We start from the raw sequence: 44,573 nt of genomic DNA, 5'->3' as shown, positions 1-44,573 counted from the left end.
AACAGCCCACTTTGTTTCTTTTGAATAAACGTTTTTGCCCATGCAAAAACACCTCCGATTTTTCACTTTTAATAAGTGTATCATTTCGAAGGTGTTTTATTGTGTCCCATCTACCTAGGTTAGTCTAGGGCAAAGGCTTTTTTGTTGTTATCTGAACGCTCGGGGGGTCTAGCTATTCATAATCTAGTAGGCGGGCACAAATAATTGTGGTTTTTACCACATTTGTTTCCTAATCTGTTGATGTGATTGAACGATAAGACTATTTTTGTCCATTTGAGTCATAAAAGTAAAGTGCTCAGTGGCTTATCGACGAAAATTACGTTCTATCAGGTGAAATGCGCATGATTACAGGTGAAAAGTCAGGCATCTCAGGTGGTCCAGAGCACTTCTCAGGTGGTTACAGCTAATTTACCGGTGAACGCGTAATAAATATAAAAACACGTACCGTAAAACATATCATTACTGCTTAGCTCACTTCTTTGATGGATGATTGGAGTGCAAGCTGCGTTCCTACTACTACTTGGAAATCATCTTGCACAATACAGCAACAATCGTTTAAACAATTGCCTGTCTATAGGATTATTGTTTATGACTCTTTGTATGTATAAAGCTATCAGTTGTCTGTTTTAAACATCTATCATGAGTGTATAAAGGTTGTCTTTAAGCCTCAAATATAAGAATTTAAATAAGGAACTTGGATGTCCAAGTTCCTTATTATATTTCTATTTGTGATTTTTTTTCTTCATGCGTTGGTGCAGTCCCTTGAAGGGGAAGTACGATGGTGAAGGTCGTTATGTTATCATCTGATGAACAGCTAATGGACCCGTTATGTTTTTCAATGATTTTTTTGCACACAAATAGCCCTATACCCGTGCCTAATTCTTTTGTTGTGAAAAATGGCTCGAAAATCGTACTGATTGCTTCGGGTGGAATCGCTGGGCCGTTATTAGAAATAGTAATATGTACATTATCCTGACCTTCAATCTTGGTAAAAATCATGATTCTTCGATTCTGTCTCATTTGACGCAGTGCATCGATCGAGTTCATGATCAGGTTCAGCAGTACTTGTTTCAACTCGTCCTTGTGTGCCCTTAATGTAATCGTAGGATCAATACGCGGAATGACCGTCACATCTGCATCCACTAAACTTGGATACATAAAGTCTAGAATATCTGTGAATAAATCTTCTAAAGAAAAATCCTCAGCTTCCCGTTCTTGAATCCCTTTTCTAGAGGCATGAAGAAATTGAGAGATACGAAAGTTCAATTGTGTTAATTCATGACTAATTATATCGATGTATTTCATGTTAGGGTTCTCTTGCTGCATAAGTTTTACAAAACCCATAACAGCTGTCAAAGGATTTCTGAACTCATGTACAAAACTAGATGACATCTGTCCTAAAATGGTTAAACGTTCTTTGTGACTTTGGTCGATGAATACTGTTTTTTCCTCAATCTCCATATCCTTCAGCTGTGTATACTTCTTTACGGCTTGATATAAAAACTCATCAAACAGAAAATTGATCTTCTCAATTACAGGCTGTAACTGCTCGATGGATATGCCAGAGCCCGTCACAAAACGGACGATCTCACTTCGTCCAAGGTTCACATTGTATACGAATTCACCAATATTGATCTTAGCTTCTAACCGCTGAACAGCGACTTCATGTGCGAGGCGCATAATTTCTTCGGGAGATAGTTTGTGTCGTAAGGATTGTTTAACTAGCGCAACCATATGCAAGGCATTATCTATTACTTTTTCTTTATGTACATCATGATTCGAGATCACAATTCTTTGGTGCCAATCATGTAAGTAAGTAGGCAAGTTATCATCCATATATGTGATTAGACTTTCTGTTATGTCCACTGCTCGCACCTCTTTCAACATTAGAATCATGGAAAGAATAAAATTTGAATCAGCCAACGTTTGATATATAAAAGTATTTATACTACATATAGTAATGGAAACATAAACGAAATGCCATATGGAGTTTACAATTTTTTCATTAAATGTTGAAAATGATGTAGGTATTTCGACAGAGAGCAACGAAATCATTCATGTTATCTCATTTATTACTTTTTCGGTATGAATGAAAAACTATCCTTTAAATTTTACGTACTATTTGAAATATATTTTTGTGATTTTTTCTACATCTTAGAATCGTGATGAATTAAATTGGAGAGATGGTAACAATCGGTGCGAGCATCCTTTCCATCTGCTTTATCTCTTCAATAACTACTCATGAAATAGTTGGCATAGTACAATCTTGCCATCACATACCCTTAAACGACATGCAATCGTGAGGAGGGAATTTCATGTTTAAACGTTTTAACCGGCTAGCGATCGAATTGCCGACACCGACCAATCCTGATGCGAATGCGGCAGCGGCAGTTCAAGAGTTGCTAGGCGGTCGTTTTGGTGAGATGTCGACTCTTAATAACTATATGTACCAATCTTTTAACTTTAGAAAAAGAGGAAAATTAAAACCGTTTTTTGACTTAGTCTCAAGTATTACGGCAGAAGAATTTGGCCATGTTGAGCTTGTTTCGCACACGATTAATATGATGATCTATGGTACGACACATCCTGGAGATGTGAACGACGCACCGATGGCAGCTGCAACAGATAAAAGGAACACTCAACATTTTATTGGAACAGCACAAACATCGTTCCCGTTTGATTCGATGGGAAAAGCTTGGAACGGGGATTATGTGTTCAGCAGCGGGAATCTACTTCTTGATCTTCTGCACAATTTTTTCTTAGAGTGTGGAGCTAGAACACATAAGATGAGAGTTTATGAGATGACGAGTAACCCTGTTGCACGAGAGATGATCGGCTATCTTCTTGTACGCGGTGGTGTGCACGTATTGGCTTATGCAAAAGCGATCGAGATGGTAACAGGCGTTGATATTAAGAAGATGCTTCCCGTTCCTGATCTAGAGAACTCGGCGTTTGAAACGACGAGGAAATTTGAAGCTGAAGGCGTACACCGAAAGTTATATACGTTCAGTGATACGGATTATCGAGATATCGCATTAATCTGGGCTGGTCAGCATCCGTTAGGAGGACCGCTTGAGACGGTGATTGGTGCTCCTGCTGGTGCTCCGATGCCTGAATTGCGTTCCATCTCTGAAGAGTTCGCACCGGGTATCTCTCATGAAGATTTTATGCAGATTGCTGAAAGACTGAAGAAAAATGCAGGAATAAGTTGATCGACCGGCGTACCTTGCGTCGGTTTTTTTTATGGTATGTTTATAGATTTTGTAAGAAAGTGAAGGGAAGTACGGGAGATGACATACAGATAAATTAAGTGGTTGATCCTGCTCATTCCAACATTTTCTGTTGGCTTATGGGAGTACGTTAGACATACGGTGCTATTGCCTTATATATCGATGAGCATGGGAAACTAGCTCTCTGCCATCATCGTTTTTCTGGTGATGCTTTATTTTTAAAATATCTTGTTTGGAAGATTAGAGCGGATGCAGCAAGAGCTTCAGAGAGAACGGGCTGAGAAAGGACAGTTGGGGGTCTGACCCCCAACTGTTTTTGCATTTGTTCACACAATAGTTATGGTTTGGAAGTTTATCTTCTACATACTTATGATAAAACTAAAGGTAGAATCGTCATTATGTAATAATGGAGGTATATTCATTTATGAATCCAATAAAAACGTTAAAAACCGTAGGGTATCTTGAAGGGGCTTCGTTCTTGATTCTTCTTTTCATAGCCATGCCATTGAAGTATTTCTTAGATCAGCCGATGGCCGTATCGATCGTTGGTGCTCTTCATGGTCTATTGTTCGTTCTTTATATTCTCGTCATTCTGTATGTATACAACGTGAAAAAATGGCCGATCATGCGTGCTTTCTTAGCACTTTTATCTTCTGTACTGCCTTTCGGACCGTTCATTTTCGACCGTAAGTTTTTAAAAGATTAATATGATGCGAAGGGAGCCAGTTTTTATGAGGGCTCTCTTTTTGTTAGAAAAAGCTAGAATCAATCTGTCGGGGTTTGTCGAAAAGCCTATATTTTTTGATTTCGACTTAATTACTGCTGATTTTGACTTATTAATTTTATTTTAGACTTAATGGATTGCATTTCCGGCTTAATGACTAGCGATTTCGACTTAATCATCCCCAACAGCCATATTTCGCCAAAGAGATGTACTTTCCGAACATACACATTAAATCAAATTGTCCTCTCACGACAGAATATGCACTTCCTCACAAATCACTGAAACAAAGTTCTTTCAACACAATCCAGCCATGTTAAGAATTCGTGTAAATTGTTTTAATTTTCTAATTTTCGGCTATTTATACTTTAATATGGTTTCTAATAGGAGGAACACGCTTATGATTAAAGCACTTCTACTCAATGCGTCTCTTAAGAGTGGTGAAGAAGTCTCCAATACCGAAAGCTTGATGAACGAAGCGGTGCATATTTTCAATAAGAACAACATAGATACAGAGATGGTAAGACTTGCTGATTACAGGATCGCCTATGGCGTTTCAGCAGATGAGGGAGAGGGTGACGAGTGGCCAGAGATTTTTGAGAAAGTAAAGTCCGCTGATATCGTTATCATCGGAACACCGCTCTGGCTCGGAGAAAAGAGTAGCCTTGCAACACAAGCGATCGAGAGGCTATACGGCGCGAGTGGTATGACGAACGAAAAAGGCCAATATATATTTTATAACAAGGTGGCTGGTGTTGTTGTGACAGGTAATGAGGATGGAGCGAAACACGCAAGTGCTTCTATTCTGTACGGCTTGTCTCACATTGGATTCACGATACCGCCGAATGTGGATACATATTGGGTTGGTGAAGCAGGTCCAGGACCTTCCTATATAGAGGCGGAAGGCAATGATAATGATTTTACGATGCAGCACAATAAAATAATGACGTACAATCTGATTCACTTTGCAAAGCTATTAAAAGAACATCCTATTCCAACAGAAGGCAATGTGGTAGAAAGTAATAGCTAATTAAGGGAGGATATTTATGGCAATCGATCAGGTAACGGTAGAACGATTAATTGGGCAATTCGAAAGGATCAGATCATTATCAGAAAAGCTTGCATCAAAACTTCAAAATGAAGATACGATCATTCAAGCAATGCCAGATGTGAGTCCGCCAAAGTGGCATCTTGCACATACGACATGGTTTTTTGAACGGTTCATCTTAAAAGAAAAAAATTCCTCGTACGCTCCATTTAATCCTAAGTTTGATTATCTTTTTAATTCCTACTATGAAACGATTGGCTCTTATCATCCCAGACATTCTAGAGGTGTGCTTTCCAGGCCATCGATGGATGAAGTGTATGCGTATCGCGATTATGTGAACACAGAAATTTTGGGTCTTCTAAGAGACTATGGAGATCAGGTTCCAAAAGAAGTGGAAGATTTGATTGAAATCGGTCTTCAACATGAACAGCAGCACCAAGAACTTCTTTTAACAGATGTAAAATATAACTTTAGCTGCAATCCTTTGCTACCTTCCTACACAGAAACTTCTACTACCAATCACACAAAAACTGAGCAAAAATCACAAGTTACTGAAATTAAGATCGAAGGAGGACTCGTTGAAATTGGTTTTGAAGGACCTGGGTTCTCATTTGATAATGAACGGCCTCGTCACAAGGTTTGGCTGAATGCTTATCAGATATCTTCCCATCCCGTAACGAACGGAGAATACCTTTCATTTATTGAGGCGGGGGGATATGAACAGCCTGAGCATTGGTTGTCGGATGGCTGGGCAACCGTTAAAAAAGAAAAATGGAAACATCCTCTTTATTGGCGTAAGAGCGAGGATGGGTGGTACACGTTCACATTAACAGGTGAAAAGAAATTGAATCTAGATGAACCTGTTTGCCATGTAAGTTTTTATGAAGCGGATGCCTTTGCTAGGTGGAGCGGAAAAAGGCTGCCAACAGAAGCAGAGTGGGAACACGCGATGAGTTCCATCCCAATAGAAGGGAATTTTGTAGAAGACGAATCTTACCATCCGATGGCTAGTGAAACTCATACTAAATCACCGATTAAGAAAGCATTCGGAGATGTATGGGAATGGACCAGCAGCCCATACACCTCGTATCCAGAGAGCAAACCTCTTGAAGGTGCACTCGGTGAATACAACGCGAAGTTCATGTGCAATCAGATCGTGTTGCGTGGAGGATCATGTGCGACATCTAAATGGCATATTCGACCTACTTATCGCAACTTTTTTCAAGCGGATAAAAGATGGCAGTTTAGCGGAATTCGCTTAGCGGGGGATCTCACATGAAAACGGTAAAATCGAACGTCCATTATCACATCGGAAACGAACCAGAAACAGATATGTACGGTGAGGTACTCCACGGACTACAACAAGAAAAGAAATTCATTTCACCCAAGTATTTTTATGATAAAAAAGGTTCTGAACTGTTTGAAGCGATTACGATGCTCTCCGAATATTATCCGACTCGAACAGAACTTTTGATCTTAAATAAATACAAACATGAAATGGCCAAAGCGATTGGAAGCGATACGGCACTCGTAGAGTTCGGAAGCGGAAGCAGTGAAAAAGTGAGAACCCTCCTTGAGGCGATGCCTGAACTTAAAGAATATGTACCGATTGATATCTCTAAAGATTTTCTGTATCAATCCGCACGTGCGCTTTCGATGGAGTATCCTCATCTCGACGTTCATGCGGTGTCTGCGGATTACACGGATAAGTTTGAGATGCCAGAGCTCTCATCAAAACGAAAAGCTGTATTCTTTCCAGGGTCTACGATCGGAAACTTTGAGCCTCAAGAAAGAATGAATTTTTTAAAGATGACAGCAGAATTCCTTAAACCAAATGGTGGTTTATTAATCGGAGTGGATATGAAAAAAGATCATGCCGTGTTAAATGCGGCTTACAATGATAATAAAGGGATTACAAGTCAATTTAATACAAATTTATTGAATCGCCTGAACAGAGAACTTTTGGCAAACTTTGACCTTGAAAAATTTAAACATCATGCGTTCTACCATGCAGAGAAGGGCCGAATTGAGATGCATCTTGTAAGCCTGATCAATCAGATGATAACGATCGGCGATAAAAATATCTCCTTTTCTGAGGGGGAGACCATTCACACGGAGAATTCTTATAAGTTTACGATTAAAGAGTTTCAACATATCGCGAAAGCATGTGGGTTCACTCCAAAACAAGTATGGTGTGATGATAAGAACTGGTTCAGTATGCATTATCTGGTTGTAGAGTAGATGTAAAACTAGGGGACTCCTTTTATAAGGAGTTTCTTTTTTGTGTTCATATAAATGGAAAAGAAGGTCTTCAAAGCTTTTTATTGGGCATTTTCTTAACAAAGAGTGATAATAAAAGAAAAGGGTATGGAAGAGGGATGGGTCATGAAACTTAAAGGAATTCACCATGTTTCAGCGCTAACTGCAAAAGCACCTGAAAATTTTAAATTCTATACAGAAGTAATGGGATTAAGGCTAATCAAAAAAACGGTAAATCAAGATGACACAAGTGTTTACCACTTATTTTATGGTGATGAAAAAGGAAATCCTGGGACAGAGCTTACGTTTTTTGAAATTCCGATGGCTGGAAGAAATCATGATGGAAACAACAGCATTTCGGCTATCTCACTTCGAGTGAAAAATGATGATGCGCTTCGTTTTTGGAAAGATCGTTTAAATGAACATGGGATTGAAGCGGAAGATATAAAGGAGCGCGCAGGTCGTAACACGCTGGCGTTTAGGGATCCTGAAGGTCAAAGAATGATCTTAGTTTCTGATGAAAACAACAAAGGCGTTGCTGGTGGGCAGCCGTGGAGCAAAAGCACAACACCACAAGAACATGCAGTCGTTGGGCTTGGTCCGGTACGGTTAACTGTACCTGCAGCAGAACCAACTGTACAAGTGCTAACGGAACTTTTAGGCTTCAAAAAAATCGGTAGCTATGCACCAGAAGTGGCAGATCAACCTGAAATCATTGTGTTAGAAACAGGTGAAGGGGGAAGCGGTGCAGAAATTCATGTTGAAGAACGAAACGACCTTCCTCAAGAACGACTTGGCAGAGGTGGAGTGCACCATGTAGCCTTTCGAGTGGATAATGAAGAAGAGCTTCACGAATGGATTGAAAAAGTAAAAACATCGAGATTTCCGAATTCTGGATTTGTAGATCGGTTTTATTTCAAATCTCTTTATTTCCGAGAACCTAATCGTATTCTTTTTGAACTTGCAACAGACGGTCCTGGATTTGATACAGATGAAGAATTAGAACATCTGGGAGAATCACTAGCACTACCGCCGTTCTTAGAAATACATCGTGAGGAGATTGAAGCGAAATTAAAACCTCTTCATACAAAACAATAAGAGATCGGCCTGAATTCTCCGGAATTTCAGGCTTTTTTTATTGAAATTTAAAGTAACAAGTAACCCCACTGCATAAATGGAAAAAGCTCTTTGTTCATAAAAAAAGAAACGCGTCATAAAAAAGGCATTTTAGGAAAAATTAAAAAACGTCACAATCATAACAAAAGAACGTCAAGATCAAGAAGTTCCTAAGCAGATGGATGAAGAAAAAGGTGAGACTAACCAAGCACCACAAGCACCTAAACAAGAAATGCAACAAAAAGATTCAAAAAAAGTCCAAGTGCGACCTGGGAAGAGCGGTCCATCACCAGGAATGAAAGATAATGGAAAAGACTAAAAATAGAGTATGAAAACCAAATTTTAAATGAAAATAACAAAGAGGTCATGTCTATGATCTCTTTGTTTTTATGAACAGAGAAATAATGAATCGGAGTGATCGGTCAATGTTGCAAGTATGGTTAGCTGGACTTCTTTTATTATCTTCATCAACTGTTGAACAAAATACGGATACCTTATTAGTTAATCAGGAAGGGCAAAAGCTAGCAGAAGTGAGTCGTAAACAGTTCGAGGGTTCAATTCCCGGGTTTCCGATGATCGATGACACCAAATACAATAAGTTTGTTGAACTGCTTGATAAAAGATCATATAAAGCACCGGTTAATGCAAAATTAAATGATCATGGTGGCATCATCCCAGGACAAGTAGGTTTTAAATTAAATCGAAAGTTGTTTAAAGAAAAGTTTTACACGTATTTTTTTGAACAAGGACCGAAAAAGATAGATGTGCCAGAAATGAATATCTATCCGAAAGTAGATACGGAAGTACTGGCTCATATTAAAAGTCAGCAGATTGGGCAGTATGTTACATACTTTAATTCAAATAATAAGAGTCGGACTACAAATATAGAGCTTGCTGCAAAAGCACTAGATAGTCATGTTGTTTTCCCAAATGAGACCTTTTCGTTCAACCAAGTCGTTGGTAAAAGAACTACGGCAAAAGGGTACAAAAGTGCACCCATTATCGTTAGAGGAGAATTGTCAGAAGGAATAGGGGGAGGAATCTGCCAAGTATCATCCACTTTATTTAATGCTGTGGATCGAGCAGGACTAAGAATCGTTCAGCGTTATTCACACAGCAAAAGGGTGCCATACGTGCCATCAGGTAGAGATGCGACCGTTAGCTGGTACGGTCCAGATTTTCAATTTCAAAACAAATACAATCAGCCCATACTCATTCGTGCTAAACGTTATGGTGGAAGTTTAATCATCAAACTTTATTCTTCTGAGATTCTTGATGAAAGAACACGAAAAGTACCGAATGCACCAACTCATATACCTGAAGAAATTCAAACCGATCAGAATGTGCATCTTTCTAACCCTAAAAGGTAATTTAAAGTACAATAATGATGTAATACTGTAATACATCTGTTTGAATTTGGGGAGTTGGATCGTTTGCAAACATTAGAAAAACTAACAGAACATTTTTGGTACCAAACACCTGTTTCAGAGACAGATCGGCCGATTTTGGGAGCTGTTGTAGGAAACGAAAGGACTCTGATGATAGATGCAGGAAACTCAGAAAAACATGCATCTTATTTTTTGGATGAACTACGTAAAAAGAACATTCAAAAACCGGATCTAGTCGTTATCACACACTGGCATTGGGATCACATTTTTGGGTTATCGGCATTAAACATTCCTTCCGTTTCTTCAGCAGAAACAAAAACAAAAATGCAGGAGCTTCTTCCTTTTTCATGGAGTGATGAAGATCTTGATAAGAGAGTCAAGCAAGGTGTTGAAATCGAATTTTGTGCAGAAGCCATAAAAAAAGAGTTTTCAGATCACCGTGACATCAAAATAAAGCTACCGACCATTACGTTTCATGCGAGAATGGAGATCGATTTAGGTGGAGTAACCTGTGTGCTTCAACATGTTGGAGGAGACCATACAACAGATTCAATCGTTATTTACATCAAGGAAGAAAAGATTTTATTTTTATCCGATTGTCTCTATGCAAATATGTACGCACCTAAAAATAATTATACGGTGAAACGAACACTGAAATTATTAGATGAACTCCAATCCTTTGACGCAGATTATTACATCTTCTCTCATTGGAAGGCAGCGACGAAACAAGAGTTTGAAACCGAAACAGCGATGTTGCGAAGATTTGCAACCCTTACAAAAAAATTTGAAGGTAATCAACAATCCATTGAAGAAGAATATAAAGTCCAGGTTAATCGAGAACTAAATGAAGATGAACGTGAAACCTTGCAGTTTTTTGTTAACGGTTTCAGTCTCGACCTAGATTTATAGAATGGGAGAAGAAAATGTTACAGACTTTTAAAGTGGCCATTGAACAATTCGGGGGAATAGAACGAGAGATTCGTGTGTGCTTGCCTTACGGGTATAGAGACAGTCAAGAATATTATCCCGTACTGTATATGCATGACGGTCAAAATCTATTTCGTGATGAAGATGCTAGCTATGGGGTTTCATGGGGTTTAGCTGATTATTTAAAGACGAGTAAAGTTCCTCTTATCATCGTAGGTATCGACTGTAATCATGAGGGATTCGAACGTTTTAATGAATACGCGCCATGGGAAAACCCAACAGTAGGGCCAGAACTTTTAAAATTTGAAGGGGTTTATGGTGGAAAAGGATCAGCATATATCGAATTTATTCTACATACGTTAAAACCACTTATTGATGAGAAATACAGGACGAAACCTGACGAAACATTAATGGCAGGCAGTTCGATGGGTGGCTTGATCTCAACTTATGCAGCTTGTCGCTACCCGCATATTTTCAAACGAGTAGCAAGCCTTTCTTCGGCCTATTGGTTTAATCAAACAGAGATTGAGAATTTTATAGAAGAAAGTGACTTAAGTGAGCTTAAAAGATTTTATATGGATATCGGAACCGATGAAGACACATCAAAAGTGGATGCTGCTCATTACATACGTTCTTCTGAAGAGGTCTATGAAGTTTTTAAGAAAAAGAACGTCGACGTGCGTTTTGAAGTGATCGAAGGCGGAGTTCATCATGAGACAGCTTGGCGAGAGAGAATGCCTAAGATTATTGATTATTTGTTGAAGTAAAGGGGAGATAGAAGTTGATCACATTTGAGAGAATGGACAACAAGCAGTTTAAAGATTACCTAAAGTTCATGCTGCCAGATTATATTCGTGATACCGCCGAACATTATAAACTAGATCAAGAGCTAGCTACTGAAAAAGCAGAAAAGCAAATGGAACAACTTCTGCCTGATGAGGAAAAAACAGAAGGACAGCACTTATTTCACATCAAAGAGGACCAAGAATTAGCCGGCTACCTTTGGTTTCATGTTTCTAAAGAAGAGAAAAAAGCTTTTCTGTATCATATCTTCGTATTGGATGAATTTCGTAAGCGAGGGATCGCTCAAACGGCTCTTCGCTTTTTTGAGAACGAATCAAAAGATGAAGGAGCTGATTATGTTGGCCTTCATGTATTTGGGTCGAATGAAAATGCAATTGCTCTTTATACAAAGCTAGGCTATAAACAAGCATCCATTTCAATGAACAAAGTTTTGTAAACGTTAAAAAAGGGAGAGAGATAAACATGAGAAAAATTGGATTGCAACTATACTCCATACAAAAAGAAACTGAAAAGAATTTATTAGGTACATTAGAAAGAGTAAAAGGGATCGGATATGACAGTGTACAATTTGCTGGATTGTTCGGGATTTCTGCTAAAGAAGTAAAAAAGGTATTGGACGAAAATGCTCTAACTGTTGCTGGAGCTCATATTCCCCTTCAGCAATTCTCTGGTGATGCATTTAAAAGGCAGATGGAAGATCAACTGATCTTAGAGAATGATTTGATGATCATGCCTTACTTATCGGATGAAGAAAGAAGATCGATCGACGATTACAAGCGTGTAGCAGAGGTGTTGAACGAAGCGGGATTAAGAAGCAAAGAGTATGGGATCCGTGTTGCTTACCATAATCATGATTTTGAATTTTACGAGCTAGAAGGTAAGATGCCGTTTGATTTGATCTATCAAGAAACAGACCCTGATCTAGTCAAGATGGAGCTGGACACGTATTGGGCAAAATATGCCGGGTTCGAGCCGGAAGAGCTGCTTAATAAGTATCGTTTACGCTGTGTATCCCTGCACCTCAAAGATATGGTAGTGAAAGAAGGGCAAAAACAGAGTACGATCGCTGGAACAGGAATACTTGATATCGGTAGTTTCCTACGATTAGCAGATGAACAGAAAGTTGATTATTGCGTAATCGAACAAGAGCATTTTGAAGGAGATCTTCTTTCAGAAGTTGAAAAAGGTGTGCAGAACGTTAAAGCACTTTTATAGAGGAGAAATCAGCGGTGGAAGATGTAAGGTTTGTTTCTTATATAGAAAAGAATCATTTCGAGCCGATACAAGAACTGAACAAACAAGAAGGTTGGACACAATTAGTTGAAAGAAACGAAGAAACAAAGCTGGCTTGGAGTAAATCAAACATAGCCTACGTCATGTTAAAGAACGAGGAAGTAATAGGTTACGCACGAGGGCTTACAGATGAACACGTAACACTCTATATATGCGAGATGCTGATTTCAAAGTCTTATCGTGGTCTAGGGTTAGGTGGGAAGCTGTTGAACATCATTCAAGGGAAATATCCAACAGCCCGTATGGAGGTGCTTGCATCACATACATCAAACACTTTTTATGAAGGACAAAATTTTCGACCTTTTTACGGATACCGAAGAACGTATGAAGAATGTAAATATTAGGAGGCGTCTTACATGGGTGAAAAAGTAACGAGTATCTCTGCTATACAAAGCCACATCAACAATGTATTCGTGCATGTAACTGAACTTAAAAAATCTGTAGAATGGTATGCTGATCTATTAGGGATAACGATAGACTTAAGCGAAGTGCAATCCCCTGTACATAACATTCCAGTAACAGGACAAACAGGATTATCACTGGATGATCATACGTTTGACCCATCTTTCCACCGATCACCTGGTTCTGGTCCCATGTTTAATCTATTTGCACCAGATATTGATGCAGCCTATAGAGAAATCCAAGAAAAAAATATGAAAGTGATCCGTGAGATCGAGTGGCATGGTGAAGTAGCTTGGTTTAATGTAGAAGATCCAGATGGAAACGTAGTTATGATCTGTAATTGTTAACGAATAAACGAATTATGAACATTGGGTCCCCACACGTTCTTTTTTTGTACGAGTGAGGGCCTTTTCTTGTGGATATAGATAATGACAGAACATTCCATCTATCTAGTATTTTCCTATTTGTGGTAAAGTGAATAGTAGAACGTTTTCAGGAGGAATCGAAATGAATGAGCAGAAATTAAATGCATTAAAAGAAGAGTTTGAGATTCTTGTAAGCGTAACCATAAATTCCTTAGAAGACCTCAAGAATTTTTTAAATCAGCAAAAACGCATCTACGAAAAAGTAGAAGAAGAGATGCTTCGCCATTATATTGCTTTCCAATGCCAAAGTAATGATGAAGAAATTAAAAAGCAATATGAATTTGATCAGCAACACATCAAGCCCATGTTTAAAAAGTACCAATCCCAACTTGACGAAAAAGTATTAGAATCACCATTTATGGGTGAACTGCCAGACGAAGAATATGGAGAATATAAGAAGAAACTAAGAACGCAATTTGCTCTTTTTCAAGAAGCAAACTTAGAAATAGAAAAACAAGAAGATGCGCTAACGAATCAATACTTTGAGATCACAGGAGGTCTATCTTCAAATTGGGAGGGGAAAGAAGTAACGATTAGTGAACTATTTGTTCATATCAGAGATTCAAAGCGTGATATAAGAGAGAAAGCGATGAAAGCTTTGTACGAGCCTATATTAAAAGAAGAAGAAAAACTTCAAAGTATTCTTGATGAGTTGATCCAGCTACGAGTGAAGAAGGCAGAGAACGCAGGCCTGAACGGTTTTAACGACTATATGTTTAAAAAATATAATAGATTTGACTATACACCAGAGGATTGTAAGGAACTCGCTGAATCCATACGTGAACATGTTCTTCCAATCACCATACAACTTCAAAAAGAGCACAAAGCTGAAATTGGCGTTGATGTTTATAAACCATGGGATGTTCAAGCAGAAGCAATTGGTCAAAAACCACTACAACCTGTAAGTTCCGATATAGAGTTGATTAATAAATCAGCGAAAGTTTTAAGCGAACTTGATGTGACGTTTGGTTCACTTGTTCATGAGATGAATGAGAAGAAGCTTTTTGATCTCACAAGCAGAAAAGGAAAAGCACAAGGTGGTTTCTGTGAATCACTACCTGAAACAGGGCTTCCGTTTATTTTTATGAACATGTCTAACACGGATAGTGACTTAGTTGTTTTTATGCATGAGATGGGACACGCCATTCATGATTTATTGAAGAGTGATCAAAATTTATATGCTTATAAGCAAATTCCGATGGAATCCGCCGAGCTAGCTAGTATGAGTATGGAGCTTTTCACGATGGATCGATGGGATGAGTTCTATAAAACAGAAGAAGAGCTCAAACGTGCGAAGAAGGATCAGCTAAAAGGTGCTTTGATGAGTCTTCCGTATATAATGGTGATTGATCAGTTCCAGCACTGGTTGTATCATCACCCGAACCATACGTGGGAAGATCGTATGAAGAAGTTTGGCGAATTAAAAGATCGCTATGATGCTTCAATAATCGATTGGAACGGATACGAAGAATGGAAAGTCAAAGGATGGTTCTATACCCTTCACATATATGAAGTTCCTTTTTATTTTGTGGAGTATGCCATTTCTCAACTTGGTGCCATTCAAATGTACAAAAATTATAAAGAAGATCCAGAGGGTACCATCAACAAATATAAACAAGCCTTGAAACTTGGAAGCTCTAAGTCTCTTCCAGAAGTTTATGAAGCTGCAGGAATTAAGTTGGATTTTTCATCTAAAAAGATTGCTGAGCTTATGGAGTTTGTTGCAAAAGAATTGGATCTACTATCCGTCAGTTAAATAAGAAAGCAAATAATTAAAGAATTTAAACAATTTAAAGGGATTATGCTTTATTAGTAGAAATATTAAAATAAGGCGCACTTTATATAAACCGTGGATTATAGGATTAACTAATAAAGAGGTGTCCATAAATTCTTGTCATAACCGGTTGGTGAGAGAGTTTTTACATGCACTGCCGACATACAATTTCCGATATTGAGCCGGACTCTATTCCCAGTGAACAAAGGAGCTTGTAAGCTGGATTCTCAATAACGAGAGTAAAATATGCGCAATTTAACATACGTTTTAGGATTCATTTTCCTTTGCAAGGGAAAAGTAAGTTAAATGGCATATTGTTTATGGGCAATTATTCGGAATATGAGGGGTGAAAGGTATGCGAAAACCCGATGACGAGAAATTATGGGACACAGGAACATCAGATTTTGAAGAAGGAGATAAGATCACCTTTCACAATACCGAGCAAGGTGTTGAGAAAACGTACACGGTCAAATGTGTGAAAGAGAATGGTGATATTGAGCTTGTCTATTCTGTAAAAAAACCAAGACCACCAATGCAGTAGCATAAGGTATAAATAAAGAAGACAGTTCACATATTTTCGTGAACTGTTTTTTATTTTTTAAAAATATGAAACACCTATGCATAATTGGTTAATAGTAAAAGGAATGATAAATTATGGGTGTTTACGACTTAGATATTAAGGTAAAAGAGGATTGAACAGTTATTTTTAGAGAGGAAGTATAATATGACTCAAAAGCCATTAATTGGTTTAACAAGTACGATCATGTCTATCAATACAATCGAAACTCAAAATGAAAATGTTGATACGATCGTTGTTTATAATAAATTTGCAGAAACAGTAAGAGACGCAGGAGGAATACCTGTTGTCATTCCAATGGGCAAACCGGAAGAAGCTGAGTTTTACGCAAAAATGTGTGATGGTCTGATTTTTACAGGTGGGGAAGATATCAGTTCCATCACTTACAACGAAGAACCTCACCCAAAGGCAAAAAAAGTAAACAAACATCGTGATGATTTTGAAATTGAACTTGTGAAAAAAGCACGTGATAACGAAAAAGCCATTCTTGCCATGTGTCGAGGCTATCACTTATTAAATGTTAGCTATGGTGGAACCATAATCCAAGACGTAGAGAGTGAGTTTTCAGACAGTATTAATCACTTTCAATCATCTGCAACTCGAACAGAACCTTCTCACACTGTTAGCATCGAAGAAGATAGTAAGCTTTATAAGATTGTTGGTGAAAAAGAGGTTGCGGTTAACAGCTTTCACCATCAGGCGATCGGAAAAGTCGGCAAAGGTTTACGTGTTGCAGCAAGAGCTTCTGACGGAGTAATTGAGGCCTTAGAGCTAGAGGATCAGGATAAAACTTTCTTGTTAGGGACGCAGTGGCATCCTGAAGAATTAAGACATGAGAACGAAAACATGATGGCCATCATAAAGACATTTATTAAAGAAGCAAAAAAAATTAAGGATAGAGATTGAAACCTCCCGTGCAGGAGGTTTCTTTATTTATAGAGAGAGGGAATGTTTATAAAAGGAAACTTTTCTCGGAATCATCACGTAGTATAGAATAGAAATTATTGAGGAGGCTGTCTCATGAATATATCGAGACTTTTGAAAATCATAACAGGCGGTATGGAAGCGTTTCTTGGCATTCCTTTTTTAGGAGGAGCAATCATTCTTGCTTCTGCATGGGGACCACTTCAATTCATGTTTGTTTTTCACTTAATTACGCTTATCATTTGTATCGTTCAGAAGGAGAGGTTTACAGGTAGTGTACTAGGTCTTATTACTTCTATCGTCGGCTATGTTCCTGTAATCGGAATGATCATGCACATCGTCACTGCTCTTGTTTTATTCTTTGACGCTGCTAGAGGGAGCAAAAAACGAAAGAACGAGCATGTCATTAATGTAAGAAAAGGGTATTAATAGCTTACCTTTCGTACGGAAAAACTTTCAGCCAAAACAGTGGATGAAAGTTTTTTTATTGAAAAAGAATGTTACATTATTTGGATGAAGGGTATTTTTAGACAATATGATGAGAGGAGATGAAAAGAGTTTGGAGATCTTATACGTTCCTTTAATACAGATTGCTATCGCTTATTATTTGTTTGTTCAAGCTCCACTTTATAATAAAGATCGCTGGCTCTGGTCCATACTAGGTTTTGTTTTTGGTCTCTTCACGTTGAGTATTTTCCTGATTCTAACAAACCGAAAAGGACTAGGTTGGACAATCTTAATCGCATTGACTCTTTCTGCTATCGCGGGAATTCTATTTTTAAGTTTACTGGTCTGGGCTGTCTTTTTTTCAAAAGGATAATGCGTGTATGAAAAAGAAGGTGAGTTTATGAAAAAACATCTAGTGTTTGTTTACGGGACGCTTCGAAAAGATGGAAGTAATGCCCACTTTTTGCAGCATGTAATATACATAGAACATAGGTGCTACGCTGAGGGACAACTATATGACACAGGTTGGGGTTACCCAGCATTAATTCTTGAAAAAGATAAATGGGTAACAGGTGAGTTATATGAAGTAACAACAGAGGAACTAAAACAATTAGACGAACTAGAAGATTTTGTGGAAAACAGAGCAGATAATTTATATGATCGAATATCTGCTAAGGTTCACACAACAAATGGTAAAGAAGAAGCTTTCGTTTATGTGATGAGAATCAAAGAAAGTCACTTTGTACCGCTCGTTGAGAACGATTGGATCAGATATCTCAATAAATAACTAAACAAAAAAAGAGGTCACCATCAACTGGTAGACCTCTTCTATAGTAAGGAGAAATCTTCTCTATTTAGCAATCAAGTTGTTAATACAATGCACAGCTGAGTCGACGTTATCAAACCGTTGAAGGGAGTTTGTTTCAATCTGTATCACTTCGAACGTTTGAGCGTTCTTTAAATACTTAACAGAAAAAACAGCCGTGTTGTTCTCACTAAAAGTGTGCGTAATATCTGATTCGATATATTGTTTGTTCTGCAGATTCAAGAGTATGTTTTTCACTTCTTGTTGGTTCATGATACATCGTCCCCTTTCTATTATGGGGGAACTTGTTAGGAACCCAAATAATAAGATTATTTTCCTTCCTTAACATTTATGCTAACATAAGTAATTTTGTTCGTACAGATAACGAAAGGCCTGTTCTTCTAATTTTACCCTTTTTTTATCGTCAAAATTGCTTCTACTTCGACATTACCCTTCAAAGCTCGTGAAATCATGCACGAATGCTCAGCTTTTGTGGCGAGTTTTTGAAGAAGTGTCGAAATGTTTTTTGACGGGTCATGTTTGATCGTGACGACCGGCCGATGAATGATCTTTTGATATGTGATCACTCCGTTTGTAACATCGACATATCCCTCAGAGTCCATCGTTAGATCAATCTTCTCTATTTTACTGCGTTCCATCATGGCAGCGAGTGTGATGATATAGCAAGTTGCTGCTGCTCCAAGCAACATCTCATCGGGATTTGTACCAATTCCCGGTCCATCCATCTCAGGAGGAATGGATACCTTTGTGTGCAGATTCCGTGTTTCGATCGTTCCCGTATCGTTTCTACCACCTGGCCAATGTGCATTTAAATGAAAAACATGTTGTGTCATTTAATATCACCTCAACTTATTCCTACTATCAGTGTAAATCAATAGAGCTTTTTCGTCACATTTCCTGTTTAGTGTCTGGAAATGTAAAAAATTTTGTTTTTTAGTGATCCAAATTGAAATTACCTTCGTTAGCTATTTGAAAACACTTACAAAGGGAGGTGATAACCAGGTGAAACGATTTGTACAATTGGTAGTATTCGCAGCGGGCATGAGTATTCCAGCAATCGTATCGGCTGATAGCGGTGGAATTCTTTCCCCAGTAACTAGTCTTACAAAAGAAACGACTGAGATTGTTGAAAGTGTTCCAGACAAAGTGAACATTTCGACGAAAGATCTTTCTGTTTCCGATGAGGTTGTTAAACCCACTTTAAAAACCGTTACAACCATTGTGAAAGATACAACGGATACTGTTGACAGGGTGGATCAAACGGTTAACGAAGTTACTGAAACGATAAGACCAGTCGATGAAGCGGTTAAAACGGTAACGAACACAGTGGATACGGTAAAAGAAATTGTTCCGACAGAAGCACATAAAAGTTCTAAACCGAACGTGGATATGAACCTTTCTGAAAAACCCTCTGTAAAAGTCGACGTGTTGGATCAGCAGGTAAATGTTACCGTTCCTCCTAGATCAACAAAGCCTCTAGCAGAGTTGAAACTTCCTGTCGTTTCAGAAATCGTTACTAAGCCAGAAAACGCGGAAGTGGTTAAAGTAAAACCAGCACCAATCTCAACACCAGTCAAAGATCCTGTTGTGAGGTACAAACCGACAGTTCGTGAAAAATTAAGTGAAACGAAGAATGTAAGAGTACAAGATCAAGAAGTTGTCATGAAAAAAGAAATAATAGAAACAGAGAAACCCGTTAGTACGGGTACGAGTGGAGAGGTACTTAAAAAGGGCAGAGATTTAGAAGGATCTGAGAAGCCTATCAGACAAAAATCGAGTCCAGATTATCCGATAACTCCAATGCTAACACCATCATCTCAAGGTGGACAAACTCCTTCCAGTTCTTCCAATGGTCCTATGACTTCTTCAAGCACAATTGCCTTTTTGGCCGTTTTAGATGGAGGGCAAAGTGATGCTCAGCTTGTAACAGGAATTGGACTTGATGGAGGAGTTCGACACTATTATGATCAATGGCTGAATGCTCCACCTGGGCAACCACCACAATCTTTCTTCTTCTAAATTATATTTGGTAAAACAAAAAATTAAGAAGAAGAAGGAGAGAAAAAAATGAAAAAATCAAACTTTATTAGAACATTTGCGATTACAGGCGCTGCTGCGGCAGGTTTATTCTTTGGAGGAAGCGAAACATTTGCAGATGAAGGGTCATCAAATCTTAAAATTGGAACAGGTCTGATCAGTAACATTCAGCTTTCTGATCAAGACCAAGATGAAGAATCTAATCTTAATCTTGATTTAGGTGCTGTTACAGGGATCGCACTAGAGAGTTCAGACGATGATTCGAACCACAACAGCGTTAAAGCAAACGTTGGTGCAGATGTAAATGCTGAAACTTCCGTTGATGAAGATGAAAAAGCTCAAGTAGGTTCTGATGTAAATGCAGGAGTTGAAGCTGAGTCAAAAACTGAAGAACGTATCGATTCAATAGCAAATGCTGCTGTTGGAACGAATGCTAAAGTTGAGAGTTCTTCTGCTGATGATGAAAGCAAAGCGTCCGTAACCGCAGATACAAAAGTTGGGGCTGAAGTTCGTTCTAATGAAGAAGACAACAAAGATTCTAGCTCTCTTAATGCTGGAGCAGATGTTCAAGCAACTGTTGAAGCTCAAGATGAAAGAGAATCAAATACTGCAGTTGAAGCAAACGCAGGTTTAACTGCAGAAGTAGAAGCGACTGAAGAAGACGAGAAGTCGGGCGCAAAAGTAAATCTAGGTACAGATGTGATGGCGAACGTAACTTCTGAAGATGAAGAGGATAACTCTTCTCTAATGGCTGACGCTGGTCTATGGGCAGGAGTAGAAGCGACTGAAGAAGACGAGAAGTCGGGCGCAAAAGTAGATCTAGGCACAGATGTGATGGCGAACGTAACTTCTGAAAATGAAGAGAATAACTCTTCTTTAATGGCTGATGCTGGTCTATGGGGAGGAGTAGAAGCGACTGAAGAAGACGAGAAGTCAAGTGCGAAAGTAGATCTTGGCACAGATGTGATGGCGAACGTAACTTCTGAAGACGAAGAGAATAACTCTTCTCTAATGGCTGATGCTGGTCTATGGGCAGGAGTAGAAGCGACTGAAGAAGATGAAGCGTCAAGTGCAAAAGTAGATCTAGGTACAGATGCGATGGCGATGGTTATGTCTGAAGATAAAGAAGATCGTTCTTCTTTAAGCACTATGCTGAATACGGATACAGCACTTGCTTTGTATTCTGATGATGAGCTTGAACAAACTTCTCTTAAGTTAAATTCTTCTATCATGGCAGATCTAATGAGCTCATTCGATGAAGAGGAAGATCGTTCTTTTCTATTTTCTTCGTTAGACACTGGTCTTGAACTTGGACTTGAAGGCAATGATGAAGATCGTGAGTTAGATTTAAATATTTGGACAGGCTTAATGCTTGGTGCAATGTATGACGGACAAGATAGTGAAGACTCTATCTTAGAACTTTAATAGAATAATAATTTAAGAGACGGCAGACGTGCTGTCTCTTTTTCTTTGGAATGAAATAAGAATGTGGGTAATCTCTTAAAAACGTAGACCAACAATTTTTATAGGTTATTATGTAGAAAACACCCTAAGTAAATGGAGAGAATTAGCGAAGGAAATAAATTGTTGGGGGACAGTCCCTCATGTATACTTAAGTTTATTAAGTATACATGAAGGTGTTAGATTAGGAGATGGCGCTATGGTGCATAAAGAAACAAATCTGAAGTTAGTTGTGGCTGGTTTATTGTTAGGGATTTTGATGGCCGCAATGGACAATACCATTGTAGCAACGGCGATGGGGACGATTGTAGCGGACCTTGGTGGATTTGATAAATTTGTTTGGGTTACAGGCTCTTACATGGTTGCGGTAATGGCAGGGATGCCTATTTACGGTAAGCTGTCTGACATGTATGGTAGAAAACGATTCTTCATTTTTGGTCTTGTTGTTTTTCTTATCGGTTCTGCTCTTTGCGGTCTTGCTCAAAATATGGAACAGCTGATAGCGTTTAGAGCGATTCAAGGTATTGGTGGTGGAGCCTTGATGCCGATCGCCTTTACGATTGTGTTTGATATTTTTCCTCCAGAAAAGAGAGGGAAGATGACAGGGCTTCTTGGGGCGGTTTTCGGAACTTCTAGTGTTCTTGGGCCTTTGCTAGGAGCATTCATTACGGATGCGATCAGTTGGCATTGGGTTTTCTATATTAACGTTCCAATAGGTGCAGCATCGTTTTACTTGATCTTTCGTTATTATAAAGAAACGCTTGAACACCGCGAGCAAAAGATCGACTGGTGGGGTGCCATCACACTTGTGATTGCCGTTGTTAGTCTGATGTTTGCTCTTGAACTTGGTGGCAAGACGTATGCATGGGATTCAACGCAGATTGTAGCATTGTTTACGATATTCACGGTCTTTTTCATCGTGTTCTTTGCTGTAGAACAAAAAGCATCCGAACCGATTATTTCATTTTGGATGTTTAAGAAGAGACTATTTGCTACTTCGCAGATTCTAGGGTTTCTTTACGGCGGAACATTTATTATTCTAGCTGTATTTATTCCAATTTTCGTTCAGGCGGTTTACGGTGGTTCTGCAACAAGTGCGGGATTAATACTTACTCCAATGATGTTAGGTTCTGTCGCTGGAAGTATGATAGGTGGAATCTTTCAAACGAAAACGAGCTTCCGTAACCTCATGATCGTATCCGTTGTTTCTTATTTCACTGGCATGTATATGTTAAGTGGTATGACTCCGGATACTTCTAGGATGATGCTTACCTTATTTATGGTGATTGTTGGATTTGGGATGGGCTTCTCGTTCTCCCTACTCCCTGCAGCAACTATCAATAAGATGGAGTTTCGTTACAGGGGTTCTGCCAACTCTACAAATGCCTTTTTACGGTCATTAGGTATGACGCTTGGTGTAACCATTTTTGGGGCACTTCAAAATCGAATTTTTTACGAGAAGATAAGTGACAATCTAAAAGGCTTTGCAGGGCAAGGTGCTGCAGCGTTTAAAGAGATCGATCCTCAAAAAGTATTTCAGGCAGGGGAGCGATCTAAAATACCTCCTGAAGTGTTGGATGGTATAACGGCTTCAATGTCTGCGTCTATTACAACTGTTTTCACTTATGCATTGATTCCGATCGTTATTTCAGCTGTAGTCATATTGTTTATGGGGAATGAAAGGGTAGAAACATCAAAACAAAATATAAAATCAAAATAAAAAAAGAGTTTGGGAAGAGAATATCCCAAACTCTTTTTTTATGCTGCCGAAGTTGCTTTCTTTTCTTTTTTCGGAGCAATCGTGTAAGACAAAGATACAATGATATCAATGGCGAGTATCAGCGCCCAAATACGTGTGACATTATTAGCCACATCGTTTTTGTAGAACAGATCTGTATCTGTTGTGTCATACCAATCTTTTAAGAGAGTGTCTATTTGTATGGATGATACAGCATCGGAGAGGCCAAACAATAACAGGAAAACACACTGTGCTGTGATGAATAAAAGAATGTGCTTATAAAGATTTTTTCTTTCTTGCTTCGCGTGTTGCATTCCATACATTGGTTTTGAAGCTGGTAGATCGGGTTCAGGTAACCCACGCGTTTTGGCAACCTTTCGTTGTATAAAGCGATCTATTTTTTGAAAATCGCTCTTTCCATACAAAAACGCATAAGCAATCACGACCAAGATAATGATTTGATAGGTTGAGAATTTTCCTGTTTTTAAATAATCGAAATATCCCATCGCAGCAATCCATAGGTCATTTAAAAGAAAAAGAATAAAGAATGCAATGCTCAATTTTTTCAGATTGAACCAATAACGGACGACTAAAAAAGATAAGGTTGAAACCCAAAATACGGTCTCGGCCAATATGAGAAATACCCACTTATGTTCCAAAACAAAATCCATTTGATGTTCATCCTTTCTCTGATATATGTACCAGTAAACCATTTTTAGAATACCACTTAAATATGGTTGAGTCTCCCATATTTAGGATCATTTCTCTTTAGTATTGTGTGATCATGAACAAGAATAGCATATTAAAAACGGAGTGATACCATGTATTCAGATACAGCCTCTGAATTACGCAGCATTCGTAAGACAATGATTGTATTGGGAATCGTAATATTATTTGTAGTCGGGTGAAAACAAAGAGAATAAACTTGTATTAAAAAAAGAGGAAGACTTAGACACTGTGGAAATCTCAGAATAATCTATGGTTAGAAAAGTAACTGTAAAATACAAGTAAGTTGTTTTATTAAGTAAGTTCTTCAATTATATGATATACTTTTTCTTAATTATTAAAATTTATAACACTTAGGAGGTGACAACTTATATTCCAGTAACTTGGGGTATAAGGAGTCTTTTTGGACAGTTTGACCTTATTGAAATTACTTGCAGTAGCCGCACTTATTCTACTAACCGCTTTTTTCGTAGCAGCAGAATTTGCGATTGTAAAGATTCGTAAATCAAGAATTGATCAACTAGCTGAAGAAGGTAACAAAAGAGCGATCGCAGCACAAAAGGTTATTTCCAACCTGGATGGATCACTCTCAGCCTGTCAGTTAGGAATTACAATTACAGCTTTAGGATTAGGTTGGTTAGGTGAACCTACGGTAGAAGCAATTCTCGGTCCTGTTTTTGAACAAATGGATTTAAGCCCGGCAATTGTTCACACATTATCATTTGCAATTGCTTTTGCATCCATTACTTTTTTACACGTTGTTCTTGGTGAGCTTGCACCAAAAACAGTAGCAATTCAAAAAGCTGAAACCATTAGCTTATTGTTATCACCTGCATTAATCGGATTCTATCGAGTTATGTATCCATTCATTTGGTTCTTAAACGGAAGTGCTCAGCTTCTAGTAAGAATGTTTGGTCTAAAACCAGCTTCCGAACATGATATGGCACATACGGAAGAGGAACTTCGTTTAATCTTAAGTGAGAGCTACAAAAGTGGTGAGATTAACAAATCTGAGTTCAGTTATGTGGAAAAGGTGTTTGAATTTGACGACAGAACTGCAAAAGAGATCATGGTCCCTCGTACAGAAATGATTTGTCTTTATGAAGACAATTCAGTTGAAGAAAATATTAATATAATCGCAGAAGAAAAATATACACGTTACCCTGTTGTAGGGGAAGATAAAGATAATGTTCTTGGGATGGTAAATGCAAAAGAAGTATTCTTTGATTTGATCAAAGGGAAAAAATACCCGCTTGAACATTACATTCGACCAACATTGAGCGTATTTGAAAATACACCGATTAAAGAAACACTTTTAAAGCTTCAGAAAAAGGGATTCCATATGGCTGTTTTAGTTGATGAGTATGGTGGAACAGCTGGTATAGTAACCATTGAGGATATTTTGGAAGAGCTTGTTGGGGAAATACGTGATGAATTTGATGAAGATGAATCACCAATGATTCACGCAGTTAGTCCGAATGTGAAGCATTTTGACGGTAAAGTATTGATTGCAGAAGTTAACGACATTTACGGATTACAAATCGATGATAGTGAGCTTGATACGATTGGTGGATGGGTGCTTTCTCAAAACTCGGAAATACAAGAAGATCAAGTTATAACTTTTGATGAATATGATTTCAAAGTGATTGAAATTGATGGTCACCAAGTGAAAAAGATTGAGATTACAAAAAGACTTAACCAAGATGAGATCAGTTCTTCATCTCAAGAATTAGAACACAACTTAGTTGAAAAAGAAGCGTAATCAAGAAGAGACTAGTCTAAATAGATTGGTCTCTTTTGTTGTTTATATATCAAAAGCAGAGAACAAATGAATGTAAGTAGGAGATACATTTGAAATCCATTACTATTCAATTAGAATACGATGAAAGTACCTTTAAACCATCACAAGATATTGAAAGAATATTAGAAGAAAAACTTTCAGGTACAGATTTAAAACTGGTTTCCGTATACCCAACTGCAGATTGCAAAACGTTTGATATTATGAAGGACAAAGATTTAACAGGAGCAGGTGGACAAACTTCTCATGACAATGAGAAACCACCAAATAGAAACTGAGACGGGAATTCCCGTCATTTTTCATTTATACTTCTAATTTCCCAGGAAATCGACTTAAATTGACAGAATATATTGACAAATTTATAGTGATTATTTACTATTTAAATAACTAAACTTTTAAGACAAAAGTAAAGGAGATGGAAGAATTTAAGGAGGTTGAGGGAGATGATAAGTGTGCCGCAATACCGTTTTATTCGTTTGATAACAGGTAGTGAGATATTAGATGTTGATATCTTTCTGTTCACTGACAAAACAACTGTAGTGGTAAGTATGCTTTATTACAAACATGAACATATTATCATGTCCTCTCAGACAGCTCCTGATCGAAAAACGGCTTTAAAAAATGCCTTTCATACTTTCTATGAAACCAAATTCATCTACGATCAAAAACACCTTTCAGCTATAAACTAAAAGAATCGAATAATCTAGCATTGAATAGTAAGAATATTTTTGAAAAAATATCTTTATTTGCAAAAGGACATATGTTTATAATTTAGGTAATCATGAACGAAACGTTTTGATTAACGTTTTTAATGGAGGGTGGGTATGGAAACTTCAGATGGTCAAGTATTAAGAGATAGCCTTTTCATTAACCAAATGAAAACATATGCCAATCAATTTGAACATTCTGAAACACCTTTTCTTATCCAGAAAGATCGAACGTGGGTTTACGTAAATCCTGCAGCTAGAAAAATTTTAGAAGCGGAAGAAGATATAATTGGTCAGCCTATATGGAACAACCTGCCTAATGAGTTACATTCCTTAGTAGAAGAAAGAATTAAAGCATGCGACATGGGTATTGCCCCTAAGCCCAGTGAACAAACTTGGATCACTCAAAAGGGTAACCATGTTCGATTAGAGGTAATTGGATTTCCCCTATTGTTCTCGTCACACGCCACACAAATCATTATCCGTAATTTAACTCAGCAGCACCTTGAAAAGAAAGAGACACTTGATCATTTAAAGCTTATTACAGAAAATATGATAGATATCATAGGAATAGTTAGTCGTGAAGGAATCTTTACCTATTTAACACCGTCCTATTTTTTAGTAACGGGTTATACAGAAAGTGAAGCAATTGGAACCACACCCTTTAATCTTGTTCATCCTGATGATCGAGAAAGAGTCATTCATGAATTTACTCGTATGATTTTAGAACATGTACCTCTTACGATTGAATACAGATATCTAAAGAAAGATGGCGTCTACATTTGGTTGGAGTCGAAAGGGACGCCTATCAATCATAAAAAAAACCAATCTGCTATAGTTGCGTCGCGAGACATTACGAAAAGAAAACAAGCAGAAGATGCGTTACGAAAGAATGAGTTTAAGCATCGTATTATTCTCGATCACAGCAATGATTTAATCTGTTCAGTCGACCCTGATGGAATGTATTTATACGCTTCTCTTTCTTATAAGAGTATTCTAGGGATCGAGCCCAATTTATTGATTGGCACAAATGCTTTGAACTGTGTTCACATGGAGGATCATGAGAGTGTAGGAGAATATATAAAGTCAGTCGCAGCGCTGGAGAATCCTCTTCCTCTCATTTACCGAAAGATGCATGCTTCAGGTCATCCAGTTTTATTAGAAGGTAAAGGAATGCCTATGGTGTCTGATGAAGGCGACATTGAGGGTATCGTTTTTATCTCTCGTGATATTACAGAAAAGAAAAAAGCAGATGAGTATATACGAAATAGTGAGAAACTTGCAGTGTTAGGAGAACTAGCCGCTGGTGTTGCTCATGAGATCAGAAATCCACTAACATCCATTAAAGGTCTGTTTTCCTTAATGAAAAATAGCGAGATCGATCAAAGTAAACTCTTTTTATACAATGATGTGATCTGTGAAGAACTGAATCGGATTGAATCGATCGTTAATGAGTTTATGGCTTTAGCGAAACCAGATGCTACACAATACAGGAAGAAAGTAAACATCATTCAGCTTCTTCAAGACACTGTGATGTTATTAACGTCTGAAGCTAATCTGTATAATGTTGAGATTCGTTTATTATTTAAAGAGAAGGATCTTTTTGTCTCGTGTGAAAAGAACCAGATTAAGCAAGTATTTGTCAATGTCATAAAAAATGCGATTGAAGCTATGAATGATGGGGGAATCCTCACGATAGCGATTGAAGAAACAGTGGATCAAAAAGTTAAGCTGATCTTTGTAGATAATGGAATCGGAATTGAAGAAGAGCGATTAAAGAGCATTGGTGTTCCATTCTTCACCAACAAGGAAAAAGGAATCGGTCTCGGTCTAACGGTTAGTAATAAAATTATTACAGAGCATAAGGGAGATCTGAAAGTAGAAAGTTATCCTGGAAAAGGTACAACCGTTTCAATCACTTTACAAAAAACAGAATAGATTTTAGAAAGTCATTGAACGAGCGGAAGAGAGTAATGACATTTGAAAATCAAAAATTTCAATAGGCTTACGACGAAAAGAAAGAAGAAGCTGATAAAGAGATCAATGATAAAGTAAAGGCATGGAAAGAAAAGTGGAAGAAATAAATGGGCTCTTATGAAATGAATAGACATAAAAAAGAAAGACTGAACTCTACCCATGAGAGTTCAGTCTTTTAAATGCCGTCAAATAGTTTGAAAACACTTCTTCCAAGTAGTCTGATGAGCCATATGATTAGTTCAGGAATAACTAATAGAAGATCAATCATAAAGTCTAGCCATGTGTATGTTTCATTTCTTTGCTTCTTTTTCTTTTTACGCATAAGGGCCATTTAGCCATCACCTTTACCTTTAATGAAGATAAAAAAATTTACTTTAATTAGAATTATATTTATGAAGTAAAGATTTGATTAAGAAGAACAGGACATTGGAAGCATAAGATTGTTTTTTTGAAATGTGATGAAAACAACCTCCACAGTTCTTCGTTCTTTTATGGATGACAAGATTAGTAAGTTGTTCCTATGAGTAATTTTATATACGTTTACATAAAAAAATAGTTTCTTAATATTTCCACTCTATAATGAACGAGTAATAAATTCATTTAAAAGGGGTTGCATCAAGTATGGATGAAAGACCGATGGATGAATGGATTAAGAAACTCACAGAAGACAGCTTAAAAAAAAACAAACTGGATCGCAGAACGTTTCTTGCAGGTGCCGGAAAGATTGCAGGAATTTCACTGGGGCTTACCATTGCTCAGTCGCTAGGCAGTTACGAGGTGAACGCAGCACCAACATTTAGAAATTATCCGTTCACGTTAGGTGTAGCATCAGGTGACCCGTTAGCAGACAGTGTTGTTCTATGGACAAGATTAGCACCAGATCCATTGAATGGCGGAGGGATGCCAAATCAAGCTGTACCTGTAAAATGGGAGATCGCAGAAGATGAACGATTCAAAAAGATTGTGCAGAAGGGAACAGAACTAGCGCGTCCAAATCTGGCGCACTCTGTACACATTGAAGTAGATGGACTTAAACCAAACCACATATACTACTATCGATTCAAAAGTGGCTATGAGTATAGCCCTGTAGGAAGAACGAAGACTCTTCCTAGAAAAGGTGAGAATGTAAAGAGTATGACTTTTGCATTTGCATCTTGTCAGCAATATGAACATGGTTTCTTTACGGCCTATCAGCATATGTCAGAAGAAGAGTTAGATTTTGTTGTTCATCTTGGCGACTACATATATGAATACGGACCTAATGAATATGTATCACCATCTGGCAATGTAAGAACGCATAGCGGTCCAGAAATTATGACACTCGAAGACTATCGAAACAGACATGCTCAGTACCGTTCTGATGGGAATTTAAAAGCAGCTCATGCAGCATTTCCTTGGGTGGTAACGTGGGATGATCATGAAGTGGAGAACAACTATGCAAACATGATTCCTGAAAAAGGTCAGTCTGTTGAGGCATTTGTCAAACGTCGTGCGGCGGGTTATCAAGCGTATTATGAGCACATGCCACTTCGCCGATCTTCCTTGCCACATGGAGCCGACATGCTACTCTATCGAGATTTCACGTATGGAAACTTGGCGATGTTCAATGTAATGGATACACGACAATATCGGGATGATCAAGCAAACGGAGATGGCAGTAAGCCGCCTACTCCTGAATCTCAAGATCCGAATCGTACTTTAACAGGGATAGAACAGGAACGATGGTTGCTTCAAAACTTAGGAAACTCTAAAGCACATTGGAATGTTCTTGCTCAGCAAGTATTCTTCGCACAAAGAAACTATGGTACGGCTGATGCGCCACGATTGAGTATGGATGCATGGGACGGATACACGGCATCTCGTGAACGCATCACAAATTTTATACAATCCAAGAATTTAAATAATGTTATCGTACTAACAGGTGATGTACATGCGAGCTGGGCGTGCGATCTAAAAGCGGATTACAATGATTCATCTTCAAATGTAATTGGAGCTGAATTTGTTGGAACATCCATCACCTCTGGTGGGAACGGTGCCGATAAACGTTCAGATACAGATAAGATATTAGGTTTAAATCCTCATATTAAATTCTTCAACGATTATCGAGGTTATGTTCGATGTACGGTTACTCCTGAAGAGTGGAGGGCTGATTATCGAGTCGTCCCGTTCGTAACGTCACCAGGTGCTGCTATCTCAACGCGTGCTTCATTTGTCTATAAAAAAGATCAAAATGGTCTGCAACAGGTGGGGGCAGCGAAGGTTGCAGAAGGAGTTAAGGTATCTAGCGAAGTAGAAGAAGATCGAAACCGTGCTCATGGTAAAGCGCATGAGAAGCAGATGAAGAAAACCGGTGTAAAAGCTACGCAATAAAATGTGGAGAGGATGGATGGAAAGTTATAATCCATCCTTCTTTTAGTTTGGTTGGTATATATCTAACGTGTTTTTATTCACAGCATGATCTTAACAATGATTAACTTATCTGTAATCTAGGGTTTATATTTTATAAATATACTTTTCATGTAGGATTAACATCTTGATAGGAGAGAGAATAAAATGACGAATTCCTTTGATGAACAGCACCCAGACCAAAAATCTAAGATTACGCGTAGAACGTTTATTGAACGCACAACAAAGGTAGCAGGACTTTCCCTAGGGTTAACTTTTATAAATCCAATGACCTCACTAGACGTTCTAGCTGATCGTGGTAAAAAAATGAGTCGCAAAAAGCCACTACTTGTTTTTCCAGTTGTCAGTGATGTACATATGAATGAAACGTCCGATCAAACCTTCAATAAATTTAAAGAGACTCTCAAACAATTAAACCAACTCGTACCTAAGCAAGATGCATTTGCTGTAGTAGGTGACTTAACAGACAATGGTCTAGTACCGGAATATGAGAAGTTCAAAACGGCTTATGAAGCAAATAAACAATCAAAAGCTGTTTCGCTGATCGCAATCGGAAACCATGATTATTGGAACGGTTTACCAGAGGCTGATGCTCAAAGGCGCTTTTTAGAAGTAACAAAAATGCCGGCAATCTACTATCACAAGATTATCAAAGGGTATCATTTTATTGTGCTTGGGACTGAGGATGGGGTGACAGAGGGTACGTTCTCTGTTAAACAAATCAAATGGTTGTCTGAAAAGTTAAAGCAAGCACATACCGATGATCCGAAGAAACCCATCTTTGTTTTCCATCACCAGCCGATCAAAGATACCATGTACGGAAGTGAGTGGGGCTTTACAGTGAATAGAGATTTATTCTACGATACGTTGAAAAAATATCCGCAAGTCATTACATTCTCAGGCCACACACACTATCCATTAGATGATCCTAGAATTATTCACCAAAAAGATTTTACAACGATCGGTACTTCAACTGGCGCGTATCTATGGCTGGACGCTGGACGTATACAAGGAGAAGTTCCTGAAGGAGCAGATATTCTAAACCAAGCTTTAATCGTCGAAGTGTATGAGAATAAGGTGTTAATTAATCGCCGTGATATCCATAATAAGGATTGGACAGGTGAACCGTTTGAAATTAGTGTTCCTGCCAATAAGAATAGTTTTAAATATACGGATGCTAGAAAAGATAAAAAACCACCATTTTTTACAAACGATGCGATGCTTTCTATTGCGAACGACATGACGACAGCTACTAGTCTTTCAATTATGTTTACACAAGCAAAAGACAATCTGCTCGTTCATGATTATAAAGTAATCGTTACAAACCTAGAGACCAAAGAAGTGGCGAAAGAATATTTAGGTTTTTCAGAGTTCTATAAAGATCCTGTTCCTAATCCTCTCATTCTTAATCTTGAAGGGTTAGCACCATCTACAACGTATGATATAGAAGTGTTTGCACTCGATGCATATGGAAATATCAGTGGAAATTCAATCAAGGCCATAGGCAGAACAAAGAAAGGTGAGCCAATAGCTAAGGTTGAGTAAGTAAAATTACACTTTTGGGAATCGGACAGATAAACGCTCGAATTGGACAGATTAATCTTTCAATTGGACAGATTAACACTGGAATCCGACAGATTCGTTATGCAATCCGACAGATTAACGTTTGAAGTGTACAAAATCAATTCTCTTAAATCTAAAGAAAGCTGACTTCATGAGGTCAAAACAGCAGTAACATGCTATTTTTCGGCCTCATAAGTCAGCTTTTTGTCTATTTTTTATCTTTCATCGCTGCTTTTAATGCATCAGCCAAACTATTACCAAAGCCTTCGTCCTCTTTGTTGTTTGCGCTGTATTTTTTGAGAAGCTGGCGTTCTTCTCGCTTTGTAACCTTCTTTTTCTTGTCGTCTGCTTTTTCCACTACATTACATGGCTTGCATTGGAAGTATGTGCCTGCTTTTCCGTTGTGAAGCTCCATCTTCTTGTGGCACTGCGGACAGCGTCGGTTTGATAGCTTCGGATCTTTACGGCGACGGTACGAACACTCACGATCGGAGCATACAAGCACTTTGCCGTCACGCCCTTTAACTTCTTTTAAAAGTTTACCGCACTCCGGACACTTGGAACCAGTAAGATTGTGAGCGCGATATTCCTGCGAGCTAGATTTAATTTCCATTACTAGCTGTTTTGTTTGTTTACGGATGTTCTCTAGAAACTCTTTCGGATTTCCTTTTCCACGGGCGATGGCTTCAAGGTCTTGCTCCCATTTAGCCGTGAGTTCAGGTGACTTCAGCTCATCGTTCACAAGCTCGATCAACTGCTTTCCTTTCGGCGTAGGGTGAAGCTTATTGTTTTTTCGGTCAAGAACTTCAGAACCTAGCAGTCTTTCAATGATATCAGCCCGTGTTGCAGGTGTGCCTAGACTGTATTTTTCCATACGAGATAAAAGGTCAGCCTCTGTAAAACGGGAAGGAGGTTCTGTTAACTTTTTCTCCGTGTTTACCTCTTTTACAGATAACGATTGCCCTTCTTTGAGATTTGCGAGGGCACGCGGGCTTTCTTCTTCTTTACCAGACAGCACTTTAAATCCTGGATCAAGCACTAGCGTTTCACGGGCCATAAATGTTTCACCCGCAACGTTTAATGTAGCGGTCAACGTTTCCAATCGATACGCTGGGTAAAATAGAGCAAGGAATCGGCGTGCGATTAAATCATAAAGTTTACGCTCATCGTTATCAAGATCACCTAAGTGCAACGGTTCATCAGTCGGAATGATCGCATGGTGGTCCGTTACTTTTGAATCGTTAAATACTTTCTTTGCGACCACATTTCCTTTTTGTTTTAACAGAGGCTGCACTTCTTCGCGGTATCCAGATGACATTCCTTGAAGGCGATCAAACATCGTATTTTCCATATCTTTTGTTAAGTAGCGGGAATCTGTTCTTGGATACGTAACAAGCTTATATTGCTCATAAAGCTTTTGAAGAACAGATGATGTTTTTTTAGCAGAGAACCCGAAACGGCGGTTCGCATCACGCTGAAGTTCAGTAAGATCGTAAGGCATCGGATGCGCCTCTGTTTTTTCTTTCTTTTGAAGGGAAGAAACAGTTGCTTGCTGTCCCTTTACTTTACTAACGATCTCTGTCGCTTTTTTCTCTTCAAAAAGACGCTTCTCTCCGTTATGTTCCCATGTTGCTTTTAACATGCCGATGGTCGCATCAATTGTCCAGAAATCTTTCGGCTGAAATGCGTTAATCTCTTGCTCGCGCTCTAAGATCATGGCAAGTGTCGGTGTCTGTACACGGCCAGCAGAGAGCGGATCATTGTATTTCGTTGTTAGTGCACGAGTCACGTTTAGTCCGATGAGCCAATCTGCTTCAGAACGGCAAACGGCAGATTGATAAAGGTTGTCATATTGTTTAGCGGGTTTGAGTTGATTGAACCCATCACGAATCGCTTTATCCGTTTGAGACGAGATCCATAAACGCTTCACTGGCTTTTGCCATCTCACTTTTTCCATGATCCATCGCGCAACAAGTTCACCTTCACGTCCAGCATCGGTCGCAATAACAAGTTCACTTATATCTTTGCGTTTAGCAAGCTGTTCGATCGCACGGAATTGGGGACTGACTTGGCGTATCACTTTTAATCCCATATGTTTTGGGATGATGGGCAGATCTTCTAAACGCCATTGTTTATATTGCTTGTCATAGTCTTCTGGCATTTTTAATTCAACTAAGTGACCGAGTGCCCATGTAACGATGTGCTTCGGTCCTTCAATATAGCTTTTATTTTGTTGCTTACAGCCAAGAACTCGCGCAAGATCGCGCGCCACGCTCGGCTTTTCAGCAAGGATTAATTGTTTCATAGTGTACCCCTTTCAAACTTCTACTTTAGTCATTATAACAGAGTGTAAAAATAAGAAAAAAATGAAGATTTATTTCTCCTTCATGGTTTCTAAATCCTGTATACTGAATAGTGAGTCTATTTTACTTTGTTAAGTATTTTTTGATTAATATAGTGACACAGTTTCGGTATAACTGAGAGGGGAAAGGGAACATGTGGAAAAACCGGAATTTTTTAATTTTGATGTTTGGTCTTGCTGTATCGAGTACAGGGCTTTGGGTTGGAATTATTGGGAACCTTGAATTTCTGCAGATGAACGTAGAATCATCCTTTCTGCAAGCACTCATTATTTTAGCAGGATTTCTTGTAGGAATATTTTTAGCCCCGATGGCTGGCCGGATTATAGACAGAAGCAATAAGAAAAAGATTTTAATCTATGCTGGATTCGCTCGATGTGCTGCTATCTTTTTTATGTATTTGGCGATCGCTTATAACAATGTTTGGTGGATGGTCGTTTATACGCTTGTTATCGGGATTTCTGGTACATTCTCTCAGCCTGCTATGCAAACGATGTTGCCTTTGATCGTAAAAAAAGATGAACTTCTAGATGCCAATGGTGTTAACATGAACATCTTTACTGCTTCTCGAATCGTAGGAACTGCACTCGGTGGAGTTATGTTGGTGGGCATGTCGTTATTTTCTTTATATACGGTCACACTCGTTTCATATGTAATCCTTTTAATTTCTACCTTCTTTTTAGATGTGGAAGAACAGCCTAAGAAAGCAGACTTATCAGGCAAAAAGGATAATTTTTTCAGAACGCTTAGAGAACTGTATCCCATCATAAAGAACGAACGAAAAGTTGTGTATGGAATCTTTTTATTGATTCCTGCTTATCTATTTTTATCTGGATTCAATTTGATGGTGATTGAGATTAGTGAGTTACAAGATAATGCAGGGATTAAAGGAATTCTTTATACGACTGAAGGAGTTTGTGTATTTATTGGAACGTACTTATCAAAGAAATTTTTTAGAGATAATCCGAAGTTATCTTATATGTTCGCCATTACGTTTATTATCGCGGCCGCACATACATCTTTGTTTTTAGCAGAACATCCAATCATGTCGGTTCTTTCTTTCGGATTATTTGGTCTTGCTGCTGGAACGCTCTTTCCTGTCGTCACTACCATTTTCCAAACGGATGTCCCGTCAGACTATCACGGTCGCTTCTTTTCTATAAAAGGGATGGTCGATAATATTATCTTCCAAATTTTAATGCTATTAACAGGATTGTTCCTTGATACGATTGGATTTCATAAAATGGTCAGAGGGTTTGGTGTTTCATCATTCGTTATTGCATTTGTCATCTATTATCAATATAAAACAAAGAGTGGGACAAAACAGAAGGATAGACTGGCACCGATTAAATAAATAGAGAATAAAAGAGAGTGGCGGACCGTCACTCTTTTTGTATGCTTTTTCATTAAGTTTGTTATGAAAGCGATAAAGACTATAACAGCAAGATTTAGGACGAATTGTTAGGTTGAACTTGTTACAATGATGAAAAGATAATGGATGGAGGTGTTATCAGTGGGTACCGTACAGATGTCGTTTGATGAGATGTGGGATAAGATCATGGAATGTAACAGGTCATATGATGGACTATTTTATACAGCTGTAAAAACAACAAAGATCTATTGCCGTCCATCTTGTCGTTCACGAAAACCCAAAAAGCAAAACGTAGCGTTTTACTACTCCATTTCTCAGTGTGAAAAAGCCGGCTATCGAGCGTGTAAAAGATGTCAGCCTGAGATCGAACATTGTCCACAAATTAATCTGATTAGAAAAGCAACGAGTTATTTAGTGAACAACCATCAAAGAAGAATTCTTCTTCAAGATGTAGCGAGGCACTCTGGAGTGAGCCCATTCTATCTCGAACGATTGTTTAAAGAGGAGATGAATGTTACGCCACGAGAATTTGTGGAGAATATTCGCATTGATAAAGCGGCTTATCTGTTGAGGAATACTTCAAAAACAGGGCTCGAGATTTGCTTTGAATCGGGATTTCGGAGCCCTTCTAACTTTTATAAAACGTTTCGTACGTATAAAGGTTGTACGCCAAGTGATTACCGAAAATCGGAGAAAGACAAAGGAAACGAATCGTGAGCTGTGCCGAATTAGATGGGATTATAAAAATAGCGGTACCACAGGAATTTTCCTTTAGAGAGTGCCTGGCTTTTCTTAACAGATCACCACTAGAAATTCTTCATCACATAGATGAAAACAATATTTACAAAGTTATCACGGTGAATGATGAACTGATTTTAATGAAGATCAGTTACAAAGATCAAGAGCTCATAATAGAGTTTCCTGATCAAGTGCCTTCCAACAAACAGGTGATCGTTCAATTTGTTGAGAATTGGTTTGATCTGAATCAAGATCTTTCGTCATTTTATCAAACTGTTTCAAATGATAGCTTATTAAAGCCGCTCGTAGAACAATACTATGGATTGCGAATGATTGGTATTCCTGATCTGTTTGAAGCGTTGACTTGGGCAATAATGGGACAGCAGATTACTTTAACCTTTGCCTATACATTGAAAAAACGGATAGTTACGAGTTTTGGGGAAAAGCTTTTGATACAAGGCAAGGAACACTGGGCATACCCTTCTCCTGAAATCATCGCAGATCTTCAGATTGATGATTTAAGGAAACTTCAATTTACAACGCGAAAAGCGGAATATGTGATAGGTGTGGCAAGTGAAATAGTCGAGGGTCGGCTTTCAAAAGAAATATTAAGACATGCTGAAGATGCTGCTCAACAACTTATTTCACTTAGAGGAATTGGACCGTGGACAGCAGATTATGTATTGATGAAATGCTTACTAAAAACAGATGCTTTCCCAGTTGCTGACGTAGGGCTTCAGAATGCTGTCATGAAACAGTTGCAATGGAATCAAAAGCCAAAGATAAATGAATTAAGAATATTAGCGAAAAACTGGAGTGGTTGGGAAGCATATGCCACTTTTTATTTGTGGAGGTCATTGTATGAATAAGAACTATAAAGTAGAGCTCAAGTCACCCATAGGGGTAATAGAGATTTTGGGGACGAAAACTGTTGTCCAATCTATCCTTTTCGTAGATAGAGAGAAAGCGGTTGAAGATCAAGAGGATATTCCTTCTGTCCTTCTAGACTGTCGCGACCAACTGTTAGAATACTTTAACGGTAAACGGCAAACTTTTACGTTTCCTTTTAAATCTAGCGGTACTCCTTTCCAACACACGGTATGGAATTCACTAATTGATATTCCGTTCGCTGAAACTGCCTCTTACAGAGATATTGCCATCTCGCTTCAAAATGAAAAAGCGGTCCGGGCGGTAGGTAATGCGAATGGGAAGAATAAGTTAAGTATTGTGGTTCCTTGTCATCGAATTATAGGTTCAAGTGGGAAACTAACGGGATATGCCGGTGGTTTATGGCGAAAAGAATGGTTACTGCACCACGAGAAAAAAGTTAAGGAAACACGATTGGTATAGAAGGATAACTTTTATATTGAAACAAAAAAGACGGAATCTGATATAATAGTCAGAAAATTTAATTATATTAAGACTTCTGCATTATTTTCAGCTGTTTATAAGAAAACGGATACATTTTAATTTACAATAGTAAGAAAAAGGTTTAAAATGAGAAAGTTCCAAAAAATAGAAATATATAGGGGGCTTTTTTGATGAAAAAATTTTTAGCGGTAACAGCAGCTGCTGTTCTTGCGCTTAGCGTAGGATGTAGCAAGGAAGAAGAAAAACCGAAAGAAGAAGCTAAACCAGCGGCTGCAGAAAAGAAAGAAGATGGAAACGCTGAAAAGATTACACTTCTTAACTTTGAGAGTGAGCTTATGAACAAGCTTCGTGGCTACCACGCACCATTCAACGCATATGCAGCTGGTCTTGAAAAAGAAGGCGAAGAGGCGCTTCCTCAAGCAGAGCTTGATAAACTAAAAGCAGATGCTAAAGCTAGTGGTGAAAAAGCAGTTGCAGAAATTCCATCCATTGAAGTTCCGTCAGACCTATCAAAAGAAAACCAAGAAGCTGTAAAAGGTTCTCTTGAAGAACTTAAAAAGTCTTATGAAGCTCGTGTAGCTGGCTTAGAAGATGAGGCTAAAGCAACTGAAGCTGACGAGTTATTCACAGGCTTTGAAGAAAAGTTGAATTCCGTTCACGAAGAATTAAAATTGATCCCAGGTCAATTTGCTAAAGAAGTTCAATAATCGTCTAGATATTGCTGTCTCATATTGAGGCAGCTTTTTTATGTTTTGAAAAAAAAAAGAAGCCGAAGCTCCTTTTTAGATTATTTTATAAAAACAGACCCGCAATGGCAGCAGATAAGATACTTACTAATGTAGCACCATATAAGAGCTTCAATCCGAAGCGAGCAACCGTATTTCCTTGTTCTTCATGTAAACCTTTTACAGCACCAGTAATGATACCGATTGAAGAGAAGTTAGCAAATGAAACAAGGAAAACAGAGACGATTCCAATTGTTCGATCAGACATGTCTTTTGCATATTTAGCTAAGTCGATCATGGCTACGAACTCGTTTGATACAAGTTTAGTTGCCATGATTGTACCTGCTGAAACTGCTTCTGCCCATGGGATACCAACTAAGAATGCTACTGGAGCAAATACGTATCCAAGCATCGTTTGGAATGTAATTCCGAAAATCATGTCAAACACATCGTTGATTAACGCGATTAACGCTACAAATCCTAGAAGCATGGCACCAACGATTACAGCAACCTTAAAGCCGTCCATGATGTACTCACCAAGCATTTCGAAAAAGGTTTGTTTTTCTTCTTCAATTTCAATGATGTCATCATCTTCCGTAACTTCATAAGGATTGATAATATTTGCGATGATGAATCCACCAAATAAGTTAAGCACGAGTGCCGTTACAACGTACTTTGGATCGATCATAGCCATATATGCTCCAAGAATTGAAGCGGATACTGTAGACATAGCAGATGTACAAAGCGTATATAAACGATGCTTTGGTAGATGACCTAATAGTTTCTTAACAGAGATAAATACTTCCGATTGTCCAAAAACAGCAGAAGCAACAGCGTTATAAGACTCTAATCTTCCTAAACCGTTCACTTTACTTAGCGCAAAACCGATCCATTTGATGATGAATGGAAGAATTCTAAAGTGTTGCGCGATCCCAATTAATACAGAGATGAAAACGATCGGTAATAAAACATTTAAGAAAAAGGGCATTGCAGCTTCGTTTGCTAATCCACCGAACACGAATTCAACCCCAGCAGCTGCGTAGCTTAATAGCTTTTCAAACAGTTTAGAGATACCTTTTATAATAACAAGGCCGACGCCTGTATTTAATAGAAAGTATGTAAGGATAAGCTGTAATCCAAGCATAACTAGGATCGGCTTGTATTTGATCTTTTTGCGATCATTACTGACTAGAAAGGCTAACAAGAAAACCGCTGCTACTCCAGCCAGAAAGATGATGTACTTCATTTTACTTTTCCTCCTAAATAACTTACTTATCGAACTTTACTATTATTAGATAATTCCATGTTTTTCGCAACCGCAAAAAATTCCTACTTTGTTAGTATTAACCAAATCTATGATTTAATATTTAGTTACAAGGTTTTTACTACTTTTAGGAGAAGTATTAATGTGATTATTGAAAAAAGGGAGCGGGTAATTTGAAACAAGCACTACTTGTCATTGATGCACAACAAGAACTCATGGATGGAAATGAAAAAGAACAAGGAGTTTATAACAAAGAAGGACTGCTTCAAAACATTAATAAAGTAATTGGACAAGCAAAACAAGCAGAAGCTTCCGTTGTTTTTGTTAGAGACTTAGATGTTTCTGAGGGGAAGGGATCAGGCTTTGAGGTTCACTCTGTAATACACGTACCGAAAGAGGCTAAGGTTTTTGATAAAAAAGCAACGAATGCCTTTTATGATACATCTTTGTTAAGTTATCTAAAAGAGGAGGGAATTGTTCATCTTGTTCTGATGGGTTGCAAGACAGAGCATTGCATCGATACCGCAGTTCGATTTGCGACTGTCTCTGGCTTCGATGTTACGCTTGTTGAAGACGGGCACTCCACTTCAGATACAGAAGTGTTAAAAGCTGAACAAATTATAAGCCATCACAACAAAATTTTGCACGGCCATTATAACGTTGATCATTTTTCAGTTGTACGTAAGGCGGAGGAAGATCTATTCCATCCCATTCATAACCATTACCGGTAAAGCAAAACGTTTGTCTTCAAGTGATTAAATATGATTAAATACGTACGATAAAAGGTGAATGAAGAAATTAAAAGGAGGACTAGGATGAGTCAATTAACAATTCAAAATTTTGAACTAGCACGAAGATTCTTCCTGAAACAAGTGGATGGATTAGATGAGATGGCAGCGGATGTTCAACCAGATGGGTTCAATAATAACATTCGCTGGCATATCGGACATGTCCTCACAACTTCAGAGTATTTTTTGTTTGGATTTCCGGAACATTCTTCAAACTTACCAAAACAATATGTGGAGTTATTTAATAAAGGAACAAGCCCTGCAGATTGGAAAGGGGAAGTGCCTACTCTTAAGGAACTTAAACAGCAGCTAGAAGAACAGTCTTTACGCGTAAAAGAATTATCGACAGAAAAATTAAATGAAAAGCTGGAGAAACCTTTATTCAACCTGACTACTTTCGGTGAGCTCGTGAATTTCACTGTCTTTCATGAAACCCATCACTTAGGTCAAATGCATGCGATTAAAAGAGTCGTAGAAAACCAAACGGTTAAACAAGCATAGTTTTTAAAACAAAAAAACAGTGAATGCCTAAAAAGGTTTTCACTGTTTTTGTATATACTTTATAGTAATAAATATGCTATTATAGAAAAGACGCACTACGTTAATAATTATATGTATATTTGTTCCTAATTTTATTATACGATAAAACAGGGGTGTGTGTCAACGATTAACTAATAAATTTTTTTGTAGGGGGAAATCGGATGACAACATGGAATCAGGAGCAACAGAAAGAACAAAAACGTGTAGATCAAGTCATTCATAAACTTTCTGATGAAACAGATAAACTTCTGGAACATCTAGGAGGGAAAAAGGCCGATGTTGTTCAAATCAGAAAGAATTTTTGGTCTGATGTAACAGTGAACCTTGAAGATGCCGACGATGCAATTGAAACTGCAGCAAGTATCAAACAGCAATCAGAGCTATTATCCGAGATTGAACGAAGTCATACTTCTGCAGAAACTCGCCTTAAAACCTATGAGAAGTTGAAGAGCTCCCCTTACTTTGGGCGAATTGATTTTAAAGAAGATGGTGAAAAGAGGGCTGAACAAGTCTATATCGGTATAGCCTCTTATTATGATGAACCTAGTAGTACATTCCTTGTTCATGATTGGCGTGCGCCGATTTCAAGTCTGTACTATGATCACTCTCTTGGCGAAGCTGATTATCGTGCACCGAGTGGCAACATTGAAGGACAGCTCGAACTAAAAAGACAGTTTATGATAAAGAATGCTAATATAACAGGAATGTTTGATACGGGAGAAGCGATCGGAGACGATTTATTACAGCACGTATTAGGCAACCAAGCGAATACACAGATGAAAAGTATTGTGGCCACCATCCAAAAAGAACAAAATGCCATCATACGTAATACAACGAGTGATCTACTCGTTGTTCAAGGTGCAGCTGGATGTGGAAAGACGTCAGCAGCTCTTCAACGTGTGGCTTTTCTATTATACCGAGATCGAGAGACCATTCAGTCACACCACGTTGTATTATTTTCACCAAACAATATGTTTAATAGCTATGTAGCCAACGTACTGCCTGAACTAGGTGAGGAAAACATGGAACAAACAACGTTTCAAGCTTATGTGGATCATCACTTAAGAGGAGAATATTCTATTGAGACGCCTTTTGAGCAGATCGAAGAGCTTTTATCTGAACAAGGAGATTCGAAGCGTGTAGAAGCGATCCAGTTTAAAGCCTCCGTTGAATTCTTAGAAGCGATCCATCGCTATGCTGAGAAGTTAAGTGAATCTGGCATGCAGTTTTCACATGTAAGATTTCGAGATCGTATCGTGATTCGTGCTAAACAGATCAGTGAATACTTCTATTCTCTCGACAAAAAAGAAGCCATCCCTTATCGAATGAAGAAAACCGCTGCTTGGGTCTTAGAAGAGCTAAAGAAAATAGAACGAAGAGAACGTAAGAAACCATGGGTTGAAAAAGAGATACAACTTATTGATAAAAATGTTTATACAAGGTTGTATGAGAAGTTAGAGGAGCGTAATAAATATGGAGCTGACTCGTTTAACGATCTATCGAGCGAACAAAAAGTACTCTCAGCTTATGTGACGCGAATTGCCTTCAAATCATTAAGAGAAAGCATTGAACAGTTTTCGTTCTTAGATGTGAAAAGCATATATGCTAAGCTGTTTCAGAAAAATAAACGATTGATGGAGGACGTGAATACTTGGAACGAGATCTGCAATCAAACATTGTTTAATCTGAAACAAAACCATCTAGCGAATGAAGATGCAACCCCGCTTTTATATGTTAAAGAACTATTAGTAGGTTTTCAATCGAACGCTGCGGTTCGTCATGTTTTTATTGACGAAGCACAAGATTTTTCACCGTTTCAGTTTGCTTTTATTCAGCGTATTTTCCCAAGAGCAAACCTAACGATACTAGGTGACTTAAATCAATCGATTTACGCACATGCGTCAGATGAAACCTTCAGTATGCTCAAAAACGTATTAAACAAGAAGAATCCTGAAACGATTACTCTTCAAAGAAGTTATCGCTCTACGAAAGAAATCGTAGAGTTTACGAAAAGTCTTCTAAATGACGGAAGCGAGATTATTCCGTTCAATCGTTCTGGTGATAAACCAGTTATAGCAGCGGTAGAGCGTGAGGAGGATCATCTGAACGAGGTTGTGAATCTTGTTGGAGATTGGTTGAACAAAGGCCATGAAACAATAGCGGTGATCTGCCGTTCGGCTAAAGAGAGCAAAGCCGTTTATGAGAAACTGAAAGATAATCTAGATGTGCGGCTCATGATCGATGAGGATGCCTCTTTCCAAAAAGGCGTTATCGTTATCCCATCTTATTTAGCCAAGGGAATTGAATTTGACGCAGTAGCGATTTTTGATGCATCAGGCTACCAACTTGAACGGGAACGAAAACTGTTTTACACGGTATGTACACGAGCGATGCATGAGTTAACCGTTTTTTATACAGGAAAACCTTGCCCATTTATAGAAGAAGCATCTGAGAATTTGTATGAGGTTGTTCGTTAAACGTATTGATCCGTTGTTTCTTTAGGAAACAGCGGATTTTTTCTTTTTATTATATGTTTTTTCCATTTTTGATTTTTTCCTTTTAGGGTAACGATAACAAGAAGGAGGGAATAGAAATGGCTTTTGATTATGATCTTGATTTTGATAATATCGATTTTCGAAAACATCCTGAAAAATATCGTGTTGGACGTGGTGAGCAAGGAGTACTTTTAGTGGAACCGTATAAGAGTGAAATCCTGCCGCACTGGCGTTTTAAGACGCCAGAAGAAGCTGAAAAGTCTTCCAAGAAAATCTATGAACAATTTCTAGATTATAAGAAAAACAAAGACTTTGTTGGAGCAGATATGGCGAGAAAGTTTCTTCA

General features: G+C 38.2%; 45 protein-coding genes (1 of these 45 cut by a window edge). 38 read left to right on the top strand and 7 right to left on the bottom strand.

Annotation, left to right across the window (positions count from 1 at the left end; all coding sequences use genetic code 11):
* Window positions 1–714 precede the first annotated feature (714 nt).
* Entirely contained in the window at window positions 715–1,866 is a 1,152-nt protein-coding gene (locus tag ACFS5O_RS19310) for a histidine kinase N-terminal domain-containing protein (RefSeq protein ID WP_318300152.1), read from the bottom strand.
* Between the two features lie 449 nt (window positions 1,867–2,315).
* Between ACFS5O_RS19310 and ACFS5O_RS19305 the strand changes: the two genes are divergently transcribed.
* The 20 genes from ACFS5O_RS19305 to ACFS5O_RS19210 all read left to right on the top strand — a co-directional run bounded on the left by ACFS5O_RS19305 (window position 2,316) and on the right by ACFS5O_RS19210 (window position 18,122).
* The gene (locus ACFS5O_RS19305) at window positions 2,316–3,212 is read left to right on the top strand and encodes a manganese catalase family protein (protein WP_066391910.1); all 897 of its coding nucleotides are present in this window, start codon (window positions 2,316–2,318) and stop codon (window positions 3,210–3,212) included.
* Between the two features lie 442 nt (window positions 3,213–3,654).
* Complete coding sequence (locus ACFS5O_RS19300; RefSeq protein ID WP_198766413.1) at window positions 3,655–3,936, top strand: DUF3817 domain-containing protein; 282 nt, start codon at window positions 3,655–3,657, stop codon at window positions 3,934–3,936.
* A 415-nt stretch (window positions 3,937–4,351) separates the two neighbouring features.
* Window positions 4,352–4,981: a flavodoxin family protein gene (locus ACFS5O_RS19295; RefSeq protein WP_318300153.1), complete on the top strand. Its 630-nt coding sequence runs from the start codon at window positions 4,352–4,354 to the stop codon at window positions 4,979–4,981.
* A 16-nt stretch (window positions 4,982–4,997) separates the two neighbouring features.
* Window positions 4,998–6,278 carry an ergothioneine biosynthesis protein EgtB gene (gene egtB, locus ACFS5O_RS19290; protein WP_205725509.1) on the top strand — a complete coding sequence of 427 codons (1,281 nt, stop codon included), beginning with the start codon at window positions 4,998–5,000 and terminating at the stop codon, window positions 6,276–6,278.
* The gene (gene egtD, locus ACFS5O_RS19285) at window positions 6,275–7,240 is read left to right on the top strand and encodes an L-histidine N(alpha)-methyltransferase (protein ID WP_205725510.1); all 966 of its coding nucleotides are present in this window, start codon (window positions 6,275–6,277) and stop codon (window positions 7,238–7,240) included. Before egtB ends, egtD begins: the two co-directional genes overlap by 4 nt.
* 144 nt (window positions 7,241–7,384) lie before the next feature.
* Window positions 7,385–8,356 (top strand): ring-cleaving dioxygenase, encoded by a 972-nt coding sequence (locus ACFS5O_RS19280; RefSeq protein ID WP_205725511.1) that lies wholly within the window; start codon window positions 7,385–7,387, stop codon window positions 8,354–8,356.
* 196 nt (window positions 8,357–8,552) lie between these two features.
* Window positions 8,553–8,693 (top strand): hypothetical protein, encoded by a 141-nt coding sequence (locus ACFS5O_RS19275; RefSeq protein WP_205725512.1) that lies wholly within the window; start codon window positions 8,553–8,555, stop codon window positions 8,691–8,693.
* Between the two features lie 106 nt (window positions 8,694–8,799).
* Window positions 8,800–9,744 carry a VanW family protein gene (locus ACFS5O_RS19270; RefSeq protein ID WP_205725513.1) on the top strand — a complete coding sequence of 315 codons (945 nt, stop codon included), beginning with the start codon at window positions 8,800–8,802 and terminating at the stop codon, window positions 9,742–9,744.
* A 63-nt stretch (window positions 9,745–9,807) separates the two neighbouring features.
* Window positions 9,808–10,671 carry an MBL fold metallo-hydrolase gene (locus ACFS5O_RS19265; protein WP_205725514.1) on the top strand — a complete coding sequence of 288 codons (864 nt, stop codon included), beginning with the start codon at window positions 9,808–9,810 and terminating at the stop codon, window positions 10,669–10,671.
* 14 nt (window positions 10,672–10,685) lie between these two features.
* A complete protein-coding gene (locus tag ACFS5O_RS19260; protein ID WP_205725515.1) occupies window positions 10,686–11,456 on the top strand; it encodes an alpha/beta hydrolase in 771 nt (256 codons plus the stop codon).
* A 14-nt stretch (window positions 11,457–11,470) separates the two neighbouring features.
* Window positions 11,471–11,929, top strand: a complete 459-nt coding sequence (locus ACFS5O_RS19255; protein WP_205725516.1) for a GNAT family N-acetyltransferase — start codon at window positions 11,471–11,473, stop codon at window positions 11,927–11,929.
* Between the two features lie 26 nt (window positions 11,930–11,955).
* Complete coding sequence (locus ACFS5O_RS19250; protein WP_205725517.1) at window positions 11,956–12,708, top strand: sugar phosphate isomerase/epimerase family protein; 753 nt, start codon at window positions 11,956–11,958, stop codon at window positions 12,706–12,708.
* 14 nt (window positions 12,709–12,722) lie between these two features.
* A complete protein-coding gene (locus tag ACFS5O_RS19245; RefSeq protein ID WP_205725518.1) occupies window positions 12,723–13,130 on the top strand; it encodes a GNAT family N-acetyltransferase in 408 nt (135 codons plus the stop codon).
* A 12-nt stretch (window positions 13,131–13,142) separates the two neighbouring features.
* Window positions 13,143–13,535 (top strand): VOC family protein, encoded by a 393-nt coding sequence (locus ACFS5O_RS19240; protein WP_205725519.1) that lies wholly within the window; start codon window positions 13,143–13,145, stop codon window positions 13,533–13,535.
* 160 nt (window positions 13,536–13,695) lie between these two features.
* Complete coding sequence (locus ACFS5O_RS19235) at window positions 13,696–15,369, top strand: M3 family oligoendopeptidase (RefSeq protein WP_205725520.1); 1,674 nt, start codon at window positions 13,696–13,698, stop codon at window positions 15,367–15,369.
* Between the two features lie 373 nt (window positions 15,370–15,742).
* A complete protein-coding gene (locus ACFS5O_RS19230) occupies window positions 15,743–15,928 on the top strand; it encodes a hypothetical protein (protein WP_205725521.1) in 186 nt (61 codons plus the stop codon).
* A gap of 183 nt (window positions 15,929–16,111) precedes the next feature.
* On the top strand, window positions 16,112–16,870 hold the full coding sequence (locus ACFS5O_RS19225; RefSeq protein ID WP_205725522.1) for a gamma-glutamyl-gamma-aminobutyrate hydrolase family protein: 759 nt from the start codon (window positions 16,112–16,114) through the stop codon (window positions 16,868–16,870).
* A gap of 114 nt (window positions 16,871–16,984) precedes the next feature.
* Window positions 16,985–17,317, top strand: a complete 333-nt coding sequence (locus tag ACFS5O_RS19220; protein ID WP_205725523.1) for a hypothetical protein — start codon at window positions 16,985–16,987, stop codon at window positions 17,315–17,317.
* 130 nt (window positions 17,318–17,447) lie between these two features.
* Window positions 17,448–17,708 (top strand): hypothetical protein, encoded by a 261-nt coding sequence (locus ACFS5O_RS19215; protein ID WP_318300154.1) that lies wholly within the window; start codon window positions 17,448–17,450, stop codon window positions 17,706–17,708.
* A gap of 27 nt (window positions 17,709–17,735) precedes the next feature.
* A complete protein-coding gene (locus ACFS5O_RS19210; RefSeq protein WP_205725524.1) occupies window positions 17,736–18,122 on the top strand; it encodes a gamma-glutamylcyclotransferase family protein in 387 nt (128 codons plus the stop codon).
* A gap of 63 nt (window positions 18,123–18,185) precedes the next feature.
* On the opposite strand, the gene ACFS5O_RS19205 is transcribed toward ACFS5O_RS19210, so the two are convergent.
* Window positions 18,186–18,413, bottom strand: a complete 228-nt coding sequence (locus tag ACFS5O_RS19205; RefSeq protein ID WP_205725525.1) for a DUF1797 family protein — start codon at window positions 18,411–18,413, stop codon at window positions 18,186–18,188.
* 134 nt (window positions 18,414–18,547) lie between these two features.
* Window positions 18,548–18,994 (bottom strand): OsmC family protein, encoded by a 447-nt coding sequence (locus tag ACFS5O_RS19200; RefSeq protein ID WP_205725526.1) that lies wholly within the window; start codon window positions 18,992–18,994, stop codon window positions 18,548–18,550.
* A 169-nt stretch (window positions 18,995–19,163) separates the two neighbouring features.
* On the opposite strand from ACFS5O_RS19200, the gene ACFS5O_RS19195 reads away from it, so the two are divergent.
* The 3 genes from ACFS5O_RS19195 to ACFS5O_RS19185 all read left to right on the top strand — a co-directional run bounded on the left by ACFS5O_RS19195 (window position 19,164) and on the right by ACFS5O_RS19185 (window position 23,379).
* Window positions 19,164–20,180, top strand: coding sequence for a hypothetical protein (locus ACFS5O_RS19195; protein WP_205725527.1), 1,017 nt, complete (start codon window positions 19,164–19,166; stop codon window positions 20,178–20,180).
* 48 nt (window positions 20,181–20,228) lie between these two features.
* Complete coding sequence (locus tag ACFS5O_RS19190; RefSeq protein ID WP_205725528.1) at window positions 20,229–21,623, top strand: hypothetical protein; 1,395 nt, start codon at window positions 20,229–20,231, stop codon at window positions 21,621–21,623.
* 235 nt (window positions 21,624–21,858) lie between these two features.
* Window positions 21,859–23,379: an MDR family MFS transporter gene (locus tag ACFS5O_RS19185; RefSeq protein WP_205725529.1), complete on the top strand. Its 1,521-nt coding sequence runs from the start codon at window positions 21,859–21,861 to the stop codon at window positions 23,377–23,379.
* A gap of 38 nt (window positions 23,380–23,417) precedes the next feature.
* Here ACFS5O_RS19185 and ACFS5O_RS19180 read toward each other — a convergent pair whose 3' ends face one another.
* Window positions 23,418–24,068 carry a hypothetical protein gene (locus tag ACFS5O_RS19180; RefSeq protein ID WP_205725530.1) on the bottom strand — a complete coding sequence of 217 codons (651 nt, stop codon included), beginning with the start codon at window positions 24,066–24,068 and terminating at the stop codon, window positions 23,418–23,420.
* Between the two features lie 467 nt (window positions 24,069–24,535).
* On the opposite strand from ACFS5O_RS19180, the gene ACFS5O_RS19175 reads away from it, so the two are divergent.
* The 4 genes from ACFS5O_RS19175 (at window position 24,536) to ACFS5O_RS19160 (ending at window position 28,566) form a co-directional block, all read left to right on the top strand.
* Window positions 24,536–25,885, top strand: coding sequence for a hemolysin family protein (locus ACFS5O_RS19175; RefSeq protein WP_205727213.1), 1,350 nt, complete (start codon window positions 24,536–24,538; stop codon window positions 25,883–25,885).
* Between the two features lie 89 nt (window positions 25,886–25,974).
* Window positions 25,975–26,199 carry a hypothetical protein gene (locus tag ACFS5O_RS19170; protein WP_205725531.1) on the top strand — a complete coding sequence of 75 codons (225 nt, stop codon included), beginning with the start codon at window positions 25,975–25,977 and terminating at the stop codon, window positions 26,197–26,199.
* A gap of 165 nt (window positions 26,200–26,364) precedes the next feature.
* The gene (locus tag ACFS5O_RS19165) at window positions 26,365–26,610 is read left to right on the top strand and encodes a hypothetical protein (RefSeq protein ID WP_205725532.1); all 246 of its coding nucleotides are present in this window, start codon (window positions 26,365–26,367) and stop codon (window positions 26,608–26,610) included.
* A 135-nt stretch (window positions 26,611–26,745) separates the two neighbouring features.
* A complete protein-coding gene (locus ACFS5O_RS19160; RefSeq protein WP_205725533.1) occupies window positions 26,746–28,566 on the top strand; it encodes a PAS domain S-box protein in 1,821 nt (606 codons plus the stop codon).
* 214 nt (window positions 28,567–28,780) lie between these two features.
* Here the strand turns inward: ACFS5O_RS19160 and ACFS5O_RS19155 are convergent, their stop codons facing one another.
* Window positions 28,781–28,936, bottom strand: coding sequence for a hypothetical protein (locus ACFS5O_RS19155; protein WP_205727342.1), 156 nt, complete (start codon window positions 28,934–28,936; stop codon window positions 28,781–28,783).
* A 290-nt stretch (window positions 28,937–29,226) separates the two neighbouring features.
* Here ACFS5O_RS19155 and ACFS5O_RS19150 point away from each other — a divergent pair, with 290 nt between their 5' ends.
* Window positions 29,227–30,975: an alkaline phosphatase D family protein gene (locus ACFS5O_RS19150; RefSeq protein ID WP_205725534.1), complete on the top strand. Its 1,749-nt coding sequence runs from the start codon at window positions 29,227–29,229 to the stop codon at window positions 30,973–30,975.
* Between the two features lie 183 nt (window positions 30,976–31,158).
* Window positions 31,159–32,556, top strand: a complete 1,398-nt coding sequence (locus ACFS5O_RS19145; RefSeq protein WP_205725535.1) for a metallophosphoesterase family protein — start codon at window positions 31,159–31,161, stop codon at window positions 32,554–32,556.
* 226 nt (window positions 32,557–32,782) lie between these two features.
* Here the strand turns inward: ACFS5O_RS19145 and ACFS5O_RS19140 are convergent, their stop codons facing one another.
* Entirely contained in the window at window positions 32,783–34,879 is a 2,097-nt protein-coding gene (locus ACFS5O_RS19140) for a DNA topoisomerase III (RefSeq protein ID WP_205725536.1), read from the bottom strand.
* A gap of 191 nt (window positions 34,880–35,070) precedes the next feature.
* Here ACFS5O_RS19140 and ACFS5O_RS19135 point away from each other — a divergent pair, with 191 nt between their 5' ends.
* The 5 genes from ACFS5O_RS19135 (at window position 35,071) to ACFS5O_RS19115 (ending at window position 39,122) form a co-directional block, all read left to right on the top strand.
* A complete protein-coding gene (locus tag ACFS5O_RS19135; RefSeq protein WP_205725537.1) occupies window positions 35,071–36,288 on the top strand; it encodes an MFS transporter in 1,218 nt (405 codons plus the stop codon).
* Window positions 36,289–36,447: 159 nt separating this feature from the next.
* Complete coding sequence (locus ACFS5O_RS19130) at window positions 36,448–37,023, top strand: bifunctional transcriptional activator/DNA repair enzyme AdaA (RefSeq protein WP_318300155.1); 576 nt, start codon at window positions 36,448–36,450, stop codon at window positions 37,021–37,023.
* The gene (locus tag ACFS5O_RS19125; protein WP_205725538.1) at window positions 37,020–37,913 is read left to right on the top strand and encodes a DNA-3-methyladenine glycosylase family protein; all 894 of its coding nucleotides are present in this window, start codon (window positions 37,020–37,022) and stop codon (window positions 37,911–37,913) included. The genes ACFS5O_RS19130 and ACFS5O_RS19125 overlap by 4 nt, the downstream gene beginning before the upstream one ends.
* Window positions 37,906–38,394: a methylated-DNA--[protein]-cysteine S-methyltransferase gene (locus ACFS5O_RS19120; RefSeq protein WP_205725539.1), complete on the top strand. Its 489-nt coding sequence runs from the start codon at window positions 37,906–37,908 to the stop codon at window positions 38,392–38,394. Before ACFS5O_RS19125 ends, ACFS5O_RS19120 begins: the two co-directional genes overlap by 8 nt.
* A gap of 191 nt (window positions 38,395–38,585) precedes the next feature.
* Window positions 38,586–39,122 (top strand): hypothetical protein, encoded by a 537-nt coding sequence (locus ACFS5O_RS19115; RefSeq protein WP_205725540.1) that lies wholly within the window; start codon window positions 38,586–38,588, stop codon window positions 39,120–39,122.
* Between the two features lie 85 nt (window positions 39,123–39,207).
* Here the strand turns inward: ACFS5O_RS19115 and ACFS5O_RS19110 are convergent, their stop codons facing one another.
* The gene (locus ACFS5O_RS19110) at window positions 39,208–40,386 is read right to left on the bottom strand and encodes a NupC/NupG family nucleoside CNT transporter (protein ID WP_205725541.1); all 1,179 of its coding nucleotides are present in this window, start codon (window positions 40,384–40,386) and stop codon (window positions 39,208–39,210) included.
* A 191-nt stretch (window positions 40,387–40,577) separates the two neighbouring features.
* Between ACFS5O_RS19110 and ACFS5O_RS19105 the strand changes: the two genes are divergently transcribed.
* The 4 genes from ACFS5O_RS19105 to ACFS5O_RS19090 all read left to right on the top strand — a co-directional run.
* Window positions 40,578–41,135, top strand: a complete 558-nt coding sequence (locus ACFS5O_RS19105; RefSeq protein WP_205725542.1) for a cysteine hydrolase family protein — start codon at window positions 40,578–40,580, stop codon at window positions 41,133–41,135.
* Between the two features lie 84 nt (window positions 41,136–41,219).
* A complete protein-coding gene (locus ACFS5O_RS19100; protein WP_205725543.1) occupies window positions 41,220–41,693 on the top strand; it encodes a DinB family protein in 474 nt (157 codons plus the stop codon).
* A gap of 200 nt (window positions 41,694–41,893) precedes the next feature.
* The gene (helD, locus tag ACFS5O_RS19095; protein WP_205725544.1) at window positions 41,894–44,209 is read left to right on the top strand and encodes an RNA polymerase recycling motor HelD; all 2,316 of its coding nucleotides are present in this window, start codon (window positions 41,894–41,896) and stop codon (window positions 44,207–44,209) included.
* A gap of 116 nt (window positions 44,210–44,325) precedes the next feature.
* Window positions 44,326–44,573, top strand: partial view of a DUF4385 domain-containing protein gene (locus ACFS5O_RS19090; protein WP_205725545.1) — the 5' portion only. It continues 199 nt past the right edge of the window; only the first 248 of its 447 coding nucleotides appear in the window; its start codon is at window positions 44,326–44,328; its stop codon lies beyond the right edge, outside the window.

Source organism: Fictibacillus nanhaiensis (genome assembly GCF_042686385.1).
In the GTDB taxonomy this organism is placed as follows: Bacteria; Bacillota; Bacilli; order Bacillales; family Fictibacillaceae; genus Fictibacillus; species Fictibacillus nanhaiensis.
The sequence above is the reverse complement of the archived record's forward strand: the minus strand, read 5'-3'. Positions and strand labels throughout refer to the sequence as shown.

Excerpts from the sequence above, each read along its gene's own strand:
- helD (WP_205725544.1), top strand. The coding sequence starts at position 41,894 with ATGACAACATGGAATCAGGAGCAACAGAAAGAACAAAAACGTGTAGAT.
- ACFS5O_RS19190 (WP_205725528.1), top strand. The coding sequence starts at position 20,229 with ATGAAAAAATCAAACTTTATTAGAACATTTGCGATTACAGGCGCTGCT.
- ACFS5O_RS19210 (WP_205725524.1), top strand. The coding sequence starts at position 17,736 with ATGAAAAAACATCTAGTGTTTGTTTACGGGACGCTTCGAAAAGATGGA.
- ACFS5O_RS19225 (WP_205725522.1), top strand. The coding sequence starts at position 16,112 with ATGACTCAAAAGCCATTAATTGGTTTAACAAGTACGATCATGTCTATC.
- ACFS5O_RS19110 (WP_205725541.1), bottom strand. The coding sequence starts at position 40,386 with ATGAAGTACATCATCTTTCTGGCTGGAGTAGCAGCGGTTTTCTTGTTA.
- ACFS5O_RS19220 (WP_205725523.1), top strand. The coding sequence starts at position 16,985 with ATGAATATATCGAGACTTTTGAAAATCATAACAGGCGGTATGGAAGCG.
- ACFS5O_RS19150 (WP_205725534.1), top strand. The coding sequence starts at position 29,227 with ATGGATGAAAGACCGATGGATGAATGGATTAAGAAACTCACAGAAGAC.
- ACFS5O_RS19260 (WP_205725515.1), top strand. The coding sequence starts at position 10,686 with ATGTTACAGACTTTTAAAGTGGCCATTGAACAATTCGGGGGAATAGAA.
- egtB (WP_205725509.1), top strand. The coding sequence starts at position 4,998 with ATGGCAATCGATCAGGTAACGGTAGAACGATTAATTGGGCAATTCGAA.
- ACFS5O_RS19250 (WP_205725517.1), top strand. The coding sequence starts at position 11,956 with ATGAGAAAAATTGGATTGCAACTATACTCCATACAAAAAGAAACTGAA.
- ACFS5O_RS19135 (WP_205725537.1), top strand. The coding sequence starts at position 35,071 with ATGTGGAAAAACCGGAATTTTTTAATTTTGATGTTTGGTCTTGCTGTA.
- egtD (WP_205725510.1), top strand. The coding sequence starts at position 6,275 with ATGAAAACGGTAAAATCGAACGTCCATTATCACATCGGAAACGAACCA.
- ACFS5O_RS19235 (WP_205725520.1), top strand. The coding sequence starts at position 13,696 with ATGAATGAGCAGAAATTAAATGCATTAAAAGAAGAGTTTGAGATTCTT.
- ACFS5O_RS19230 (WP_205725521.1), top strand. The coding sequence starts at position 15,743 with ATGCGAAAACCCGATGACGAGAAATTATGGGACACAGGAACATCAGAT.
- ACFS5O_RS19280 (WP_205725511.1), top strand. The coding sequence starts at position 7,385 with ATGAAACTTAAAGGAATTCACCATGTTTCAGCGCTAACTGCAAAAGCA.
- ACFS5O_RS19205 (WP_205725525.1), bottom strand. The coding sequence starts at position 18,413 with ATGAACCAACAAGAAGTGAAAAACATACTCTTGAATCTGCAGAACAAA.
- ACFS5O_RS19155 (WP_205727342.1), bottom strand. The coding sequence starts at position 28,936 with ATGGCCCTTATGCGTAAAAAGAAAAAGAAGCAAAGAAATGAAACATAC.
- ACFS5O_RS19300 (WP_198766413.1), top strand. The coding sequence starts at position 3,655 with ATGAATCCAATAAAAACGTTAAAAACCGTAGGGTATCTTGAAGGGGCT.
- ACFS5O_RS19275 (WP_205725512.1), top strand. The coding sequence starts at position 8,553 with ATGGATGAAGAAAAAGGTGAGACTAACCAAGCACCACAAGCACCTAAA.
- ACFS5O_RS19270 (WP_205725513.1), top strand. The coding sequence starts at position 8,800 with ATGTTGCAAGTATGGTTAGCTGGACTTCTTTTATTATCTTCATCAACT.
- ACFS5O_RS19115 (WP_205725540.1), top strand. The coding sequence starts at position 38,586 with ATGAAAAAATTTTTAGCGGTAACAGCAGCTGCTGTTCTTGCGCTTAGC.
- ACFS5O_RS19145 (WP_205725535.1), top strand. The coding sequence starts at position 31,159 with ATGACGAATTCCTTTGATGAACAGCACCCAGACCAAAAATCTAAGATT.
- ACFS5O_RS19180 (WP_205725530.1), bottom strand. The coding sequence starts at position 24,068 with ATGGATTTTGTTTTGGAACATAAGTGGGTATTTCTCATATTGGCCGAG.
- ACFS5O_RS19295 (WP_318300153.1), top strand. The coding sequence starts at position 4,352 with ATGATTAAAGCACTTCTACTCAATGCGTCTCTTAAGAGTGGTGAAGAA.
- ACFS5O_RS19200 (WP_205725526.1), bottom strand. The coding sequence starts at position 18,994 with ATGACACAACATGTTTTTCATTTAAATGCACATTGGCCAGGTGGTAGA.
- ACFS5O_RS19240 (WP_205725519.1), top strand. The coding sequence starts at position 13,143 with ATGGGTGAAAAAGTAACGAGTATCTCTGCTATACAAAGCCACATCAAC.
- ACFS5O_RS19305 (WP_066391910.1), top strand. The coding sequence starts at position 2,316 with ATGTTTAAACGTTTTAACCGGCTAGCGATCGAATTGCCGACACCGACC.
- ACFS5O_RS19100 (WP_205725543.1), top strand. The coding sequence starts at position 41,220 with ATGAGTCAATTAACAATTCAAAATTTTGAACTAGCACGAAGATTCTTC.
- ACFS5O_RS19140 (WP_205725536.1), bottom strand. The coding sequence starts at position 34,879 with ATGAAACAATTAATCCTTGCTGAAAAGCCGAGCGTGGCGCGCGATCTT.
- ACFS5O_RS19185 (WP_205725529.1), top strand. The coding sequence starts at position 21,859 with ATGGTGCATAAAGAAACAAATCTGAAGTTAGTTGTGGCTGGTTTATTG.
- ACFS5O_RS19120 (WP_205725539.1), top strand. The coding sequence starts at position 37,906 with ATGAATAAGAACTATAAAGTAGAGCTCAAGTCACCCATAGGGGTAATA.
- ACFS5O_RS19165 (WP_205725532.1), top strand. The coding sequence starts at position 26,365 with ATGATAAGTGTGCCGCAATACCGTTTTATTCGTTTGATAACAGGTAGT.
- ACFS5O_RS19160 (WP_205725533.1), top strand. The coding sequence starts at position 26,746 with ATGGAAACTTCAGATGGTCAAGTATTAAGAGATAGCCTTTTCATTAAC.